Source organism: Virgibacillus sp. CM-4 (genome assembly GCF_000445495.1).
Classification (GTDB): domain Bacteria; phylum Bacillota; class Bacilli; order Bacillales; family Amphibacillaceae; genus Virgibacillus; species Virgibacillus salexigens.
Genome location: NZ_AUQA01000003.1, coordinates 57,672 through 115,342 on the forward strand (window position 1 = coordinate 57,672; position 57,671 = coordinate 115,342).

The 57,671-nt window shown below is 37.8% G+C and carries 62 protein-coding genes, 1 pseudogene and 2 riboswitches (2 of these 65 cut by a window edge); of the genes and pseudogenes, 43 read left to right on the plus strand and 20 right to left on the minus strand.

Annotation, left to right across the window (positions count from 1 at the left end):
* On the plus strand, position 1 holds a 1-nt sliver of the coding sequence (locus M948_RS31465; protein WP_021290438.1) for an ABC transporter permease. 692 nt of this gene lie to the left of the window's left edge; just 1 of its 693 coding nucleotides falls inside the window; its start codon lies off the left edge, out of view; its stop codon straddles the left edge of the window (only 1 of its three bases is visible, at position 1).
* Positions 2-143: 142 nt separating this feature from the next.
* Here M948_RS31465 and M948_RS31470 read toward each other — a convergent pair whose 3' ends face one another.
* Positions 144-1,007, minus strand: a complete 864-nt coding sequence (locus M948_RS31470) for an AraC family transcriptional regulator (protein ID WP_021290439.1) — start codon at positions 1,005-1,007, stop codon at positions 144-146.
* A gap of 399 nt (positions 1,008-1,406) precedes the next feature.
* Complete coding sequence (locus tag M948_RS31475; RefSeq protein ID WP_021290440.1) at positions 1,407-2,903, minus strand: glycine betaine uptake BCCT transporter; 1,497 nt, start codon at positions 2,901-2,903, stop codon at positions 1,407-1,409.
* A 373-nt stretch (positions 2,904-3,276) separates the two neighbouring features.
* Between M948_RS31475 and M948_RS31480 the strand changes: the two genes are divergently transcribed.
* The 13 genes from M948_RS31480 (at position 3,277) to M948_RS31540 (ending at position 17,064) form a co-directional block, all read left to right on the plus strand.
* Positions 3,277-3,831, plus strand: coding sequence for a TetR/AcrR family transcriptional regulator (locus tag M948_RS31480; RefSeq protein WP_021290441.1), 555 nt, complete (start codon positions 3,277-3,279; stop codon positions 3,829-3,831).
* A 58-nt stretch (positions 3,832-3,889) separates the two neighbouring features.
* Complete coding sequence (locus M948_RS31485; RefSeq protein ID WP_021290442.1) at positions 3,890-5,023, plus strand: MFS transporter; 1,134 nt, start codon at positions 3,890-3,892, stop codon at positions 5,021-5,023.
* 313 nt (positions 5,024-5,336) lie between these two features.
* Positions 5,337-6,068, plus strand: a complete 732-nt coding sequence (locus tag M948_RS31490) for a FadR/GntR family transcriptional regulator (protein ID WP_021290443.1) — start codon at positions 5,337-5,339, stop codon at positions 6,066-6,068.
* 14 nt (positions 6,069-6,082) lie between these two features.
* Complete coding sequence (kdgD, locus tag M948_RS31495) at positions 6,083-7,015, plus strand: 5-dehydro-4-deoxyglucarate dehydratase (RefSeq protein ID WP_021290444.1); 933 nt, start codon at positions 6,083-6,085, stop codon at positions 7,013-7,015.
* Positions 7,016-7,073: 58 nt separating this feature from the next.
* Positions 7,074-8,537 (plus strand): alpha-ketoglutaric semialdehyde dehydrogenase GucD, encoded by a 1,464-nt coding sequence (gene gucD / locus M948_RS31500; RefSeq protein ID WP_021290445.1) that lies wholly within the window; start codon positions 7,074-7,076, stop codon positions 8,535-8,537.
* Positions 8,538-8,650: 113 nt separating this feature from the next.
* On the plus strand, positions 8,651-9,727 hold the full coding sequence (locus M948_RS31505; RefSeq protein WP_021290446.1) for a tripartite tricarboxylate transporter substrate-binding protein: 1,077 nt from the start codon (positions 8,651-8,653) through the stop codon (positions 9,725-9,727).
* A gap of 50 nt (positions 9,728-9,777) precedes the next feature.
* Positions 9,778-10,182, plus strand: a complete 405-nt coding sequence (locus M948_RS31510; RefSeq protein ID WP_021290447.1) for a tripartite tricarboxylate transporter TctB family protein — start codon at positions 9,778-9,780, stop codon at positions 10,180-10,182.
* A gap of 15 nt (positions 10,183-10,197) precedes the next feature.
* Entirely contained in the window at positions 10,198-11,691 is a 1,494-nt protein-coding gene (locus M948_RS31515; RefSeq protein ID WP_021290448.1) for a tripartite tricarboxylate transporter permease, read from the plus strand.
* Between the two features lie 52 nt (positions 11,692-11,743).
* Positions 11,744-13,084, plus strand: a complete 1,341-nt coding sequence (gene gudD / locus M948_RS31520; RefSeq protein WP_021290449.1) for a glucarate dehydratase — start codon at positions 11,744-11,746, stop codon at positions 13,082-13,084.
* A gap of 38 nt (positions 13,085-13,122) precedes the next feature.
* Entirely contained in the window at positions 13,123-14,193 is a 1,071-nt protein-coding gene (locus tag M948_RS31525; RefSeq protein ID WP_021290450.1) for an Ldh family oxidoreductase, read from the plus strand.
* Positions 14,194-14,282: 89 nt separating this feature from the next.
* The gene (gene garD, locus M948_RS31530; RefSeq protein ID WP_021290451.1) at positions 14,283-15,821 is read left to right on the plus strand and encodes a galactarate dehydratase; all 1,539 of its coding nucleotides are present in this window, start codon (positions 14,283-14,285) and stop codon (positions 15,819-15,821) included.
* 213 nt (positions 15,822-16,034) lie between these two features.
* Positions 16,035-16,445, plus strand: coding sequence for a DinB family protein (locus M948_RS31535; RefSeq protein ID WP_021290452.1), 411 nt, complete (start codon positions 16,035-16,037; stop codon positions 16,443-16,445).
* Between the two features lie 208 nt (positions 16,446-16,653).
* Positions 16,654-17,064, plus strand: a complete 411-nt coding sequence (locus M948_RS31540; RefSeq protein WP_021290453.1) for a GNAT family N-acetyltransferase — start codon at positions 16,654-16,656, stop codon at positions 17,062-17,064.
* A 65-nt stretch (positions 17,065-17,129) separates the two neighbouring features.
* On the opposite strand, the gene M948_RS31545 is transcribed toward M948_RS31540, so the two are convergent.
* On the minus strand, positions 17,130-17,378 hold the full coding sequence (locus M948_RS31545) for a hypothetical protein (protein ID WP_021290454.1): 249 nt from the start codon (positions 17,376-17,378) through the stop codon (positions 17,130-17,132).
* A gap of 363 nt (positions 17,379-17,741) precedes the next feature.
* On the opposite strand from M948_RS31545, the gene M948_RS31550 reads away from it, so the two are divergent.
* Positions 17,742-18,008: a hypothetical protein gene (locus M948_RS31550; protein ID WP_021290455.1), complete on the plus strand. Its 267-nt coding sequence runs from the start codon at positions 17,742-17,744 to the stop codon at positions 18,006-18,008.
* A gap of 104 nt (positions 18,009-18,112) precedes the next feature.
* Here M948_RS31550 and M948_RS31555 read toward each other — a convergent pair whose 3' ends face one another.
* On the minus strand, positions 18,113-18,928 hold the full coding sequence (locus tag M948_RS31555) for a C40 family peptidase (RefSeq protein ID WP_021290456.1): 816 nt from the start codon (positions 18,926-18,928) through the stop codon (positions 18,113-18,115).
* 770 nt (positions 18,929-19,698) lie between these two features.
* Here M948_RS31555 and M948_RS31560 point away from each other — a divergent pair.
* From M948_RS31560 to M948_RS31570, 4 genes are all read left to right on the plus strand, one after another.
* Positions 19,699-20,178, plus strand: a complete 480-nt coding sequence (locus tag M948_RS31560; RefSeq protein ID WP_021290458.1) for a DinB family protein — start codon at positions 19,699-19,701, stop codon at positions 20,176-20,178.
* Positions 20,179-20,395: 217 nt separating this feature from the next.
* Complete coding sequence (locus M948_RS31565) at positions 20,396-20,608, plus strand: hypothetical protein (protein WP_021290459.1); 213 nt, start codon at positions 20,396-20,398, stop codon at positions 20,606-20,608.
* 65 nt (positions 20,609-20,673) lie between these two features.
* Positions 20,674-20,859 (plus strand): hypothetical protein, encoded by a 186-nt coding sequence (locus M948_RS0121785; protein WP_031335353.1) that lies wholly within the window; start codon positions 20,674-20,676, stop codon positions 20,857-20,859.
* Between the two features lie 354 nt (positions 20,860-21,213).
* Positions 21,214-22,140 carry a S66 peptidase family protein gene (locus M948_RS31570; protein WP_021290460.1) on the plus strand — a complete coding sequence of 309 codons (927 nt, stop codon included), beginning with the start codon at positions 21,214-21,216 and terminating at the stop codon, positions 22,138-22,140.
* 86 nt (positions 22,141-22,226) lie between these two features.
* Here the strand turns inward: M948_RS31570 and M948_RS31575 are convergent, their stop codons facing one another.
* Together M948_RS31575 and M948_RS31580 are read right to left on the minus strand one after the other, a co-directional pair.
* Positions 22,227-22,481, minus strand: a complete 255-nt coding sequence (locus tag M948_RS31575; RefSeq protein ID WP_021290461.1) for a spore coat protein — start codon at positions 22,479-22,481, stop codon at positions 22,227-22,229.
* 11 nt (positions 22,482-22,492) lie between these two features.
* On the minus strand, positions 22,493-22,678 hold the full coding sequence (locus M948_RS31580; RefSeq protein WP_021290462.1) for a hypothetical protein: 186 nt from the start codon (positions 22,676-22,678) through the stop codon (positions 22,493-22,495).
* A gap of 145 nt (positions 22,679-22,823) precedes the next feature.
* Here M948_RS31580 and M948_RS31585 point away from each other — a divergent pair, with 145 nt between their 5' ends.
* Positions 22,824-23,678: a DUF72 domain-containing protein gene (locus M948_RS31585; protein ID WP_021290463.1), complete on the plus strand. Its 855-nt coding sequence runs from the start codon at positions 22,824-22,826 to the stop codon at positions 23,676-23,678.
* A gap of 37 nt (positions 23,679-23,715) precedes the next feature.
* On the opposite strand, the gene M948_RS43175 is transcribed toward M948_RS31585, so the two are convergent.
* The 3 genes from M948_RS43175 to M948_RS31595 all read right to left on the minus strand — a co-directional run bounded on the left by M948_RS43175 (position 23,716) and on the right by M948_RS31595 (position 24,978).
* Positions 23,716-24,150, minus strand: coding sequence for a hypothetical protein (locus M948_RS43175; RefSeq protein WP_155974791.1), 435 nt, complete (start codon positions 24,148-24,150; stop codon positions 23,716-23,718).
* A 104-nt stretch (positions 24,151-24,254) separates the two neighbouring features.
* Entirely contained in the window at positions 24,255-24,422 is a 168-nt protein-coding gene (locus M948_RS43180; protein WP_021290464.1) for a hypothetical protein, read from the minus strand.
* A gap of 100 nt (positions 24,423-24,522) precedes the next feature.
* Complete coding sequence (locus M948_RS31595) at positions 24,523-24,978, minus strand: hypothetical protein (protein ID WP_021290465.1); 456 nt, start codon at positions 24,976-24,978, stop codon at positions 24,523-24,525.
* Positions 24,979-25,720: 742 nt separating this feature from the next.
* On the opposite strand from M948_RS31595, the gene thrS reads away from it, so the two are divergent.
* The 5 genes and pseudogenes from thrS to M948_RS31615 all read left to right on the plus strand — a co-directional run bounded on the left by thrS (position 25,721) and on the right by M948_RS31615 (position 30,591).
* Positions 25,721-27,634 carry a threonine--tRNA ligase gene (gene thrS, locus M948_RS31600; RefSeq protein ID WP_021290466.1) on the plus strand — a complete coding sequence of 638 codons (1,914 nt, stop codon included), beginning with the start codon at positions 25,721-25,723 and terminating at the stop codon, positions 27,632-27,634.
* A gap of 28 nt (positions 27,635-27,662) precedes the next feature.
* Positions 27,663-28,394, plus strand: coding sequence for a class I SAM-dependent methyltransferase (locus tag M948_RS31605; protein ID WP_021290467.1), 732 nt, complete (start codon positions 27,663-27,665; stop codon positions 28,392-28,394).
* 96 nt (positions 28,395-28,490) lie between these two features.
* Positions 28,491-28,535 (plus strand): erythromycin resistance leader peptide, encoded by a 45-nt coding sequence (locus M948_RS44000; RefSeq protein WP_126410072.1) that lies wholly within the window; start codon positions 28,491-28,493, stop codon positions 28,533-28,535.
* A 423-nt stretch (positions 28,536-28,958) separates the two neighbouring features.
* Positions 28,959-29,596: pseudogene (locus M948_RS31610) on the plus strand (rRNA adenine N(6)-methyltransferase family protein).
* Positions 29,597-29,721: 125 nt separating this feature from the next.
* Positions 29,722-30,591, plus strand: coding sequence for a putative RNA methyltransferase (locus tag M948_RS31615; protein ID WP_021290468.1), 870 nt, complete (start codon positions 29,722-29,724; stop codon positions 30,589-30,591).
* Positions 30,592-30,645: 54 nt separating this feature from the next.
* Here the strand turns inward: M948_RS31615 and M948_RS31620 are convergent, their stop codons facing one another.
* On the minus strand, positions 30,646-31,173 hold the full coding sequence (locus tag M948_RS31620) for a DinB family protein (protein ID WP_021290469.1): 528 nt from the start codon (positions 31,171-31,173) through the stop codon (positions 30,646-30,648).
* Positions 31,174-31,342: 169 nt separating this feature from the next.
* Between M948_RS31620 and M948_RS31625 the strand changes: the two genes are divergently transcribed.
* Both M948_RS31625 and M948_RS31630 read left to right on the plus strand, forming a co-directional pair.
* On the plus strand, positions 31,343-32,674 hold the full coding sequence (locus M948_RS31625) for an NAD(P)/FAD-dependent oxidoreductase (RefSeq protein ID WP_021290470.1): 1,332 nt from the start codon (positions 31,343-31,345) through the stop codon (positions 32,672-32,674).
* Positions 32,675-32,707: 33 nt separating this feature from the next.
* Positions 32,708-33,736: a serine hydrolase domain-containing protein gene (locus M948_RS31630; protein WP_021290471.1), complete on the plus strand. Its 1,029-nt coding sequence runs from the start codon at positions 32,708-32,710 to the stop codon at positions 33,734-33,736.
* A gap of 15 nt (positions 33,737-33,751) precedes the next feature.
* Here the strand turns inward: M948_RS31630 and M948_RS31635 are convergent, their stop codons facing one another.
* The 5 genes from M948_RS31635 to M948_RS31655 form a co-directional block, all read right to left on the minus strand.
* The gene (locus tag M948_RS31635; RefSeq protein ID WP_021290472.1) at positions 33,752-35,305 is read right to left on the minus strand and encodes a polyamine aminopropyltransferase; all 1,554 of its coding nucleotides are present in this window, start codon (positions 35,303-35,305) and stop codon (positions 33,752-33,754) included.
* 87 nt (positions 35,306-35,392) lie between these two features.
* On the minus strand, positions 35,393-35,788 hold the full coding sequence (locus M948_RS31640) for a DUF350 domain-containing protein (protein ID WP_021290473.1): 396 nt from the start codon (positions 35,786-35,788) through the stop codon (positions 35,393-35,395).
* A 30-nt stretch (positions 35,789-35,818) separates the two neighbouring features.
* Positions 35,819-36,421, minus strand: coding sequence for a DUF4247 domain-containing protein (locus M948_RS31645; protein WP_021290474.1), 603 nt, complete (start codon positions 36,419-36,421; stop codon positions 35,819-35,821).
* Between the two features lie 88 nt (positions 36,422-36,509).
* Positions 36,510-37,178: a PspA/IM30 family protein gene (locus M948_RS31650; RefSeq protein WP_021290475.1), complete on the minus strand. Its 669-nt coding sequence runs from the start codon at positions 37,176-37,178 to the stop codon at positions 36,510-36,512.
* A 78-nt stretch (positions 37,179-37,256) separates the two neighbouring features.
* Complete coding sequence (locus tag M948_RS31655; RefSeq protein WP_021290476.1) at positions 37,257-37,766, minus strand: DUF4178 domain-containing protein; 510 nt, start codon at positions 37,764-37,766, stop codon at positions 37,257-37,259.
* 168 nt (positions 37,767-37,934) lie between these two features.
* Between M948_RS31655 and M948_RS0121800 the strand changes: the two genes are divergently transcribed.
* The 3 genes from M948_RS0121800 (at position 37,935) to M948_RS42815 (ending at position 39,167) form a co-directional block, all read left to right on the plus strand.
* Positions 37,935-38,582 (plus strand): pentapeptide repeat-containing protein, encoded by a 648-nt coding sequence (locus M948_RS0121800; protein ID WP_021290477.1) that lies wholly within the window; start codon positions 37,935-37,937, stop codon positions 38,580-38,582.
* A 16-nt stretch (positions 38,583-38,598) separates the two neighbouring features.
* On the plus strand, positions 38,599-38,907 hold the full coding sequence (locus tag M948_RS31660) for a CHY zinc finger protein (RefSeq protein ID WP_021290478.1): 309 nt from the start codon (positions 38,599-38,601) through the stop codon (positions 38,905-38,907).
* 104 nt (positions 38,908-39,011) lie between these two features.
* A complete protein-coding gene (locus tag M948_RS42815; RefSeq protein ID WP_021290479.1) occupies positions 39,012-39,167 on the plus strand; it encodes a DUF1540 domain-containing protein in 156 nt (51 codons plus the stop codon).
* A 189-nt stretch (positions 39,168-39,356) separates the two neighbouring features.
* Here the strand turns inward: M948_RS42815 and M948_RS31665 are convergent, their stop codons facing one another.
* From M948_RS31665 to M948_RS31680, 4 genes are read right to left on the minus strand one after another with little or no spacing between them, the layout of a single operon-like run.
* Entirely contained in the window at positions 39,357-40,142 is a 786-nt protein-coding gene (locus tag M948_RS31665) for an energy-coupling factor transporter transmembrane component T family protein (protein ID WP_021290480.1), read from the minus strand.
* Positions 40,117-41,796 carry an ABC transporter ATP-binding protein gene (locus tag M948_RS31670; protein ID WP_021290481.1) on the minus strand — a complete coding sequence of 560 codons (1,680 nt, stop codon included), beginning with the start codon at positions 41,794-41,796 and terminating at the stop codon, positions 40,117-40,119. The genes M948_RS31665 and M948_RS31670 overlap by 26 nt, the downstream gene beginning before the upstream one ends.
* The gene (locus M948_RS31675; RefSeq protein ID WP_021290482.1) at positions 41,793-42,374 is read right to left on the minus strand and encodes an ECF transporter S component; all 582 of its coding nucleotides are present in this window, start codon (positions 42,372-42,374) and stop codon (positions 41,793-41,795) included. The genes M948_RS31670 and M948_RS31675 overlap by 4 nt, the downstream gene beginning before the upstream one ends.
* On the minus strand, positions 42,367-42,981 hold the full coding sequence (locus M948_RS31680) for a YkoF family thiamine/hydroxymethylpyrimidine-binding protein (protein ID WP_021290483.1): 615 nt from the start codon (positions 42,979-42,981) through the stop codon (positions 42,367-42,369). Before M948_RS31680 ends, M948_RS31675 begins: the two co-directional genes overlap by 8 nt.
* 96 nt (positions 42,982-43,077) lie before the next feature.
* Positions 43,078-43,182, minus strand: a riboswitch (TPP riboswitch).
* A gap of 220 nt (positions 43,183-43,402) precedes the next feature.
* Here M948_RS31680 and M948_RS43190 point away from each other — a divergent pair.
* The 13 genes from M948_RS43190 to M948_RS31740 all read left to right on the plus strand — a co-directional run bounded on the left by M948_RS43190 (position 43,403) and on the right by M948_RS31740 (position 56,997).
* Positions 43,403-43,783, plus strand: a complete 381-nt coding sequence (locus tag M948_RS43190) for a hypothetical protein (RefSeq protein ID WP_038245866.1) — start codon at positions 43,403-43,405, stop codon at positions 43,781-43,783.
* A complete protein-coding gene (yidC, locus tag M948_RS31685; RefSeq protein WP_021290484.1) occupies positions 43,723-44,487 on the plus strand; it encodes a membrane protein insertase YidC in 765 nt (254 codons plus the stop codon). The genes M948_RS43190 and yidC overlap by 61 nt, the downstream gene beginning before the upstream one ends.
* A gap of 80 nt (positions 44,488-44,567) precedes the next feature.
* Positions 44,568-44,614: riboswitch (PreQ1 riboswitch) on the plus strand.
* 185 nt (positions 44,615-44,799) lie between these two features.
* On the plus strand, positions 44,800-45,318 hold the full coding sequence (gene queF, locus M948_RS31690) for a preQ(1) synthase (RefSeq protein WP_021290485.1): 519 nt from the start codon (positions 44,800-44,802) through the stop codon (positions 45,316-45,318).
* Between the two features lie 50 nt (positions 45,319-45,368).
* On the plus strand, positions 45,369-45,998 hold the full coding sequence (locus M948_RS31695) for a queuosine precursor transporter (protein ID WP_021290486.1): 630 nt from the start codon (positions 45,369-45,371) through the stop codon (positions 45,996-45,998).
* A 600-nt stretch (positions 45,999-46,598) separates the two neighbouring features.
* A complete protein-coding gene (locus tag M948_RS31700; RefSeq protein ID WP_021290487.1) occupies positions 46,599-48,008 on the plus strand; it encodes an APC family permease in 1,410 nt (469 codons plus the stop codon).
* Between the two features lie 371 nt (positions 48,009-48,379).
* Entirely contained in the window at positions 48,380-49,039 is a 660-nt protein-coding gene (locus M948_RS31705; RefSeq protein WP_021290488.1) for a GntR family transcriptional regulator, read from the plus strand.
* A 284-nt stretch (positions 49,040-49,323) separates the two neighbouring features.
* On the plus strand, positions 49,324-49,773 hold the full coding sequence (locus M948_RS31710; protein WP_021290489.1) for a thioesterase family protein: 450 nt from the start codon (positions 49,324-49,326) through the stop codon (positions 49,771-49,773).
* 37 nt (positions 49,774-49,810) lie between these two features.
* Entirely contained in the window at positions 49,811-50,875 is a 1,065-nt protein-coding gene (pdhA, locus tag M948_RS31715) for a pyruvate dehydrogenase (acetyl-transferring) E1 component subunit alpha (protein WP_021290490.1), read from the plus strand.
* Position 50,876: 1 nt separating this feature from the next.
* The gene (locus tag M948_RS31720; protein WP_021290491.1) at positions 50,877-51,899 is read left to right on the plus strand and encodes an alpha-ketoacid dehydrogenase subunit beta; all 1,023 of its coding nucleotides are present in this window, start codon (positions 50,877-50,879) and stop codon (positions 51,897-51,899) included.
* An 11-nt stretch (positions 51,900-51,910) separates the two neighbouring features.
* Positions 51,911-53,131, plus strand: a complete 1,221-nt coding sequence (locus tag M948_RS31725; protein ID WP_021290492.1) for a dihydrolipoamide acetyltransferase family protein — start codon at positions 51,911-51,913, stop codon at positions 53,129-53,131.
* Positions 53,132-54,568 (plus strand): dihydrolipoyl dehydrogenase, encoded by a 1,437-nt coding sequence (lpdA, locus tag M948_RS31730; RefSeq protein ID WP_021290493.1) that lies wholly within the window; start codon positions 53,132-53,134, stop codon positions 54,566-54,568.
* Between the two features lie 104 nt (positions 54,569-54,672).
* Positions 54,673-56,100, plus strand: coding sequence for a Na+/H+ antiporter NhaC (gene nhaC, locus M948_RS31735; RefSeq protein ID WP_021290494.1), 1,428 nt, complete (start codon positions 54,673-54,675; stop codon positions 56,098-56,100).
* Positions 56,101-56,232: 132 nt separating this feature from the next.
* Complete coding sequence (locus tag M948_RS31740; RefSeq protein ID WP_021290495.1) at positions 56,233-56,997, plus strand: GNAT family N-acetyltransferase; 765 nt, start codon at positions 56,233-56,235, stop codon at positions 56,995-56,997.
* A 115-nt stretch (positions 56,998-57,112) separates the two neighbouring features.
* Here M948_RS31740 and M948_RS31745 read toward each other — a convergent pair whose 3' ends face one another.
* Positions 57,113-57,671, minus strand: the end of a protein-coding gene (locus M948_RS31745; RefSeq protein ID WP_021290496.1) for an ABC-F family ATP-binding cassette domain-containing protein. The gene runs 983 nt beyond the window's last position; only the last 559 of its 1,542 coding nucleotides appear in the window; its start codon lies beyond the right edge, outside the window — the gene reads right to left on this strand; the stop codon is at positions 57,113-57,115.

Sequence of the window (57,671 nt, forward strand, 5' to 3'; positions counted from 1 at the left end):
AGAGGTATCTTATAAGTGTAGCCGCATGATTGAACCATGCGGCTGCTTTTTAAGATATCGATTTTGATAAAGACAGAGGGATTATTTCGAGCGGGTTTACGAAATGACACTTCTGTAACGATGGTAATCAACCTAGTTAATTGTTAATTTTTTTCTTTTACTGGCATCCAAATTTCACTATATACATTTTCCGGTGAACCTTCGTGTTTTGTAAAAGAAATGCCAGGTATATCGGATACTTGATAATCTGATGAAGGCAACCATTCAGAATAAATTTTTGCAGTCGTTTCTTGCAGTGTAGAAGGAAATGGTCCTTGATTAGGGAAAATTGCCCATAAACTTTTATCAATAGAAATCTGTTCTAGATCATCGAATGGATTTTCTTTTGTAGTTGCAAACCCAATCATATGCGTTAAATAACCTTTTTCTTCCAAGTAACCATCATCAAAATCATAAGATACATTCAAAACGTGGTGAGGATATAAATCAGCTAATTGATGCATTTCATTTCTTTGTTGTTCGGTAATGGATTTGGCTAATTCCAAGATAGCATTATTTTCACCTTCGAATTGAATGGGTACTCTTTTCGATACACCTACAATATTGAACTTCTCTTTTTCTTCCATTTTGAATTCCATCGATATTCCTCCTCTTATATCTATAAAGAATGTAAATTTGGGAAATGATTTTTGAATTTTATTTTTAGCTACTTCTGATGGTAAAAAACCACTCCATTCACGAAAGGCTCTTGAAAATCCTTCTATAGATTGATATCCATATTTATAGGCTATATCTGTCACTTTTTCTCCGTTTATTAATTCAACATTTGCAACGGATAATCTTCGGTTTTTGATATACGCATTCAATGACATTCCAGCCATATATGAAAACATTCTTTTAAAATGGTAATTAGATATCCCTACAATTTTTGATATATCTTGTTCAGAGATGTCATCCGTTAAATGCGTTTCAATGTAATCCATTAAACTATTGAATTTTTGTAACATCCTTTTCCCTCCCTTTACAAGTACATAGTATCGTTAAAAATGATCCCTTACTTGATATTTTTAGTACGGGATTTATCGGAACTTCTTGTTATGTATTAGTATAGTTATTTAATTAACTCTTTCATAACATTCTTATTCACCATCGATTTATTCACTGGTTGAGATCGTCGAGTAATTTCCGAGTGTAAATGATATTTATTTGCGAAAGGTTAGGAATGTATTTTCCAGATGTTGTTAGGAGAATATGGATTTACTACGTTAAGGATTTCCAAGAATAAAGCCCAATTCCCTACATTCTTATCGAAAAAATTGGGCTTTTTCCTATTTCTTCATAACAAACTATTACTACTCCAGAGGAGCTAGTTGCGTTTATCTTGCTCATTCTATTAAATCATTTGCTTATTGCTTGGTATTGGATTCCTTCCTATAATCTTCTTTTAATGCTTTAACAAGAGACACGATCATAAACAGCAATATAAAGGCGAAAGGAAATGCTGAGACAATAGATGCTGTTTGTAATGCCCCCAGTCCGCCAGATGCGAGTAATACCGAAGCAGTTGCTGCTTGGATAACGCCCCATATCATTTTTATTTTGTTAGGCGGATTTAAACTACCGTTTGTCGTTTGCATGCCCAAAACAAAGGTTGCAGAATCGGCAGACGTAATAAAGAAGGTACTAATTAATAGTATGGCGACGATGGTTAATACTGGGGCATATGGGAATGATTCGAATAAACCAAATAATGTTTCTTCTTGGGCTAACTCCGTCAGACCAGTATTTATGCCATTTATTTCTTGAAATAGACTAGATCCACCAAAAACAACAAACCATAACGCACAAAAAATAGTTGGGATAAACAATACGCCAATTACAAATTCTCGAATGGTTCTTCCTTTAGAGATACGAGCAATGAAGGTTCCTACAAAGGGAGACCATGCAATAAACCAAGCCCAATAGAAAACAGTCCATTGCTGAACCCAACCATTAAAATTATCATCAAATGACCCTGTTTGAAAACTAAGTGATACGAATGATTCAACATAGTCTCCTAAAGTAGAAATAAACGTATTGAGTATAAATGTGGTTGGTCCAAGGATTAAAGTTAAACCAAGAAGTAACACTGCCAAAATGATATTGGTATTACTTAAGTATTTGATTCCTTTACTTATCCCTGACCAAGCCGAGAACATAAACAAAACCGTTACAATAACAATAATAATGAGCTGGGTACTAAACGTATTTTCTATATCAGTAACAAATGATACCCCACCGCTAATTTGCGAAGCTCCCAAACCGAGAGAGGTTGCAACTCCAAAAATAGTGGCAAATACTGCAATAATATCGATAACATTTCCAATCCAGCCGTTTGTTTTCTCTCCTAGTAGAGGCTGAAAGGTAGAACTAATTAGTCCGGGTGCACCTCTTCTAAACTTGAAATAAGCGATAGCTAATGCGATAACTGTGTAGATACCCCAAGTTTGTAACCCCCAATGAAACACAGAAAAACGAAGAGCATTTTTAGCAGCATCCACACTTTCTGGTTCTGCTTCAGGAGGTGACGCGAAGTGAGCAAGAGGTTCCGCAGCTCCCCAGAATATAATTCCTATACCCATTCCTGCACTAAATAACATAGCGAACCATGTTATTTTATTATATTCTGGTTTATCTTCCTTTTTCCCTAACCGCATCTTCCCAAAGCGGCTAAAAATAAGATAGATAGAAAAAATTAAAAATATAGCGACAGAAACAATATAGAACCAGCCAAATTGTGAAGTCAAAAACGATTGAACTTCAGAAGTAATTAGCTCTAAATTAGATGGTGCTATCACTCCCCATAGAACAAAAATAGCTGAAATAAACAAAGATATCCAAAATACTTTTCCAACTTTAATCACAAATTATTCCCCTTTCAAAACTTATATAATACTTCATGCTTCTATCGGCTAACGGATAACAGCTCATTTAATGATATTAAAGATAAATGTGTTCCCGTTATGAAAAAAATCCTCCCTTTTAAAAACAGCTATCCTATTACCTGAAGTATTCCATTTAAATATATAGAACGACCTTTCTAATTCTTAACATAAGAAATTAAAGTAATCAACCATTAAGGGTTTTTAGAGTACTTTATTTATCTAATGAAAGGTCGAGAAAATAAAAAGGGATTCCTGTTGTAGCCTATTTTTAAGGAAATATTTGACGCTAGTACAGGAAATTGATACTCTAAATGTAGAAAGGTTGTTCTATCTAAAAGGAGAAGTTGATCATATGAGTCGATCTACAAAAAAGGATATACTACTTCAAGTAGCTGAACGTTTATTTTATGAGCATGGATTTCGTGGGGTTGGATTGAAGCAAATTATCAGCGAAGCGAATGTAGCAACAATGACGCTTTATAATCATTTTTCTTCCAAGGATAACTTAGTCGAAGAAGTACTTATACAACGGGAAGAACGTTATTGGTCATATTTGGATTCCCATGTAGAAATGGATTCAGATTCTCCTTTCATTCTTGCTGTTGAGGCACATGGACGTTGGTTAAAAGAACAATCCTACAAAGGAGATATGTTTTTAAGAGCGATAGAAGATTATGCAGGGACGGATAATGAGATTGAAAATATTGCAAGAGGACACAAATCCAAATTACTTCAATATTTTCAGCTATTGGCTCAAAGAAAAGGAAAAGATAACGAACGGGATTTAGCTAATCAATTTACATTATTGCTGGAAGGAACTACTTCCATGACAACATTGATTGGCGCAGAGAAAGCGACGGAATATTCTATTGCGATGGCGAGGACACTAGTCCAACATACATCGTAATTTTTTTAATATAAATTAGAAAGGTCGTTCTATATAATAAAACGTTAGGATGAAGTATATGAAATTTTTAATGTTGGTTTTACCTGGAGTTACTATGATTGCTGTCACTTATGGATTAGCAAGATTTAGTTTTGGGTTGCTTCTTCCTGAGGTAAATAAGTCACTTGAAATGACTGAGTTAGTATCAGGAATTATTTCATCCCTATTCTATTTAGCCTACTGCTTCACCATCATTTTATCTACTGTGATTACTACAAAAGAAGGGCCAAGGAGGATGATTATTTCAGCAGGGTTATCAGCCTTTGTTGGATTGCTGCTAATCAGTATCGCAACGAATGTATGGGTACTAGCTTTAGGTGTCTTATTTGCTGGAGGAAGCACCGGCCTGGTTTCTCCACCATATGGAGCGGCAATATCACTTTGGATTAAAGAGCATAAGCAAGGAAAAGCAAATACATGGATTAATTCAGGAACAAGTTTTGGTATTGCCCTATCTGGAGTAGGAGCGTCTTTTTTAACATCGGATTGGAGACTGACCTATTTCATCTATGCTATTTTGACCCTGCTAATCGTGATATGGAATTTCCAAGCAATACCTAAAGCAGGTACGAAACCGCCGAAATTAAGGTTAAAAAAGGGGAATTTATCCATAAGAGGAGTTAAAGGATCCAATCCTTTAATTTTAGCATCACTTACATTAGGATTTTCTACGGCCGCTTTTTGGACGTTTTCCAGATCTTTTATTGAGGTGTCCGGTAATTATAGTGATTGGCAGCTATCTGGATTTTGGATTGTCATTGGATTATTTGGCGTGCTAGGAGGGTTTTCCGGTTCGTTAGTTGAAAGGAAAGGGCTGCCATTTGTTTATAAATTAGGGGGGATGTCTATCGCTTCATCCTCCATTATTCTATCCATTACATCAGGGAATTGGTTTATGTCGTATATATCTGCTGGAATATTTGGTTGCGCCTATATATTTTTAACCGGAGTTCTTCTTGTGTGGGGGATCCGTGTTTTTTTCACAAATGCATCGTTAGGTATTGGCGTGCCATTTTTACTTTTAGCAGTAGGGCAAGTAATTGGCTCCATATTCGCTGGCTGGTTTATTGGAGCATGGGGTTATGTTACAACCTTTATCATTTATGGCTTGGTTGGTATGGCAGCTATCCTGATGGGCCCAAAAAAAGAGTGAGGAAGAGTGTTCTTGGCTGTTGGTTGTACTCTAGGTAGAATTAGAGACCAATTCCTATAGCTTGGCAACTTAATAAAGATGCTTTCTTTACGTTTTTTGCTTGAAAAGAACGAACATGAAACCAAATTGAATTGAAAGAATAACAAAGACTAGATTTATTTAAAATCCAGTCTATTTTTATTTATTTGTCAGACAAATAAATAATTTGAATATTTTAATTGACAGAATATTTTATTTGTCTTACAATTAGACGAAACAACAAGATATTTAAAATGGTGAACCGATCATTAAACAGAAAAGAGAAAGTAGGGAAATGATGAGCCAAACAAAGGATCAATTAAAGATAAAATCTGTAAAAAGAGAAACGCTATCAAGCCAGGTAATTGACCAGATCATCGAATTATTATTGAGTGGTCAATTAAAACCAGGGGACAAGCTCCCTTCAGAAATGGAGTTGCTCGACATGTTCATGGTCAGCCGCCCTGTTTTGCGGGAAGCGATCAGTTCGCTAGAGACTATTGGAATTGTCCGCAGGAAGACGAGAGAAGGAACGTACTTTACGAATAAAATTGGAAGCAAGCCTTTTAAAATTATGCTGTCGTTATCAGTAGGAGATATCAAAGCTTTTATTGAGACACGGATAGTACAGGAACTGGGGCTTGTCACACTTGCAGCCGAAAAGATTACTGATGATGACTTGAGAAGGATGAAAGAAAACATGGAGAAGATGGAAGCACAGGAAGGAAGCACGATTGAACTAGATAAAGAGTTCCACCGAATTATAGCTTACAGTGCAACCAATCCGATTATTGAAGGGATAATTGACCCGCTTTTAAACATGATTGATCAGACACAAGAGACTATTCCTCCAGAGGATAGAGATAAGGCATACACGATCGAACAACACAAAGAAATTTATGCTGCCTTGGAAAAACGAGATCCAATTGAATCTTACATATGTATGTACCGGCATTTGGATCATGCAAGAAAGAGAATCTTAGCTCGGCATGAAGCGAGGCTCTCTTCGGATCTTGATAAAAAATAGAAAGGATGAAAAGGATGACAATTGAAAGAAAGGCACCGACAGGCATTTTAGGATTTCCGATTACCCCATTTAATGAAAGCGGAAACATTGATGAAAAAGCGTTAAGTCGCAATATCGAGTTCTTATTGGAGAATCATTTGGAAGCCATTTTTATTGCTTGTGGATCGGGTGAGTTTAATGCTATAAGCCTGAAAGAGTATGAAAGAATGGTAGAATTAGCTACCTCTGTTGCGGGGAAGAAAGTACCGGTCTACACTGGCGTCGGCGGTGTTTTATCTGAGGCGCTGGAAAAAGCTCAGATTTCTGTTAAGTATGGAGCTGATGGATACTTAATGCTTCCTCCTTATTTAATTGCAGGAGAGCAGGAAGGACTTTATGAATATTATAAATCAATTATATTGAGCACGGATCTGAACGCGATCGTGTATCAACGAGCAAATGCGATTCTCGATCTTAATACATTAAGAAAGTTAATAGAATTTCCTCAAGTTGTAGGACTGAAAGATGGCATCGGTAATATGGATCTTAATATTGAACTTACCCAGACGATTAGAAACCGTCTAGGGTGGTTGAATGGCATGCCGATGGCGGAAGTAACAATGCCAGCCTATATACCTTTAGGATTCCATTCGTATTCCTCCGCAATTTCAAATTATATTCCACATATCTCAAGGGGATTCTACGAAGCACTATTGAATGATCGTAAGGAGGAAGTACAAGCATTATATGAAAATATAATTCTACCAATCAACCACATTAGAAAACAGAGAAAAGGCTATGCTGTTTCTTTGATAAAAGCAGGGATGGAAATTATCGGATTGCCTATTGCTAACACTGTAAGACCACCGATTGTACCGGTAGAAAAAGAACATTACCAACAACTTGAAAAAGTATTAACCAAGGCATTTGAAATGTATCCTGTTGCTAATAAGTTGACGCACCCTTAACAAAGCTATTTTATGGTAAATCCAATAAAATAAATTCTATTTTAATAGGAGGCGAACTATGACTATTAATACGCAAAACAAGCGTTATTTAAACTATGTTAATGGCGAATGGATTGAATCAAGTAAAAATGAATGGACTGAAAACAGAAATCCGGCAAATACAGAAGAAGTTGTTGGATATGTACCGAAGTCGAGTAACGAAGATTTAGACAAAGCAGTGGCTGCTGCAAAGAATTCACAGAAGGAATGGAAGAAACTTTCTGGAGATGTAAGAGGGAAGTATCTATACAAAGCAGCTGACATTCTTGATAGTAGGATAGATGAAGTTGCAGAATCTATGACAAGGGAAATGGGTAAAACTTTACCAGAAGCAAAAGGTGAAACAGCACGTGGAGTAGCAATTCTTCGTTATTATGCTGGAGAAGGTTTACGGAAAGTAGGAGATGTCATCCCTTCAACCGACAAAGAAGCGTTGATGTTTACAACACGAGCCCCTCTTGGTGTTGTTGGAATTATTACTCCATGGAATTTTCCTGTTGCGATTCCAATTTGGAAAGCGGCACCTGCTTTAATCTATGGTAATTCTATTGTCCTGAAACCAGCAACTGAAGCGGCAGTAACATGCGCTAAGGTTTTTGAATGTTTTGAATTGGCTGGTTTTCCGTCGGGCGTCGTGAACATGGTAACTGGCCCTGGCAATGTTATTGGCAAAGGAATAGCTAATCACTCTGATGTTAACGGTATCACTTTTACTGGTTCTAATACGGTAGGGAAGCAAATTGGTCAAACAGCATTAGCAAGAGGTGCGAAATATCAGCTGGAAATGGGCGGGAAAAACCCAGTCATCGTAGATGCAGATGCTGATCTTGATCAAGCTGTCGAAGCAACGATCAGTGGGGCTTTTCGGTCTACAGGACAAAAGTGTACTGCTACAAGCCGAGTAATTGTATTGGAGAATGTGTATGACCGGTTTAAAGAAAAGCTGGTCGCGAAAACCAATGAGATTATAGTAGGAGATGGTCTACAGGAAGGGGTCTGGATGGGACCAGCTGTCAATGAGCGTCAGTTGAATACAGTTCTTTCCTATATTCAAAAAGGGAGAAAAGAGGGTGCCTCCCTTGTTATTGGTGGAGAAAGGCTGACAGCAGGTAGCTTTGAAAAAGGCCATTTCATCCAACCAACGATTTTTGAGAATGTCACTACATCGATGACAATAGCACAGGAAGAGATATTCGGTCCTGTGATTACACTCATGAAAGTGAACACAATGGAGGAAGCATTGAATATAGCAAATGATGTAGAGTTCGGTTTAAGCGCCTCTATCTTCACGTCTAATATACAGAAGATGCTAACATTCATAGAAGATATCGACGCGGGACTTGTTCGAATCAACGCAGAGAGCGCAGGTGTTGAATTACAGGCTCCATTCGGTGGAATGAAAAATTCAAGTTCTCATTCTCGTGAACAGGGACAAGCAGCAATAGAATTCTTCACCTCGATCAAAACAGTTTTAACGAAATAAGAAAAGAATGGTTGCCGCTGGAACTTCTGGCGGCAGACATATTTCTATTCACATTTATTTTTTATATTATATATGTTTTTAAAAGGATAATGAAACGTATTGGAGTTATATGTATGCGATTACAAATTCGGATGGGAGAGAATAAGATGAAGAATTCTTTAATAATTTTTTTGATCGTTATACTCATGCTCAGTTTAACTGCTTGCGGCGATAAGGCTTCTGGTTCAAACGATGAGGGAGAAGTCGATGTTTCAAGGATTAGACTAGTGATCGGTTCAACGTCAACTGGTGGGGATACATATCAAAATGCCGATACGATTAGTCGTTATTTGGAAGATAATTTAAAGACCAATATTAAAGTGGATGCAGTAGGCGCCGTCAGGGCTTTTCAGGAGTTAGGAAAAGCAAGGAATGATGGAAGTACAATCATGTTTTTTCATGACATGTCGTATTTAGGGGTTGAATATGGAAGTATTCAAGAAAATAACAAGTTGGAAAATTGGACAATTGGGCCAATTGTATCTGTCAACCCAGGTAATGCCTTCCTAGCAAAAGGAGGTGCACCATATGACACAATGGCAGAATCCGCAGAGTGGCTAAAACAGAACCCCGACGAAACGATCACTGTAGCAATTGAATCAGGTGGAGTCTCAGAGATCACGTTCAACGGTTATTATCTTTGGGTGAAAGAAAAATACGGAACGAAAGTTTCTGATCGTATAAAAGCTTATGTGACAGGCTCTCAAGAAGATAAGAACCAGGCACTATGGGATGGGAATGCAGATATCATTAACGGTTCCATAGGCGGCAACAGCGAATATGTCAAAGATGGAGTAGATGATGAAATTAAAATGAAGTTTCTTGGTATTACAGCTGGTGAACGGGTAGAAGGCTATGAAATTCCTACTTTTGCGGAACAAGGGATTAAAGTTGATGGCAAAGAGTTCGTATTTGATAAGGAATTTTTCTTCCTTATGCCAAAAGATGTTGATCAAGACTTTGCTTCAAAGTTAAACAATGCTGTAGCCAAAATACAAGAAAACCCAGAATATGCGGAAGACTTAGCTAAAAACTCATATAAAACCAAGTACATCCCAGCTGATAAAGCTGAGGAATATTTACTGGAAAAGAGGGAGACCTTCCAAAAAATTATCAAAAAGGCGCCAAGCTTGGACAATATTACCAATTAATTGAAATAGTCCGTCTGAATAAACAGATGCTTATAGAAGAGGTGAAACCATTGAAAGGTCTGCTTACGGTTGAATTGAAATTTAGTGAATACCATACTATCTTTCCGAACATTATGCTGACGATTTTGATTTTTTTAGCGGTGTTGATGTTGTTTCTCAATGTCATCAGAAGAATAAAAGAAAGAAGGTTGAGGGAGTTTCATTTTCAATTTTTCGTCGACAACTATGACAAACTGAAATTCTTTGGAACCCTCGTGTTATTAATAGCGTATGCGTTTGTCCTTGAATCAATTGGATTTTTGCTTGCGACCATCCTTTTTATGTTTTTGATTAGTTTACTATTCATTGGTGATATCAAAAAGAAATCGATCTTTGTCTCATTAACTAACTCACTTTCTACATCATTGATCATCTGGTATTTGTTCGGCCAGCTGTTCGATATTACTTTACCATAAGGAGGGTGGTATCCAATGGACATGTTTGAAATAATCAGCCCACTATCAGTTTTGCTCTGTTTTCTAGGTGTTTTCATGGGAATTATTTTTGGATCAATTCCGGGAATGACCGCAACCATGGCGATTGCCCTTTTCCTGCCAATCACATATACATTGGACCTGGTTGACTCGATTGCTTTATTAATTGGTTTGTATGTAGGTGGGATAAGCGGCGGCCTAGTCCCGGCGATCTTATTAAACATTCCTGGTACGCCTTCATCTCTCACTACAACGTTTGATGGTTATCCAATGACTCAGAAAGGCGAAGGGGAAAAAGCATTGAAAGTGGGGATAACGGCATCGATTATTGGTGGTTTTTTCAGTTTGATCATTTTATATTTCTTTGCTCCAGTGCTCGCTTCTGTTGCAATAAAATTTTCATCCGTTGAAAAATTCCTGATTATCGTTTTTGCGCTGACCGTCATCGCATCGATTTCAAAAGGAAGCTTGTTAGGAGGAATATTTAGTGGATTCATCGGTGTGTATTTGAGTTTGATTGGGATGTTTGCTGATAACAATCAAATGAGACTTATTCCCCCTGGATTTGAAGAAGAATTGGTTTATGGTTTTTCTCTTCTCCCAGTATTGATCGGGTTATTTGCAATTGCCCAAATTCTTCAGGAATCTGAAACAGGCATGAAAGCTTCGCCCCATCAGAATTTTGACTTCAAAAAAGATAAGAAAAATCGTTTCACGTTTAAAGTTTTTAATGGTCAATTGATAAATACGGTTCGTTCCTCGATCATCGGTACATTTATTGGTATGCTGCCAGGGGTTGGTGGAAGTGCTGCTTCAATTTCCTCTTACTCACAAGCAAAAAACTTTTCGAAGCATCCTGAAAAGTTAGGTACAGGTGAACCAGAAGGATTAATCGCAAGTGAATCAGCTAATAATGGTCTAATCGGTGGTGCATTGATCCCTTTGTTATCGTTAGGGATACCTGGGGACAGTACAACCGCGGTTTTGGTCGGAGCATTTTTATTACAGGGAATTCAAGTAGGTCCATTATTTATTCCGACAAATCCTGATTTATGGGATGGCATTATCTATGCGCTTATCATGGCAAATATCATCATGTTTTTCTTGATGTTCTTCTCGATTAAATATATGGCAAAGATTATTTATATTCCGAAATATATCATTTATCCGATTATCATTGTTATGTGCGTTGTAGGTTCTTATGCCATTAACAATGGTGTCATGTTTGATGTTTGGACACTGCTACTATTCGGTTTGGCAGGATATGTGTTTATGAAAATTGGAATACAAGTTGCACCATTCTTGATTGGTTTCATTTTAGGAGGTCAATTGGAAAAGTACTTTATTGATAGTTTAAAAGGCAGTGGAGGAGATTTAACGATCTTTTTTACGAAAGGCCCGATTGCATTGGGATTATGGCTCTTAATTGCTGTTTCGATCATCTATGCGATCGTGGATAACCGAAGAACAAAAAAATCTACTGCCATCTAACGCAAAGAAATGAAGGAAACTGATTTTACTTGGAAAGATTGGAGAGGATTGAATGAATTCGGTAATGCAGATGACTCCTACCATCGAGGAAATGTCTGTTATCCCTGTTGCAGGGCATGATAGTATGCTGTTAAATCTTAGCGGGGCACATGGTCCATTTTTTACAAGGAACATTGTTATCCTGAAAGATAGCGCCGGTAATGTAGGGGTTGGAGAAGTTCCCGGAGGTAAAGGGATTCGTAAAACATTAAAAGATACAGAAAAGTTGGTTATTGGAAGCTCAATCGGTAATTATAATAATTTGCTCAAGAAGGTAAAAGAGTCGTTTGCTGAGCGGGACGTCTACGGCAGAGGGGAACAAACATTTGATTTACGTATTACAATTCACGCTGTAACGGCATTAGAGGCAGCTTTACTTGATTTGCTAGGCAAGCATCTCAACGTACCAGTCGCTGCATTGTTAGGAGAAGGCCAACAACGAGATAAAGTAAAAATGTTAGGTTATTTATTTTACATAGGAGATCGAAATAAAACGAATCTGCCATATATCGGCGCAAGGGATGAAGAAGAAGAGTGGCTACGACTCCGTCATGAAGAAGCATTGACACCGGAGGCGATCGTCAATTTGGCTACAGCTGCTGAAAAACGATATGGATTCAAGGATTTTAAGTTAAAAGGTGGTGTATTAGATGGAAAAGAAGAGATGAAAGCAGTTCGTGCATTGGCCGAGTGTTTTCCTGATGCTCGTATAACGCTTGATCCCAATGGAGCGTGGTCGCTTAAGGAAGCAATTGACTTATGCAGGGATCTAGATGGAATATTGGCTTATGCAGAAGACCCGTGTGGTGGGGAGAACGGTTATTCCGCAAGAGAGGTAATGGCGGAATTTAAACGGTATACAGGATTACCGACTGCAACGAATATGATTGCCACTGATTGGCGGCAAATGGGACATGCGATTCAGTTAAATTCTATTGATATCCCGCTTGCCGATCCACATTTTTGGACGATGCAAGGATCGGTACGGATTGCCCAAATTTGTAATGATTGGGGATTAACCTGGGGTTCTCATTCTAATAACCACTTTGATATTTCATTAGCAATGTTTACGCATGTCGCAGCAGCAGCTCCGGGTAAGATAACAGCAATTGATACACATTGGATCTGGCAGGATGGTCAACGCCTTACAAAGGAGCCTTTTCGTATTTCAGGAGGCCATGTGACTGTTCCAAACAAGCCAGGACTTGGAGTAGAGGTAGATATGCAACAAATAAAGAATGCACATAGGCTTCATGATGAAATGAAGTTGGATACTAGAGATGATTCTGTTGCAATGCAATACCTCATTCCTAGTTGGGAGTATGACCCAAAGCGTCCTAGCATGGTTAGATAATGTCAGATGACTGAATATGAAATACGGAGGGCTTCATTTTGAATTTTAATAAGGACCAATTAATTCACTATGTGGAAAATATTTTTAAAACAGTCGGATTATCGTCAAAAGATAGTCATACGGTTGCAGATAGTCTGGTTGCTGCTAACTTGAGAGGTGTGGACTCTCATGGAGTCACGAGAGTTCCGATTTATGTGAAGCGTTTGAAAGAAGGTGCGGTGAATCCTCGTCCAAATATCAAGGTGATCCAAGATAATAATTCAACTCTTTTGGTTGATGGGGACGATGGGATGGGTCAAGTAATTGGGCAAAAAACAATCGAAATCGGCATTGAAAAAGCAAAGAAAAACGGTGGGGTTCATATAGGTGTTACTAGATCAAGCCATTTTGGTGCTGGAGCGTATTTTGTAAAACAAGGTGTTGAAGAAGATATGATAACTTTTGCAATGTCAAATGCACCTTCAACAATGGCTCCTTGGGGTGGGGTCCGACCGTACTTTGGGACCAATCCATATACCTTTGCAATTCCTACAGGCAAGAAAGAACCAATCATATTGGATATGGCAACGAGTGTAGTTGCAAGAGGGAAAATCATTATGGCTGCTCAGAACGGAACAGATATACCAACTGGGTGGGCGATTGATAATAAAGGTCAGCCGACCACTGATTCTAATTCTGCTCTCAAAGGGACTGTTTTGCCATTCGGTGGGCCGAAAGGATATGGGATTGCAATGATGATTGACATTATGAGTGGGGTGCTAACCGGTGCAGGGTTTGGCCCCCATATCAAGAATATTTATGGTGACTTTGATAAACCACAAAATGTCGGGCATTTCTTTCAGTTGATTGATATCAATACCTTCATGCCAGCTAAATTATTTAAACGACGCATTAATCAAATGATTGATGAAATTAAATTATCGCCAGCAGTTGAAGGAATCGATGAGATATTCATTCCAGGTGAAATTGAGCATAAGATGGAGCAAACAAAACGTAAAAATGGCATCGACTTATCAAAGGAAGTCTATGATGATATCAAAAAAGTAGGGGCTGATTGCGGGGTGGACATTCGAGATTATGAAGGAAAACGGAACGACACCATCCGCTGATTAAATGAGACTAAGACATGGAACAGGTATATTATTGTACCTGCTAAATAAAAGAGGGAATGCTTTAAATTAGAAAGGGTGAATTAGCCATGTCATTAAATAATTTAAAAAAAGAAACAACGCTTTATATTAGGTTGAATGATAAAGATAATGTTGCGACAATTGTAAATCCAAGAGGGGTAAAAGAAGGAGCTGCATTCTTTAATGGATCTCGAATCCAAGAGTTTATACCGGAAGGACACAAAGTAGCTTTGACCGATTTAGATAAAGATGAAGCGATTGTTCGTTACGGAGAAATAATTGGCTATGCAGCAGTCTCTATTAAAAAAGGAAGTTGGGTAAAGGAAACCTTGGTTAGGTTGCCGTCTCCTCCTAAACTAGATGATTTGCCAATCGCAACAAGGAAACTTGAAGAACAACCTCCCTTAGAAGGCTATACATTCGAAGGATATCGCAATAATAATGAAAGCGCTGGAATTAAAAATATCCTCGGAATTACAACAAGTGTTCAATGTGTGGTTGGTGTTTTGGATTATGCAGTAGCAAAAATTAAACAAGAATTGTTACCTAAATATTCGAATGTTCATGATGTAGTAGCACTTAACCACAATTATGGTTGTGGAGTTGCCATTAATGCACCCGAATCTGAGATTCCAATACGCACACTTCAAAATATGTCAACCCATCCAAACTTTGGAGGCGAAGTCATGGTTGTAGGATTAGGATGTGAAAAACTATTGCCTGATCGGCTTATTCAAGCGGATGACAAACAGCTCAACATTCTATCCTTGCAAGATCAAAAGGGATTTACAAAGATGATAGACGCCATTATGAAGATGGCAGATCAGCGCTTACAAAAGTTAAACCAACGAGAGAGAGTCACCTGTCCAGTTTCCGATTTAGTGGTGGGGTTGCAGTGCGGAGGTAGTGATGCTTTCTCTGGGGTGACGGCAAATCCTGCTGTAGGATACGCCGCAGATTTGTTAGTACGTGCTGGTGCAACCGTAATGTTTTCAGAAGTGACGGAAGTTAGGGACGCTGTCCATTTATTAACTCCACGTGCTGTTAATAAAGAGGTTGGACAAGCGTTAATCGATGAAATGAAATGGTATGATACGTATTTACAAAAGGGGATGGCAGATCGAAGTGCAAATCCTTCCCCGGGAAACAAAAAAGGTGGTCTTGTTAATGTCGTTGAAAAGTCTCTCGGATCGATTGCTAAATCAGGAAGCAGCCTAATCACCGATGTTGTAGCACCAGGAGAGAAGGCAACAAAGAAAGGATTAATTTTCGCAGCTACACCTGCCAGTGATTTTGTCTGCGGGACATTGCAGCTAGCATCTGGAATGCACCTTCAAGTGTTTACGACAGGCCGTGGTACACCCTATGGATTGGCGATGGCACCTGTCATTAAGGTATCTACACGGAATGCGTTGAAGAATCAATGGGACGACTTAATAGATGTCAACGCGGGGCGAATTGCAACTGGAGATGCTACAATCGAAGAGGTTGGCTGGGAACTTTTCCATTTTATATTGGATGTAGCTAGTGGCCGTAAACAAACTTGGGCAGAGCATTGGGGGATTCAAAATGACTTGAGCCTATTCAATCCAGCACCAATCACGTAGGTTAGTTGGATCATTCATAGCAATGATATATATTTTATTGAAGTGACCGCAGAAGGTCACCTTTTTTTGTTTGTAACAAACATTGATACTGAAGATATAAAGGGTTATTAAGTAGGACTGTCGAACATTGAATATATAGGAAGGAGCTCAGGTCCATGGGAACAGATACAAGTTCTGAGATATTATTTAACCAGTTACAAACTTATCGTTCAGATGTTTTATCCGTTACCCGAAAACGTCACCCGGGATGATGCTGAAGCCATACCCGAAAATTTCAATAACAATATCCGCTGGAATCTTGGTCATATATATCTTGATCAATTTCTTTGGATTGAAGCTTTAACAAAAGAACAGAGTGAAACAACAACACTAGTTAATTCTTGGTTTGGATTTGGGACATCCCCCAGTGATTTCACCACGGATACCCCAACATTCGAACCGTTGATATCATTGCTTGAAAACCAGCCTGCAATCCTCAAAAAAATATATGGTCAAAGACTTAGAGTAGAATTCCCTCCTATCGATATGGGGGTGAAAACGATTGAGCAAGTTTTAATTCGAACGATTTTTCATGAAGGAATGCACTTACAAGCGATTATGGATATTAAAAAATGTCTGAAGTAAGGCGGGAGCCTACAAATGGTTAATCGTACAATGAGTTATGAATGGTTAAAGGAGCAATAAATATGGTTATGCGTGGTATTGTTATGTAAATGAGCTGTCAATTTTTATTGAATTAGCCTTTGATCATTATTCGTTAATGGAAGGGGGGACTACTGTGGTAAAATTGCGATTAAACTCTTCAAACTAACTAATTGAGGAGGAATGTAAATTGGTTATAACGTATAAACATGATAAAACAATTGATAAAGAACCATTAATTTGTTTATATAATGATGTACATTGGACGGCATATACGAAGGATATACCTCTTCTTCAACAAGCTTTACTGCAATCAGAAGAAGTGATTTCTGCTTGGGATGGGGAACAGTTAGTTGGCCTAATTCGTGCGATCGGAGATAGGTTAACCATTATTTATATTCAAGACCTACTAGTATTAACTGCCTACCAGAAACAAGGCATTGGCACACAATTAATGCAAATGATCTTGAAGAAGTATCAACATGTACGCCAAAAGGTTCTTTTGACTGAAGATGCGCCTGATGTAAGATATTTTTATGAGAAAAATGGTTTTCAATCTTGTGATAGGGGTAGTGCTATAGCATTTGCTAAGATAAATTAGCAAAGAAAATCCTGCTGTTTACAGCAGGATTTTTGAGTTAACCAGAGAATATCGGAAACACGATTCTATTTTTTAGGTCGTTTGATTTTCGTTTTCAGTTTTACAAATCGTTCTTTCAATGTTTCCTCTGTAGCTACAAAAAAGATTCCCATAATAAAGATAAATACAGCTCCCATTACTGTTCCAATACCAATTCCTGTGAAAGAGCTTCCTTTATGGATGAAAAATCCATATAAAAAGATCGCAATACCAATAATTAAAATAGTTGCACCTGTAAATTTCACGGCACGCATGATTTTTTTTCGTTTTTTCATTGTTGTCATCCTCTCCTTGAATGGATGAATCGATATTCTAATATCATCTCTTCTTATTACATACCCGTTTTCATAGAAAGGAAAAACTAGCAAGTCTATTCGTATGTGGAATATTTTGGGGATAGAAATGTAAAGGATAAGATGGGTGTGTTATTAAAATACAATAAATGGTATAAAATAACACACGAGTTACATTAGCCTCTAATGAGCTTAACCTCTTAACTTTTTCTAATCTTGGACCTTCTAAGTTTGTAAAATGATGTATAAATTAGAAAAATATAAAGTTAATGTATAAATATGCTATTATTGCAAACGGTAAGAATGAGTTGCATAAGCAACAAAAATTTCTAGGAGGTTTTTATAGTGGCACAACAAAACCAACAGCTACAACAAGCACAACAACAGGCACAACAAGCGCAACAAGCTGTTCAACAGGCACAAGCTAGTGCAGATCCGCAACAATTACAACAAGCTCAACAGCAGTTACAGCAGGCGCAGCAAACGTTGCAAAATGCACAAAACCAAGCAGGAGCTAATGCACAGCAGGATCCTAATTTCCAACAGGTGCAGCAGCAATTGCAACAAGCTCAACAGCAGGCACAGCAAATTCAACAAAATCAACAACAATAATTATTTAGATAGAAAGCTGTCTACATTCGTAGACAGCTTTCAATAATAAGAAAAAATACAAGTGCAACACGTTTGCACTTGTATTATTATGTTTTTATTGGCGATTATTCTGTAATAGACTTAGCGCCAATATAGTGGTTTTTCCAGTAATCGATACTGATATCTGCTACGCTAACCCCATCATTTCCAGCATGGATCATTTGATTATCGCCAATATAGATTCCACTATGAGATGCACCTTCTGTTTCATAGGTACCTTCAAAGAATACAACATCTCCAACACTTGGAGCATCTACATGGACACCATCGTTTTGCCACATTTCACTATGTGTACGTGAAAAATCAATACCCACTTGGTCAAACACATAGTTAATAAATCCACTGCTGTCCATTCCGTCCGTAGTGGTTCCTCCCCATACATAAGGAGTTCCTATTACACTTTCTGCAGCAGCAACGATATCAGCTTGAATATCAGAATTATCCCCAGACTCTGTAATCGTTAGATCAGTGGAAGATTCACTTCCTGATAATCCCATTGCTTCAGAAGTATTTGGACCTACTATACCATCAACTTGTAAACCTTGATCTGCTTGATAATCTCTTACCGCTTGTTCGGTTATTGGACCAAAAATGCCGTCAACTGTATATGTATAATAGCCTTGGTCTTGTAGCAATGCTTGTACATCTTCTACAGATTCACTCACATTCCCGCGCTGAATGAGTGATGCCTCATTTGATGAAGTATCTTCCTGCTGTTCTACATTAGGGATATTGCTCTCGCTAATGGTTAAATCTCCTTCCGAAGCACCAGCTCCTGCATTGGCAAAAACACTCCCGCTAAAAATAGGAGTAAGAGCCAAGGAAGTAACAAATGCTGTAGAAAGTACATATTTTCTTGCTTTGTGATTGGTCTGTGCCAACATAATTCCTCCTTTGCCTTTATTAACTCTACTATCTAACTAGTAAAAATCAATGAAATATGATTCGACAAATTCCATCATATTTTTTAACTATCTGTAATGTATCACATAAAAATATCAGTGAGATAACATAGTGATTAAGGAGAAATAACAAATTATTTTAATAAATGACATCAAAAATAAAAGTAAAAAAGGAACTATTTTCATAGAAATGAAGGAAATATCTCCATTATTTTCATGGCTTCCTCCGTTGTTCATATTACATTCATGTTAGGATCTTTACGAATTTCATACCGTCAAGAAACATTCGTGGCAGTTTGTTTCCTTTCTTTTCCAACTTCACGTGAATCTTTTTAAAGGATTTTTAGCTTACGGGGTGGAATCAATTACTATATGATAACAACACGCAAAAATGGATAAGTAGATGGTAAAGGAGGAAGATTCTATTTTTGTGTCAAATGAATATGGCCGTGTCAACGCAGCTTAATAAACATCATCAACAGATGCATATAAAAAAACAAAAAATAAAGAGATCCAGCAAGAATGGACACTTGACTGGATCTCTTCTCCCAAGTGGGGATTTAGGATAGTATCACTTTTCTGGGACCAGACTTTTTCCGAGTGAAAAACAATGGAACCATCGAAAAGGATTATGGAAGTATCTTTATCTTACGAGTTTAAAGGCCTATATGCAGTAATGTTGTAAGAATATCTGACAGGGTTTTTTAAATTTAATTTGTAGTGGAGCTTTTAAATAAGGAGGAAATAGGATGAAGAAGTTGTTTGAATATAATTGGCAAGTACGGAAAGAGTGGCTTACCTGGTGTGAATCGTTGTCCGAACAAGAGCTATTAAAGAGAAGGGTGGGTGGCATCGGAAATATACTCCATACTTTACTGCATATTGTAGATGTAGAGTATAGTTGGATTGCCTTGTTGCAAGGAAAACCAGAGCCAATAGAACCATCCTTGCTAGATTATGCGAGCTTGGATAAAGTAAAGCAGCTATCGGACCACTATCATCCAGAGGTTAACCATTTTGTGGAGAATTGGACAAGTGATTTGGAATGGGTATTACTTGAAGACGTTAATGCGAAAGGTGAACAGGAAATATTTTATTATGGAGAGGTAATGCGCCATATAATCGCACATGAAATACATCATATTGGACAACTTTCGGTTTGGTCACGTGAAATCGAGAGGAAGCCTATTACGGCAAACTTCATTCGAAGAGGGTTGTTTGATAAGTAAATAGTTTATATGAAAAACTCTGTTAGATTAACTTACAAGATAATTGCAGTTACGTTCCTTCACTATAAAATGAAAGCATAGACAAACATTTTGTATTCTATCTATTAATAGGGAAAAGGAAAGGAGATACCAGTTTGAAGGATAGTACAGTCTTCTCATCCATTGCAAATAGTAGTCTTTTGGAAGAAGTGACGGTGGAAAAAATTAATGCTATGGTATGAAGAAGGTTCACCCATTTCAAGGAATGGAAACTTTTTTCTATGACTTGGAACAATACATAAAACATTTGAATCCGGACGATGAAACACTAACCATGGCCAATGTCTTTCATCGTAGTGGGATTATTCCTTGGACGGTCGATGGGCCACTGGGGACGGTTCATGATTTTGTAAATGAAGAAGCAGCTAACGTACACCATGCTCACTTCTAAACTTAACGCAATTTCAAGAAATAAAAGAAAAACTACTTCACATGATAAACATGGTGTTAAATAAGGTGGGATTAGATGGTTTTGTTTATCCGCAAATGTCGGAAGCTATTCCTGGTATTAAAGCAGAACAGGTAGCATCAACAACAATCCCGGAAATCAACATTAGCGGCCTTCCATTAATTACAGTGCCGGCTGGCTATTATACAATGGTTCACCCTTTGCTTTGGCTTTTTGGGGAAAATGTGGAGTGAGGCAGAATTAGTTGGTGGCATACGCTTATGAACAAGCTACAATGCATCGAATAGCTCCCAAGCTTGAAAGTAATTTCTAAGCAGTGCAGACTCTCGTCTGATCGGGAGTCTCTTTTTATTTTCTCACAAATAATAAAATTTACGACAGTGGCTAATTAACCAAGTATCTAGCTGCATCCTGCTTAGCGAACAGCGCCTAGTGAAGCATCCCTTATCTCATTACGATAAAGAGACTTTGTCGCACATATGCCCTTGTGACGGTTAGTAGCGCCTACTTGAGCAATTGCTCTTAAGTAACAAATTAATCGCCCACGAATAAGATGAAAGAGAGATTATTTGTGAGGAGGTTCCATAATGGCAATTAAGCCACCCATTTTGCAACAAGGCGATACGATCGGCATTGTAACTTTAGGTAGTCCTTTAGCTGCAAATATCATTAATGATCGAATAAATACCTTACAAAACTTCGGCTTTCAAGTCGTATTAGGACAACAAGTTTATGCAGAGAATGGCTTCCTTGCAGGTACGGACGAAGAACGTGCCATGGATCTTATGGATATGTTTTCCGATGAACAAGTGAAATTGATATTGCCTACTAGAGGTGGCGTAGGAGTTGCGGGGATACTTCCATTTCTCGATTATTCGTTTATTGAGGATCATCCAAAATTAATTAGTGGATATAGTGATATTACTGTTTTATTAAATGTATTAGCACAGAATAGCAATTTAATCACATTACAAAGTCTTATGCTTATTGATTTTTCTTTGAGTACGCCGAGTTACAATTATGATCAATTTTTCAATGCAACATCACTTTGGTCTCCTCAAAGACAAATTCAAAATCCTCCCCAGTTGCCGCAAGTAAGCAGGGTAAGCGGAAATGTTACAGGCCCAATTGTTGGTGGGAATCTCACCTCTTTTGTCGATACGCTTGGAACCCCTTATGAAATTGATACAACAGGTAAAATACTACTACTTGAGGAGACGCATGAACCGATAAATACTGTTTATCGGTACATGAATGCACTAAAGTTAGCTGGTAAGTTCGATGATTGTATTGGCATTGTATTAGGAGAATGTACAAATTGTCCAACAGCCTATGGGGTAACATATGAGGACTTTATTAATAACTTTGTGGTGCCATTAGGTAAACCGTTAATGACGAATGTTGCTACTGCTCATGGTATATATAAAGCGGCGATTCCAATTGGTGCAACGGCAAATTTGGATACAGTGAATAATAGGCTGACCGTAATGGAACCTACCATTACTTTACCTTAAATAACGATTAAATGAGCCATTTGGAGATCGAATAAATGTAGAGACGGAGCATCGAAAATCAATGGATTATTCGATACTCCAACTGATTATTGACCAGCAGATAGTTCTGATTGAACCTGCTGGATTTCTTGTTGTGTTGCCGCTTGTGGCGGCTTATAAAACCCGTGTTGTGTTGCATAGCTGTATACAGTTCGTTGTCTTGACTCATCGCCATTTCTTAAATTAATTAGGGTTTGTCGTAGTCCCGGATTGTTTGCTTCACTAATGTAACCAGCATAGTTTTTTAAACTTGCATTTAAGCCATTTAAGTAATCGTTGACAATATCCTTATCTTGTAACATCTATCTTCCTCCTATTGTAAAAATGGTAATAACTGCTGTTGTGCCTGTCTAGCAGATTGCGCATCTCTCAGCAGAATGGACTTCAATTCTGGATCCATTGCAGATTCAGCATAAGTCTCTAATTTATTAGCGATCATCCCATGCTCACCAATCATCTTTCTTAGGTTTTCCAACTCTGTTTGTGTTAGTTGGTTCATGGCACAAGCTCCTTTCCATATTAGTAAAGCCTAGTTTTTCCATTTTAATGAGGAATATGCAGTGGCAAAGGTATAGCTCTTGCTGAATTTTTGTTATTCATTTTGCAATTCCTCTTGTGCTATTATATTGGCAGGAGGGTTCATAATGATTTACATAGGATTGACTGGTTGGGGGGATCATTATTCACTCTACCCTGATCAATTGAAATCAAAAGATAAACTTTCAGAATACAGCAGCCATTTTCTTGTAGTTGAAGTAGATGCTTCTTTTTATGCAGTTCAGCCTGTACGTAACGCAGAAAAATGGGTACGTGAGACACCAGAGAACTTTCGATTTGTTGTCAAGGCATATCAAGGTATGACAGGACATCAGAGGGGAGAAGAAGACCCGTTTGAGACAAAGCAGGAGATGTTCCAAGCGTTTAAAGATTCTTTGGCACCATATCAACGTGTTAATAAATTAGCAATGGTCTTATTTCAATTCCCGCCTTGGTTTGAATGCAATAAAGACAATGTCACGTACCTTCGTTATTGTAAACAAATGATGGGAAATATACCAGTTGCCTTAGAATTCAGAAATCAATCTTGGTTTCATGAGCGCTTCCGAAATAGTACATTATCATTTATGAAAGAAGAAGGCTGGATTCACTCCATAGCTGATGAACCGCAGGCTGGTAATGGATCAGTCCCATGTGTACCAGTTGCCACTAACTCCTCGAAGACACTTATTCGAATGCATGGCCGCAATATACACGGTTGGAACAAACCAAGCAGCGCTGAAACCAACTGGCGGGATGTCCGTTATTTATATAAATATAATCAACAAGAATTATTGGAATGGAAACAGCGAATTACCGAGCTTAGTAAGAATTCAAAAGATATCATTATTGTATTTAATAATAATTCTGGTGGAGATGCTGCAGGAAACGCAAAAGAATTGCAGGAATTGCTTGGAATAGAGTACAAGGGACTATCTCCAAAACAATTGGATCTATTTTAATGTAAACAAAACCGCGACATTATCGTCTCGGTTTACTTCATTTCGTTTTAGCTGCAATCAATATGCCGATGCCAACCAGTATACTGCAAGCGACTAACACCCACTGCAGCAACTCATACGGAGCTTTGACATAAATAGCAATAAAGGTCCATATAAACACAAGCGGGTATAAGAAATCAGATTTACGAACTGTAACTAGAAGAGTGATTATACTTACGATAATTAATGTAAGGATTGTCCATCCTAATTCACTTATCCTTAAAATAGGCCAGAGATTGTTACGTACCAAGTATGTAAATAAGTTAACAATACTTGCTAAAGAAACCCAACCAAAGTAAATAGCAAAAGGCGCGTAATCAAGAAAGGTGCTATTCGGATTAGAGGTTACTCGTTGATACATCTGAATAAGCGAAAATAATAATAGGAATATAATGATAGTAGAAAGGAATATATACTCAACGTAAGAATCCATGCTGCATTTAACAAAAGGTTAACAGGAAAGAGGGTTTTCATCGAATGATAAAGAGGTTGATTATCAGGTTTAGCAAAGAATCCTTTAATTACCCATATAACCAATCATATATAAATGATTCCCCAAATGGAAAAAGCGTAGCCAGCTGGTTGAATAAGTGTATCCTGCTGATCAGCGATACGTCCTACATTTGAGCCGACTGAATAATTAATACTAAGTGTAAGAATAAGAAAGATCAGATTACGGATTGTTATTCCAATTGGTGGATTCAAATGGTCTTCCTCCTTTTGTTAAATGGTATACAGTCCTTTTATACAAAAAGGCTAAACGTACTTTACTTATATTTAGAATGGAGAAAGACCATTATGTTGTTTAATTTATTATTGTACTTGCAATGCCACGAATTTGCCATTCTCCATTTATCAAGGCGAGAAGTACATAATCCAAAAATTCCGCGCCACCTTCTCTTGTTGCATTGACTTTAACCAGATAGTGTTCACTATCTGTTATTCGTTCTTGTAAAGGAAGCGGAATTTCTTCACTTAAGCTAGCTTTATCTAATGCTTTAACGGAAACGACGGCTATTTCTGAAACGCTATTCCCTTGTTTCTCAGCGAATTCAAACTCGTCAATAACCTCTCTTTTTGTCATTCCAATAAAATCAAGATATTCTTCTCCTAATAATTGTAATGATGCTTCATAGTTGCCTTCCTTCAACCCTTGGTAATAATTTGTGACAAGGTCCTCCACTTTGGATTCATCAGATTTCATACACCCAATACAAGTAATCAGGAATAAGCAGGCAATAAATAAACCGATCTTTTTCATTCTCTTTCTCCTTTGCAAGTTGCTATCAGTTGGTTTCATGTTGGGACACCTAACTAAACAGCTTTCTGTTTTTACATCAATGTAAGTCTATGCAAGTAATCTAATACTTGTTAGTTGTTTTAAAAATTTTCTGCGGTATTGTATAAATCACCCTTGTTTTTTATGGACGAATAGTGTAGGATATATAAAAATAAAAACGTTAAAGAAGCGATGAACAGGACATGGGTTACTTTTGATGGTTAGCAGAGAGGGGAGGATGCTGGAAACTTCCTATCCTAGCAAAGTAACTTACCACCTTGTGAGCAGTATTGGAGAAATCAAGTAACCATTATCGTAAAGCCTGCGTTAAAGGACCATAAGTCAATCGGCATAGCTTGTCGGTTGGGAAAATGGGTGGAACCACGGATCAACACATTCGTCCCTTGTTTTGGGATGTATGTGTTTTTTTAATACTACAAAAGTTTATATCAAGAAATGCAAGGAAGGGGACATGGATGATTGTCACTCGTTACTAGAGAGGGAAGAGATGCTGGGAACTTCCTAACGAAAGATAATCATTTACCACCTCGGAAGCTGTATTGGGGAACCATAGTATCCAATTACCGTTAGCTGCGTTAAGGCATATAAAGCCAATTTAAGTTTTATTGGAAAATTAGGTGGAACCACGGGTTACGCACTCGTCCTTTGTTTTAAGGATGGGTGTGTTTTTTATTAAATTATTTTATAAAGGAGGACGAATAAAATGGAGAAATTCGTTCACATTCAATTTCCCGATGGAAAAGAGAAGAAATATGAAAAAGGTATACAGTTATCAGAAATTGCATCGTCCATTAGTCAAAGTTTACGAAAAAAAACAGTGGTAGGAAAAGTTGATGGCAAATTAGTTGATCTAAGTTATCGTATTGAGAGAGATGCATCTGTATCTCTTCTTACAACCAATTCTGAGGAAGCATTAGAGGTATTGAGGCGTTCTACAGTACTCGTTTTAGCGCAAGCGGTGAAAAGGTGTTATTTCAATGTTAAATTAGGAACTGGTTCTGTCTTAGACAATGGATATTATTATGATTTTCAGATTCATCAGAGCATTCCTTTAGATGAATTAAAAAAGATTGAAGCCGAAATGGAAAACATTATTCAAGAAAAGCTAGAATTTAAACGCAAGGTTTTATCCTATGAAGAAGCTGTTCAATTGTTCAAAGAGAGGGGAGAATTATATAAGCTAGAAGAAATACAAGAGCTTCCGAAAGATGGAGAAATAACACTGTATAAGCAAGGAGAATTCATTGATGTTTCTCATGGTCCCCAGTTACCACATACTGGGTTCATTAAGGCTTTTAAATTGACGCATATTTCAGGTGCCTATTGGCGCGGAGATAATCAAAATCAGGTTCTCCAACGTGTATACGGTACTGCCTTTCATAAGCGTTCCGAGTTAGAGAGCCATCTTCTTTTCTTAGAAGAAGCAAGTAAACGGGATCATCGGAAGCTAGGGAAGCAACTAGAGCTCTTCATGTTTTCAGAAGAGGCACCCGGGATGCCGTTTTATTTGCCAAATGGCCAAATTATTCGAAATGAGTTAGAGACATTTTTACGAGAATTACAAGATAAGGCAGGTTATAAAGAGGTACGCACACCGCTAATGATGAATCAACGTCTTTGGGAAGAAACTGGACATTGGGACCATTATCATGAAAATATGTATTTCTCGGAAGTAGATGGTATAAGTTTTGCGATGAAACCAATGAACTGCCCAGGACATATGTTAGTGTTTAAAAATAGTCTTTATTCTTATCGTGATCTACCACTTAGAATGGCTGAATTTGGTCAAGTACATCGCCATGAATTTAGTGGAGCTTTGAATGGGCTGTTTCGTGTACGTTCTTTTTGTCAGGATGATGCTCATATTTTTGTGCGGGAAGATCAAATAGAAGACGAGATCAAGCAGGTGTTTCACCTAATAGATCAAGTTTATAATACCCTTGGTTTTTCTTATACTGTAGAACTATCTACCCGGCCAGACCATTCTCTAGGAGAGGATCATCTTTGGGAAATAGCTGAAAAAGCATTAATTCATGTACTGAAGGATTTGAATATAAATTACCAGCTTAACACTGGCGATGGGGCTTTTTATGGGCCAAAAATCGATTTCCATATTAAAGATGCTTTAAATCGAAGTCACCAATGTGCGACAATTCAGTTGGACTTTCAAATGCCAACTAAATTCGATTTATCTTATGTTAATGAAAATAATGAAAAGATACGTCCCGTTGTTATTCATCGCGCTATTTTTGGTTCTATTGATCGGTTTTTAGGGATTTTGATTGAACACTTCGCGGGAGCATTTCCTGTATGGCTAGCCCCAGTGCAGGCGCAAATACTTCCTATTTCAGAGGTACATCTAGAGTATTGCTTCTATATTCAAGCTAGACTAGAAGCATTAGGAATAAGGGTGGGAATAGATAATCGAAATGAAAAATTAGGGTATAAAATTAGAGAAGCGCAGCTGAAAAAGATTCCGTTTATGTTGGTGCTTGGAGATAAAGAAATGGAGAATAGAACCGTCAATGTTCGGCACTATAGTGAACAGCAATCCACGAGTTGGAAGTTAGGTCGTTTTGTAGATCATATTTGTGAAAAGGTGATGAAAAGACTGTGATAGTCATTTTATTAGGGAGGAAGAAGTTATGAAACAGAATAAATATGATGACGTTCTATTTTTTAATGAATATAAGAAGATGCCACGTTCGATAGGTGGATTAGAAGCTGCTGGTGAGTGGCCGGTTTTTCAGCAGATGCTTCCAAATATGAGAGAAAAGCGTGTGCTTGATCTAGGATGCGGTTTTGGATGGCACTGCCGCTATGCTAAAGAACAAGGAGCTCGTGCAGTGGTAGGAGTGGATATTTCTGAACGGATGCTCGAACGTGCCCGCGAAGAAACGAAACACCATTCGATTACCTATAAGCGAACAGCTATTGAAGATATCGAATTTGCACCCGATTCGTTTGATATCGTAATAAGCTCCTTAGCATTTCATTATGTGAAAACAATCGATGTTGTTTTTTATAAAGTATTTCAATTGCTGAAGCGTGGCGGAGCATTTGTTTTTTCTGCAGAGCATCCGATTTTCACATCCCAATCTGCTCAGGATTGGTATTATGATTCAGATGGAAATCGCTTGCATTGGCCGGTCGATAATTATCAAACCGAAGGCATACGACATACAATGTTTTTAACAGAAAATGTGGAGAAATATCACCGAACGATTTCAACCTATATGAATGATTTAATTAAAGCAGGCTTTCGAGTAACGAAGGTCTCAGAACCAAAGCCTCATTCAGGAATGCTAGATAAACCGGGGATGGAAGATGAAATAAGAAGACCAATGTTTCTGTTAGTAGCTGCTGAGAAACAGTAGCATCTACTGGGTAGAGGTCAAAACTTGATTTTGACTTTTCCTATCAAGCTATTTATAATGACAACTAGATGACAAATAAAGGAGGATTATTAAAAATTGACACATTTTATGAGACTTCGTTTCCCAGCTTTGAACCAGTAATTAAATACGTTCAGAGGCTCTGTTTGTTGATGCAGAGTAAACGGGATCAGTCTGTCTTTTTTTAATAATTTTATTTATATCGTACTGCTGACTGAAAGGTGACTCGTTTTGCCTTTCTTTTTCTATGTTTCTAAAGTATGTACGTTTAAAAAAACAACAAATTTATCGATTGAATGAACCTTTGAATGGATGTTCATTGATTTCAACGAAGTTGTGTGGTTGGGGACATCCAAATGATTGTCACGTCTTACGTACTTCTTTTCCTTTTTACTCTGATCACAGGCAGTTGCCTGTGATTTTTTAGAAAGGAAGAGGAAAATGACAAAGCGGATTCATAAATATGGCCGGAAAAAATTAAGTAATGGTGAACCACCAAATTATTTAGGTCAGCATTTACTTCATCATAAGCCTATCATTAATGAAATGGTTAAACAGGCGAATATAAGTAAGGAAGATAGCGTACTGGAGTTAGGAGCGGGGGAGGGTGCTCTAACAACAATTTTAAGCAAAAAGCTAGGAGAGTAATCGCTGTCGAATATGATCAGAGATTTGTATCTATTTTAAAGGAAAAAACAAAGAATGGTTCAAATACGAAAAATATTCATGAAGACATTTTAAAAATTCAATTACCAAGTCAAAGCTTTATTGTTGTTTCTAGTATTCCATATGCAATTACAACACCGATTATGAAATTGCTCCTTAACCACCCATCAAGTGCCTTTCAAAGGGGAGTACTCGTCATAGTGAAAGGTGCAGCAAAACGATTTCCCTCTAAGTTTATTAAGGATGCATATGTACTAATTTGGCGTATGTGGTTTACTATTTCCTATTATAAAGATATATCTAGATACCATTTTTCTCCCCCACCTAGCGTGGACTCTGCGATGCTGGTGATAATTAGAAAAAAAGAATCGTTTCTTTCTACAAATAATTATTTAGCTTTTTATGGGCTCGCAGAATATGCATTAAGACGACCGGAATTGGAGTTTCAAATGGTTTTACGACCGATATTTACTCCACCTCAAATCAAGCATTTAAAAAAAAAACTTGGGAATTCATAAAGAGACACCAATTGGATTATTAACGGAATTACAATGGTCTATCCTGTTTACTACAATGAAACAGTATGTTGCTCGTCCGCTCTGGCCGAAACCAAGTAAACGAAAAAGCAAACGAGGTGCTTATCATGACAAAAAGCAAAAAAATAAAAAGCGCTGAACTTGTATCTGAATGGAGTGATATATTTAGATGCCCGCATTGTGGTACAAAGATGCAGGTGGAAGCATGGAAGAGCTTGACTTGTGTCCATCATCATACGTTTGATTTTACGAAACAAGGCTATCTTAACTTAATGAAGCAGCCAATCAAAAGTAACTATGATAAAACGTTGTTTGAAGCAAGGCAGCATGTAGTTGGAGAAACTGAGTTATTTCAGCTTTTGCATCAACGTATAAGTGAAATTCTGTCACGTCTGAATAAAGAAACCATCACCATATTAGACGTTGGCTGTGGTGAAGGATCGCATCTACACCAGATAATGGAAGGTCGATTGGATCGTTCATTAGTGGGCATTGGCTTGGATATTGCTAAAGAAGGCATATTGCAAGCAGCTAAAAATTATATAGACCCGATTTGGGTGGTGGGAAATCTTGCGAATGCTCCCTTCCAAAAAAATGTATTTGATGTAGTAATAAATATCCTTTCGCCATCGAATTACGTTGAGTTTAAACGGTTGGTGGCTTCTAATGGCCTTATTATTAAGGTAGTGCCTCGTAATAACTATTTAAGCGAATTGAGAGAAGTTCTTATGAAGAGTGAGAAGCGAGAGATGAACAATAAGGATGAAGTGGTGAGCCTATTTCAAGACCATTTTGAAACAACTAAACGCATCCCCTTAACGTATCGTCATAAATTGAACCAAACGGTACTACATGACTTGGTACGAATGACTCCACTTGCTTGGTCGGCCGATCCAAAGCGTATTCAGTCATTTACAGAGCAGGAGTCAGCAGAGATTACGATTGATTTGGATATTCTCATTGGTAGGAATAATTAGAAACTAGAGTAAAAAAACATACACCTACTCGCTTAGTGGGTGTATGTTTTTTGCTTATTTATTCGTTAGTATCCCTAAATAGGCTTGCCAAGGACCAACGTCTTTTTGATATCGCTTTGCCATGACTCGTACTATTTGAGCGATATGGGTTAGATCATGGACTACCCATGTAGATAGTAACTCGCTTAACTTTACTTCGCCAAAGACTGGATGTAAGCCTATGGCGTCCAGATGCGATTCAAGCGAAGGAATGGTTTCTAGTCTAGATAAGTTATGCGCACGAAGCGTTTTAAAATCCATAAGTTTTTGTTGAATTGGGTTATTCGTATCTTTATTTAAATGAGCATACCGATCAAATGGTGGAATAGGTGCATGTTCATCTCCATGGAGAATAGCTTCTAATCGGGGAATCCAGTTATGCTTTTCACTTTCAATAAGATGGTCTATTACCTCATAACTATTCCACGTCCTATCTCCCTCGTTACATTGTAACCAACCATGAGATAAGTTGGATAATAAACAATCCAGTGCTTGTGGGGTGTTATCTAGAACCTCGAGAGCCCCTTTTAATGAAAATTGCATTCCATCACTCCCTTAAGAGATCGCCTTGATACATTTAGTATATCATGATGATGTTAGCTATAGGGTGATATTTCGAAATAATATGTTATTTCAAAAAACAATCAATTACCGTATACTGGATATAAATAAAGGATGGGTGAACGGAGATTCGAGGAAGGGGAGGAAAAGCATGTTAGAAAGAGCAATTATTATTGGTGGAAGTATTGCTGGAAAATTGGCTGCGAAGGCCTTATCCACATCTTTCCGAGAAGTAATTATCCTAGAAACTGGTCCAAGATGGGATGAGAAAACACCAAGAAAGAGAGTTCCGCAAACATATCATCCACATGTGCTGCTAAAGGGGGGAGAAGAAGCAATAGAGGAATTATTTCCTCGTTTTCTTGATGAATTAATTGCGGATGGCGGAATTATAACGAACTTTACAAGGGATTTAAAGTGGCATCACTTTGGAGCATGGAAACAGCGATTTACCGGCGAATTAGTAATGGTTCAACAAAGTCGACCAATGCTGGAATGGCACTTGCAACAACGAATTAATAACATAGCTAATATTGAAACCAAATATGGGATGCGGGTGGACCGGCTGTTGGCAAATTCACGTTATAACCAAGTCATCGGTGTTAATGTTCGTTCATTGCAAACAAACGAGGAAGAAAATATGACAGCTGATTTAGTAGTTGATGCTAGTGGATTCGGTTCAAACGTAATGAATTGGTTGAAGCCGTTTCGAGTAAATGTAGTGGAAGAAAAAGTCGCGATTAAGCTGTTTTACGCCACAAGGTATTTCCGTTTACATCATCATGAAGAACTGGATTGGTGTAATATGTTAATATCCCCAAGTTTTCCAGAAAACCCTTATGGAGCTTTTATTCAAACGGTTGAAGGAGATCGATTTTCAGTAACATTTAGTGGTTATGCTAATGAACAGCCTCCAAAAACGGAAAATGCGTTTCAGGCGTATGCAAAAAAACTGCCAACATCTGAAGTTACGAAATTTTTAGCAAAAGCGGACCCCATTTCTAAAATAAATATTCATAAGATCCCTTATCAAGTAAGGCGGAGATTTGATCTAGTAAATCTTCCAGCCGGATTGTTGGTAATAGGCGATGCCCACTGCCGCTTTGATCCTGTCTTTGGACAAGGGATTTCTGTAGCTGCAATGGAGGCTTTGGCCTTACAAGAAAGCTTAGTAGAAACGAGAACGTTTAATCGTAAGTTTGGTAGGGAATTTCATCGTGCTATCGCCAAAGTGATAGCAACGCCATGGGATATGGCAACTACAGAGGTATTGCGTCACCCCGACATTAAAGGGGATCGATCCGTTATTCTGCCATTTAAGCAATGGTACAGCAGAAAGGTTTATGAGCTATCCGCTGTCGATCCAGAAATATATTTACGGCTAGTGAAGGTTATGAATTTAATGGAGCCTCCGACGCATCTATTCCACCCTAGCGTAGGTAATGCCATCTTAACAAGTAAGAAGCAATCGAGGAAAGTCTAGTTAACGAATAAAACAATTAAGGGGGGGTACATGATGAATAAAAACGTAACTAAAAGGTTTCAATATATAACCAAACAAATGAACTATTCAGGTGCATTGTTGGTACGTGAGGGTAAACAACCATCCATAAAATTAAGTTCTGGCTATAGGAATCGTTCAGAAGAATTACCAAATGAAGTGAACACCAGGTTTGGAATTGCATCTGGTTGTAAGCTCTTTACTGCTATTGCCATTTGTCAACTTATTCAATTAGGGAAGTTATCCTTTCATGACGATATTCAAGATTACTTAGATATTGAATTGCCATGGACGAATGGAATTACGGTGCATCATTTACTGACACATACGTCGGGGGTGCCTGATTATTTTGATGAGGAAGTGATGGGAGATTTTGAAGAATTGTGGGAAGAAAATCCAATGTATCAATTTCGCCAATTATGTGATTTTATTCCATTATTTCAACAACAGCCAATGAAAATGCAGCCTGGAGAAAGGTTCCATTATAATAATACCGGCTATATATTACTTGGTCTTATCGTGGAAAAAGTAACCGGAACATCGTTTACGCAATATATAGAAGAACATATTTTTAAAAAAGCTCATATGTATCATTCGGGTTACTTTTCATTTGACTCATTACCAAGCCAGACTGCTCTAGGGTATATTGATGAACCTGATGGAACATGGCGTACAAATATGTATTCATTACCTATACGAGGGGGGGCTGATGGAGGAGCATTTATTACGGTTGATGATATGGAAAGGCTTTGGGATGCATTAATGAATTACGAATTATTAAATGCTGATTATACAAAAAAATTACTAACACCACATGTTCATGAAAACGAGAACTCTTTCTATGGTTATGGTATTTGGATTGAGAAAAGTAGAGAATCCATACGAAAGTATCATTTGATGGGGTATGATCCTGGGGTGAATTTTCATTCCGCTTATTATCCAGATAATGCTATTACTTTCGTTGCATGTTCCAATACTTCAAATGGATCTTTTCATCTTATGAAAGAACTAGAAAATAACTTACGTTTAAAGCAGCTCCATTGATGAGCTGCTTTTCTATTAATAACTGCGCCATGCCTTTTCATATTTTTCAATTAGGCTTGGACGTATCAGGGTATTCACCTCTGGGGAAACAGTATCTCCCTTATTATTGGTAATATGCTGCTGATCGATGTCCTTTCCAAAAGTAGTTAATCCAGCTAATACGTCATTGGTTAGGAATTTTGTATCTACGTTTATATCGACTTCCTCCAGGTTGACTGCTTCTCGTTTAGCTAATACAAATCCCCAATCACCAAAGCTTGGTATATCAACATGAAGGTTATCCGTTTCTAGATTTGCTGCCTCGATGGTCTGATTAATGGACCAATATACCTCTGTTGCAAAGGTTGGACTAGTTGCTTGAACCATCATGGACCCGCCGGGTTTTAGATGATTACGAAGTAGTTGGTAGAATTCTAAGGTGTATAACTTGTTTAATGACTCATTGTTCGGGTCTGGCAAGTCAACTAGGATGACATCGTAAAATGTTTGGTCTTTCTTTAAATATTGAAAGGCATCTTGATTAACGACTTCTACTCGGTCATCTTCAAAGGCATGATTGTTCAATTCGGTAATTTCATGATTTGTCTTGCCCAATTCAGTGACTTTTGGATCAAGGTCGACCAATGTCATTGATTCTATCTGATCGTATTTTTGTAGCTCACGTAAGGCTAGACCGTCACCCCCACCAAGAACAAGTACATTTTTAGGTGATTTTGCTGTTGCCATGGCAGGGTGTACTAGTACTTCGTGGTAGCGGTATTCATCTTCTGAACTGAATTGCAGCTGCCCATCAAGGAAGAGTCTTAGATCTCCTTGTTCTTTTGTTAAGATCACTTGTTGATAATCGGTTTGCTCATTGTAAACAATAGGGTCTTCGTACAGCTTTTGTTCAAATAAAAATGCTGTTTTTTCACCAAATAAAACGCCGAAAACAAGAATAACAAAGATAATTATTCCAGCAATAAAATGTCGTTTAAATGTTCGTATCTCTTTTCTGAAGTAGTATAAAACCCACAATGCGACAAGGACATTAATAATAGCAACAAGAAAGGCAGTTTTCACAAGGCCGAATTGTGGTCGAAATAAATAAACAAACAATAATCCACCAATTAAGCCACCTGCATAATCAGAAAAAAGTACTTTTGCCGTACTTTTTTGCACGGTTACGCCTATCTCGTTTGCTTTTCGGATCAATATTGGCAGTTCTACACCAGTTAAACCACCAACCACAAGGGTAATAAAATATAAGAAAAATGCGTCCATGCCAGAACTCAAGAAGGCGGTTACTCCAAATAATACAAAAGTAGAGAAACCAGCAAGAATACCAATTGCGTATTCAATCCAAACAAAAGACAATATTAAGTTTTTCGTTACTTTTTCACTTATGGAGGCTCCTATCCCCATACCGGTGAGGAAAAGGGAAATAGTGAGCGTATACTGTTTAACCCCATCCCCAAGTAAGTAGGATCCAGCGGCACCAAATAAGACTTCAAATATAATACCACAAATAGAGACGATTCCTGACGCCCAATAGATAGCTTTGCTTTGCTTTATACTTAAATCATTCACAGTTAGGACTCCCTGTTCAAATTCATCTAAACCTATTTTAAAGAAAAAGGCAATCGACTGCTAGCCGATTGCTGCGTGTGGATTTTATTATGTAATGGATGCTCCAATAACAAATCCTAATCCCACGGATACACACATACTGATAATTCCAACGGAAATATTCCCTTGTTTTAATTGTTCTTCTACGGAGAACTTGCGGGTGAACAGCTCGAATAATACGTATGCTACCATTTGCAAGACAATTCCAACTACACCCCAAATAAGCGTATCAAGAATATGTGCGCTATTATAGATAGAAAATGCAAGAACAATAGATATACCTACGATTTTACCGCCGATAGATAAAGAAACTGCATGATTTCCTTTTAATACTTCATCCCAATCTTTATATTGCTTTGTTATCATTTCAAAGATAGCCAAGCCAACTAAAATAATTGCAACCGCGATAAGGAAATATACAATTGTTAATACGAATGGTTCCATTCTTTTCTTCCTTTCTCCATTAGTTTATTTTTACTTCCCAGATCCAGGCCCTCCACCACGTACGGAGGAAGAACGTATGGATTTGGAGTCGCCTGAATTTTTATAAAAACCACCAGATGAATAATAGCCGCCATAACAATCATTGGTGTTGACGCATTTATTTTTTCTCTTTTTAGCCCAATCGTCGACATCAAGAACTTCGTCCAATAGCCACAACGCAAATAGTCCATTAAAAAAACTTGGTTGATAGTTATCACGTACAAAGTTTTTCGAGGCAACTTCTACTGTAGAATTATCAGGATCTTCCTCATCCTCTGTTATAATGACGAATAAATTATTATAGACAAGTGCTTGCTTTTGGTCACTTTTTTCACTTACTTTTTGAGGTTCCTTATACTCCTGTAATTCAGAAACTACTTCATCCACACTTTTATTTTCCGCTATGTAGATTTCTGAGATGTCAGAGGAGTCTTCTTGACTGCTAACCACATCATGAAAGGTATAAGTATCATTTATAAATTCAGCAATTCCATCGTTAAACGCGGTTGAGCCTGCTGCTTGATTCATACTACCACCACAAGCTGATAGGACAAGCGTAAAAGAAACCAGCACAAAGAAAAGTGATTTTTTCATGGTTTCACCTTCTTCTTTTATGGAATCAATTTTTCAGACATCAGAGGGGGGACCTTTCCTTTCCTCTGATGTCTGATGTTAAAACCAGTTATTCTTTCCCTAGTTTTTTCTTTAATGCTGCAAGCTCATCATTTACATCATTTTTTTCTAATGCTTCAAATTCGTCGTCTAAGCTACGGTTTGACTGACGTAAATCTTCGCTTGTTTCTGCCTCAGCTTCAAATTTTAGTACCTTTTCTTCCATACGCTCGAAACCTTGTTTGGATTCATCACTGCCAATACCAGATAATGTGCGATTCATTTTGGTTCTCGTTTTGGCAGATTCTGCTCTTGCTTTTAAGGAGTCTTTTTTCAGCTTCATTTCTTGATATTCAGCTTTCATCTCATCCAATTTCGTACGTAGAGAAGTAGAGTCTTGCTTCGCGCGATCATACGATTCTTTTAGAGAATCAGCAGATTGTTGATGTGCTTTTTTATCCTCTAACGCACGTTTTGCTAAATCATCATTTCCAGCTTCAATCGCTTTAATCGCCTGCTCATCCCGTTTTTCAACCATTTTTTTAGCATCTTCGTATTTACGGAGCATCATTTTTTCATTGGCAATTTGCTTTGCTACAGCGGATTCGGCTTCACGGATATCTTCTTCCATATCACGCATGAATTGATCGAGCATTTTTACAGGATCCTCTGCTTTATCAAGGGCAGAATTCAATTCGGATTCGACCACGGTTTTCATTCGTTTAAAAAATTTAAACATCTTGTTCATTCCTCCAATAATTTTATTTAAAATGTAAGTAACTTAATGATGAAATTTGTGAATGTTTAGCTTAGGAAATTATTTACTCGCGATAATTTTTAATTCAAATTCTTCAATGGTATAACCAGTACTAACTTCTAGTTCGGATCCCCATTTTTCAACTGATAGGAATTTTTCTTCTTCATCATCCATGTAATCAAAGTAGTTACACGTGGTTCCAGACAGATTTTCGCTTCGCCCAACACCTGATACATTAGCAGTACCAGATTCGTCTAAATAATATGTTGTACCATTGTATTCTAATTGTTTGGGGATAGGTTCTTGAAGAGGTAATTTGATTTTCTCATACATTCCAAGGTTCAGTTCATCATCCATCTCAACACTCAACCATAATGTTTTATGCGTACCTTGCAGCTGATATGCGTGCCATTTAAAACCATGATCATTATAATTGATTTTACCTACCACTTTGTAATCTTCTAGATCAAAAGTTACAATATCATCCATTTCAAGATTAAACATATTTCGCTCTTCAATCGCGTTGCTTGATTCTTTTTTCTTACCAAATAATTTTCCCAGTATGCTCATCTATTCACCTCAACTTATCTATTCTTAACTTCATTATACTAATACGAATGAAAAATGTATAAGTTTCAGTTTTTATAAAAATCATTAAGGACTTTTGTATGAACATTCCGTGACAGAAGAATTTCATGTACAATTTAAGTAATAAGTAGAATGGAGAGGAGGGAATGTATGAAAAGAAAACAAAGAGCCATTCACGAGCCGGAACTACCTGAGAATTTGGAGGAAATCGAGCTAACGCATCTTTCTTATCATGATCTAATTGAGCTGTCGCGGATTGAAAAGATAAAGGGGCCATTAGTGGGGGAGCATGTTCGTTTTGAAGAAGTCTACTTGAAGAAAGTAACGTTATCTCAATCACAACTCTCCTTTTCTAGATGGACGGATGTGATTTTTGATGGATGTGACCTATCAAACGTTGATTTTCAAGATGCATATTTTAATCGTGTTGCATTTCATAATTGTAAATTAGCAGGTGCGGATTTTGATCAAGCAAACTTCCAAGATGTGCAGTTCATCGAATGCGAAGCCCCCTATTGTTTATTTAATCAAACGCTATTACGAGATATGGCTTTTCGCCAATGCTTGTTAAAGGGCGCTAATTTTATGGAAGTTCAATTTGACAATGTTCAGTTTGGCTATTCTGTCATTCAAGATGTTACATTCACAGGTTCCTCATTAGCTTCGATTGATCTAAGTAATTGCCAGTTTCGTACCATTCATCTAACTGGAGAAGAGTTAAGGGGAGCAATCATATCAGCTGAACAGGCTGTTTCATTTATTGAATTATTTGGCGTACAAGTAAAATACGACGAATAGTAGAGGTGATGAACAGGTGATACCTATTTATGGACAAGTAGTTGATCAAGAAACGAGATGTGTACATTATCATTCAACAAAGGATATCATTGCAATCAAGTTCAAATGTTGTGGAAAGTATTATCCCTGTTACCAATGCCACCAAGCAGAAGGTCATAAAATAAGTGTTTGGAAAAAAGAGGAATTTGATAACAAGGTAATCCTCTGTGGTGTATGTAAAACGGAATTTACGATTCGCCAATATCTACAAATGGATAAATGTACTTGTTGTGGATCTATGTTTAACGAAGGATGTAAGCTGCATCATCACTTATACTTTGAATGAAAAGGATGTAAGCCGCAGTATGTTGCATCGAAAGAATATACAGAGACTAAAGTATCAATCACCTCCTAATTGTTAATCCTAATACATTAAGGAGGTGTGATACGTTGGCTAAAGATGTACTTTGTGAAGTGAATAACTGTGTGTATTGGAGCAATGGGAATAAATGTAATGCAGATGCCATTTATGTAGTCAGTCATAAAGGTAAGCAGGCGTCCACCAGTAAAGAAACCGACTGTAAAACCTTTGTTCCAGAATCTTAAAATTTGTTTGGGGGGATAACCTTGGTAGGTTATCCCTTTTAATATGATTATTATTGATAATAATAATCAATTTCATTCATGTTTATACATTAATTTTTTCTAAGGTGATTTCTCCCTACAATGAAGCCAAACAATCGCTTATTGAGCGGCCAAATGCAGAAGAATTTAAAACGAATATCCTTTTCTCCCCTAGAACTGTCCCTTGTACCAACTGAAATATCCTAACTTCATGGAAAAGAGTACGGTAATTAGAAATACGATTAGCATCATGCCTAAAAAACCCCAATCCTTCCATTTCAATGTAAATTGACGATAAAACGTACGATCTCGATCCCCGTTAAATCCTTTTGACTCCATCGCTATTGCGGTACGTTCCGCTTTTCGTATAGCCCCGGCCAGCAAGGGGATAGCAAATCGTTTATATTGTTGAATGGAACCTTTGATGCCATTAGCACGATGGATTCCTCTAATACGATGCGCTGATCGGATTTGAATTAATTCTTCTTTTATTAATGGTAGAAAACGGTACCCTGCTAATACGCCATAAGCAAGTTTAGGTGGAAGCTTGAACTGCTGCATGACACTCAAAATAAAATCAACCATGTTTGTTGTAAAAATAAACATAAATGATAAAGAAGCAAAGGCGAGCATTCGTAATGTTAATGCGGCTGCTACTGTTACATCTTCTTTTGGTAAATCCCAAAATAGAATGTGCATCGTGACACCCGGATTCGTTGGTTGATCTGCAAACGCAATGGTTGTCCAAAGCATGCCAAAGGATAATAAAAAAATAACCGAGAAATAAAGCGTGTACCATTTCCATGCTACTTTTCCACATATAATGGTAACCATTACGGTGAACATGCAGTAAATTAATGGTGTAAAAGGGTCGAATACAAACGTCAGTAAACAAACTAAGAGAACAACTGTAATTGCTTTCAAACTGGGGTTAAGTTGATTTAGAAACGAACACATGGCGATCCTCCTCCATTTGTTGTTTCAATTGAATTCGATTGGGATAATCTAAATGCCATCGTTTAATTACTGACTTTTCTTGTTTCCATAATTGATCAGGCGATTGATCAGCTACAATTTCCCCTTTTTCTAAAACAAGCACACGATCAGCGTACTTATCAACCAGATCCATATCATGTGTAACCATGATAATCGTAGTGCCTTGTCTATGTCTTTGCTCCAACAGATCCATTATTTTCGCAGTGGAGGCAGCATCTTGTCCAAATGTCGGTTCATCTAAGAAAAGGACCTGTTGATCATCCACAATCATTGTTGCTACACTCAGTCTTCGTTTTTGTCCTTGACTTAATGAATAGGGATGCAGATGCCCCGAACCCTGTAATTCACAATGTGATAGCGTGTTCTGAACTTGTTCCTGAATCACGCTTTCTCGATGCTCACCGCCTAGTCGTAAACTAAAGGCAATCTCGTTATAAACCGTATCTGTGATAAATTGATGTTCAGGATTTTGAAAAACGTATCCAATTTGTTTTCGTACATCTTTCTCCTGCCATTCATTAAGGGGACGTTGATATAAGCGAATATCACCATTGGAAGGTTGGTCTATTCCACTTAATAAACGCGTCATGCTTGTTTTTCCGCTTCCATTCGGTCCGACGATTGCTACAAAGGATTGATCGTATAGACGGACAGTTAATTGGTTTAGAATTCGCTGCTGGTTTTTATAAAGATTCACATCCGATGCAGAGAGAATAACGTTCTTTTTCTGTGGCTTTGCTATCTCTACACGGTTTCTTTCTAAGAAGCTGGCATCCATAGTGACCGATGATAACACATCCTCGTTTGACAATGGTATCTTCTTATAACTTGCCTTGTTTTGTCTGGTAGCTGTAAGTACAAGATCAGTTATTTTAGGTAGCCTAATCCCTTGCTGCTGAAGCATTTCTCTATTTGTTTCAATAAGTTTAACGAGAGGACCATCATAGATACCTTTGCCTGTTTTGGACAAGATAAATGCACGGTTGATAAAAGTAATCCAGCCTTCCAGTTGATGTTCAATAACGATAAGCCCGATCTGCTGTTCTTTGCATACATGTCTTATTGTTTGAATAAATTCCTTTGTTGATTTTGGATCTAAATTAGCAGTTGGTTCATCGAGAACAAGATAATTTGGTTGTAGTGCAAGTACGCAAGCGAGTGCTAACTTTTGCTTTTGTCCACCAGAAAGTGTATTTATTGAAGCATGCTTATACGAGCTTAATTGAACCAATTCTAATGCCTCATCGATCTTTGCTTCTATTTCGTTGGAAGGTGTGCGAATATTTTCTAGTCCAAAAGCAATCTCATCTTCCACCGTTAACATACAGAACTGCGTTTCGGGGTCCTGAAATACGACTCCTACTTGTTTACTTATTGTACCAGGATGAGCCTCTCGAATGGAGTGATCGTATATATGGATATCGCCTTTGAGCATACCTTCCAATTCTCGAGGGTATATCCCATTTAAACAACGTGTCAGTGTACTCTTGCCACTTCCACTTGGGCCTAGTAATAGCATTGCTTCCCCTTTATTTAATTGGAAACTTAGCGTTTGGATAATTGCTTTTTCATCATTTCCATCAAACCAAAGAGAAAGTTCGGAAACATTAATCATGATACGGAACGTTCCTTTCTTATTTGTTTTCCTAAAGCAAAACTGGAAAGTACGCCCGTTTTGGCAAGGGAATCGCTGATGGTTTTCCCAATTAAGCCAGCAATAATGGCACCACTAATCATTCTGATGACCAGCATACTTACAATATAAGGGGTGGAAAGAGCGGTAAAACCGGATCTAAAGTAACCCCATACAAAACTAAAGATAGCGGCGCCAATACCAGCCAGCATAAGGACCCATAAGGAATAACGCTTGTATCGAGTGGCAGCAAAGGCAGCCTCTGCTCCTAACCCTTGAATCATTCCTGTAATAATAATAATCGGGCCCATCGCGTTTCCTAGCAACATTTCGACGGTAGCAGCAATCGTCTCTGATAAAAACGCTGCTCCTGGTTTGCGAATGATATAGGCAGCAATGATAGATACGATAAACCAGATTCCAAATATAAAATCGTAACCAATTGGTCCTAGCAAGGATACGAGGAGTTTTCCAACTGGTAAAAATGCTAAATAAACAATTCCGAACACGACGGCAAGTACGGACATCACAATGATTTCTTTCAACTTCCAGTTATTCATTTATTTTCTCCTTCTTTGAAGGGCTGTTGGCAGAAATCGTGGTTGTCATAACAGTATGTGAAGATTTTAAATTTTCCATGTTGGTAAATACGCGTTCAAGGCCATCAAAAACCTTTTCACCATCGCCATCTAGTCGTGTTGCATAGTGAATAGAAGAAACATCAATACCATGTAATTTCATTTCTTCGATTTGGTTATAAATCATATTCATATAATTTCCGCCTCCTAGCGGATACAATGAAAACTTTCCAGCTACTTCCTGGCTCATTCGTTTTAGTAATTTGGTATTTAACCGCTCATCATCCTCTGATAAATAAACATCTCCATCAGAATCTCCAGGACAGCCGATGGAATAGGTGCCACTGAAAACTACATGACGACCAGTGTTTGCCGCATGTAGAAAGAGCGCCTTCGTTACATCAAAAACATGAGATATTCTCCCTCGGACACAGGTTTCTACATCTGTCGTTTTCATCCAAACCTTCGATGTATCAACTTCCTTTAATGAAGCTGTAATAACATCTACGAATTGATCCGTCATTGGATAAATAGCAAATGTACAGCCTGCAATCCTACTTGTGCTACATGTGATCGGTTGGTTGTTCAACGTAATCTCCTCCTTATCGATACATACACAAAAAAACTGCATTCTTGGGAATGCAGTCTTCATAAATAATATGATAAGGCAATGCCTTTTCCATTTTATTGAACGACTGCACTTCCCCACGCTAGTATTATCTAGATCGGGTTCTAAGGGTCAGATCATTTTCCTCTCAGCCATCTTAAAATAGCTCCCCTAGTGCAATAAAAATAGATATGCAGTTTTTATATGTCCATCTATTAGAATAGTTGAATTCGAATCATTTGTAAATATGTTAGATTTTATCTTGTCTTTTAACTAATTAAAAAAATCCAGGAAAATTTTTCAGGTCATGTTGAATCATGGTAATCAGGTATTAGGCTTAGGAATAGGTTTAAGCTGTGTTATAATTAAGAAAGATTTAAGCAAGAAAAGGAGGTGAGTATAAATGACGATTGAGTTGTTAAATGAACTTTTTAATGATGTATCTCCGCTATCACTGTATTTAAGTCTATTATTGACGATTGTCACGACATATCAATTTCTAGCTATCGATGCTAGAAGTATAATGGAAAATAACAATGTATTAACGAGGGAATATCATAATCAGCGGGTAAGATTATTGCCAATGCAGGAACTGCTAGGAGAATGTGCAGAAATCTTGCAATGGTTAGTTAAAAAGACGAAGCGTATCGCTTCACCAGACGATGATACAGACCAGCAGTCCTTCTCGTTTTTTAAAGATTTATTACAACGAGGAGGAAAACAATGCAAGGTCAATTTATACTCACTTTTCTTAAAAAATATGCCATTGTCGGTATCATTCTAATCTTTTTTTTAACGGGGTGCCAAGCAGATAGTGGATTATTTCATTTTGACAATCCATTCTCCGGGCTCATGAAATATGTAGCTGTGTTATTTGGAGGGGATTATGGTCTATCCATTATTTTAATAACGGTGCTTATTCGTTTGCTCTTAATGCCTTTATCATTAAAACAAACAAAAAGCGGCGCTAAGATGAAAGAGAAAATGAATGAAATGAAGCCTGATATGGACGCTATTACAGAAAAATATAAAGGGAAAACAGATCAAGAGTCCAAAACCAATATGCAACAAGAAATGATGCAGCTTTATCAAGAGCATCAATTCAACCCGTTAACCTCTATGGGATGTTTGCCAATGCTTATTCAATTTCCGGTGATTATCGCTTTTTATTATGCAATTAGAAACTCACCGGAAATCGCGACCCACTCATTCTTATGGTTTAATCTAGGCGAAGTTGATCTCATTTTGCCATTTATTGCAGCTGCGATATATTTTATTCAGTCACGTGTTTCAATGATTGGTATGGATGAAAAACAAAAGAAACAAATGGCCATTATGGGACTTCTTTCACCTGTGATGATTGGGTTCATTTCATTTAATACCCCAGCAGCTTTGCCGTTATATTGGACGGTCAGCGGGATATTTCTAGTATTTCAAACATTACTTGCTAAAAAATTATATTACCCTAAAAATGCTGTGCAGCAATGAGTTTAGTAAAGATGTGATTGACATCCTTTTACTCGATATATATAATTAGGCGAGAAAATGGATATTCGGATCCATATAAAATTGGAGAGGTTCTTAGCTATAACCCTCTATAAAAAACTAAGGACAACTGATGCGATAAAAAGCCATGTGCCTTGGGCCATGGCTTTCTTATATGAAAGAATAAACATATGTGACAACTGTCTAATTCAGGATCCCCCCCTTAAGTTTTCCTTCATACGTTGGGTTACATTCGATGAAAAAGTTTGCTTTAGGAGGAGCTTGAGCTGTGTGAGCTCGAAGGGGGCAGTAAACATGGAAGAGGAGGTTTTACTTGTGTCTGGAAGAAGTAATGATGAGTTGCATGGCGTAACGTTATTGGGAAGTCAGGGGACGAACTACGCTTTTGATTATACCCCCGAAGTATTGGAGGTATTTGACAATAAACATCCAAATCGTAATTATATTGTAAAATTCAACTGTCCTGAATTCACAACATTGTGTCCGAAAACAGGACAACCTGATTTTGGGACAGTCTATATTAGTTATATTCCTGATCAGAAAATGGTGGAAAGTAAATCGCTAAAGCTCTATCTTTTTAGTTTTCGTAACCATGGCGATTTTCATGAGGACAGTATGAATATAATTATGAATGATCTTATTCATCTTATGGAGCCACGTTATATCGAAGTTTGGGGAAAATTCACACCACGCGGGGGTATTTCCATTGATCCATATTGTAATTATGGAAAACCTGGTACCAAGTTCGAACAAATGGCAGAGCATCGTCTGCTGAATCATGATATGTATCCAGAGAAAATAGATAATCGTTAAGTTTATGAGGGTTAGCTATGTTCCTCTACTTCAGAAGAGGATGAAATACGATGTTTGTTTACTTAAATGCTTTGTTTGTGGGGCTTTTACTTTTATCAAATATATTAGCAGTGAAGCTATTTCAAATTGGCGAATTTATTTTGCCAGGTGCTGCAGTAGTTTATGTCATTACCTATTTGCTAACAGATGTTATTGGGGAGGTTTATGGGAAGGAAACCGCTAGAAAAACGGTTCAAGCAGGGTTTATAACACAATTGATTGGGATGTTATTTATTTTCATTGTGGTTCACTTACCTGCTGCTCCAGCATTTGGCCTGCAGGAAGAATTTGAACAGATCCTTGGGGGTAGCTTTCGAGTAATGATTGCAAGTCTTCTATCCTACCTTGCCAGTCAACATCTAGATGTTACTATATTTCATAGGTTGAAAGCGAATCATGGGGAGAAAAAACTTTGGTTGCGAAATAATATTTCAACGATGACCAGCCAACTCATAGATACTTCCATTTTTATTGTGATTGCATTTTGGGGAGTTGTACCTTTTAATGTATTGATTGGTATGGTTATTACACAATATGTATTTAAATTAATTATTGCTATTATTGATACCCCTTTCGCTTATCTATTAGTAAAGTGGGCGAGAAAGCAAGAAGTACACCAGGAAGGCTTGCGTGTTTATTGAATTTTCGGTAAACTCAAGTTATATAAAAATTAACTGCTGAATCTAATTGACTTTACTGATAAGTAAAGCGCTCCGTTAGATCAAAACCAGTTATATTGATAGATCTACCTTAGGTGATTTCTGTCTATATGACTGGTTTTTTGTATAAAAAGGAGGTATTACTGGGAGCAATTTATTCGAATTAGATAAGAAGCATTTTTTCAACCAATATCATCCATTCATGAGCAGCAAGCTAATGGGACAAAAGTGATTTTGCAAGAAGGCAGCGGCATCTATGGGACGCTGTTTCTTCCCTTTGGAATCTAAATATTGGTCTTATAATAGAAGAATTGGCAGAAACGGCAGTACTGCAAATGGAATAATTGGCCTTTAGCTCCCTTCTCCACATTGTGTCATGAACCAGCAATAACATTGGCTGAAAAGATTGCTTCACTTGCTCACTTGCACCTGAAGGATTGAACGCTGTTTTCTTTACGTTGGTTGGATCAGAACCCAATTTATTTGATGTATATCATAAGTAACATCGTAAAAGAAAGAATTTTTATCATGATATTTCGGAATAGTTTGTTAATATAAAAACACATGATCTGGAGGGTTTTTATGAATGAATCTGATAAGTTATTAAAAATTCTAGGTAATAAAGATGTGCTAGCACTAGCATTTGGAGCTATGATCGGCTGGGGATGGGTGGTTACATCTGGATTATGGATTACAGAAGCTGGATCAATAGGAGCTATTTTGGCATTTGTTATTGGCGGCCTACTTGTCGTTTTTGTAGGATTAACCTATTCGGAGTTAGCTTCAGCGCTTCCCTTGGCTGGTGGAGAACATGTGTATACATATAAGGCGATGGGGAGAGTGGCTTCTTTTATTGCTACATGGTCAATTATCCTTGGTTATGTATCTGTTGTAGCCTTTGAAGCTGTTGCTCTTCCAACTGTATTTGAATATGTTATACCTAATTATAGTCAAGGTTATTTATATACCATTGCGGGCTGGGATGTTACGCTCACCTGGGCAGGTGTAGGTATTATTGGTTCCATCCTAGTTGCTTGGATTAACTACCGGGGGATTAAGCTGACTACAGTTATTTCATTTATATTAACATTAATCATTTTAGTAGCTGGCCTTATGTTAATTACCGGGAGTACATTCGGAGGAAAAATGGAGAACATGCAGCCCTTGCTAGAAACAGGGCTTGCTGGTATATTGACGGTTGTTATCATGACACCATTTATGTTTGTAGGTTTTGATGTTATTCCACAAGCAGCTGAGGAGATTAATCTACCACAAAAGAAGATTGGGCAGTTATTAATATTTTCTGTTATTCTGGCAGTGATTTGGTATATTGCAATTATCTTTGGAGTTTCTCGGATATTAAGTCCTGCAGAACTTAATGCGTCTAGTTTAGTCACGGCAGATGCAATGGCAAAGGCGTTCGGCGGCAGCCAACTAATGGGGAATTTCCTTGTGCTAGGTGGGATTGGTGGTATATTGACAAGTTGGATCGGTTTTTATGTTGGAGGCAGCCGAGCAATCTATGCCCTTGCCAAAGCTGGGATGCTGCCGAAATCACTTGGCGACATACATCCAAAATATAAAACCCCACATAAAGCAATTTTATTAATTGCTATTCTCTCCACTGCTGCACCTTTATTAGGACGTCCCGCCTTAGTTTGGCTAGTGGATGCTGGTGGATTAGGCTTAGTCGTAGCATGGCTAATGGTAGCTATATCATATATTTTATTAAGGAAAAAAGCACCTACCATGGCTCGACCGTTTAAACTACCTTTTGGAACCACGTTTGGTTGGGTCGCTGCCGTGATGTCTTTTGGTGTTATGATACTGTATATGCCTGGTATGCCGTCGGCTTTGATATGGCCATATGAATGGGTTATTGTTGGGGTGTGGGCCATCTTAGGGGTGATCTTGTACAATTATTCAATGAAAAAATACGGTAAGGCATATGCGGATGATCATATGAAGAAAGAAATGAATAGAGTGGCATAATTTGTTGATGTCCCTCAGCTGGTAGAGCAACTCGTATTTTATTTGCCTTTAGGAGCACAGATCTTCCCCTTCCCGCGGACAACGCTCAAGCCTCCTCGTGGAAAAAACACACGGTGGGGTCTGGAACTGTCCGTTTTGCTGCAGGGAGTGTCACGCTCTGTGCTTCTTCGCTCTTTGCCTATGGCTGAAAAAGACTCTTCTCGATAGTGTGCCCCACAAAGTTAGCGATCCTCTTTCTTTAAATAAAGTTTTTCCTTTCATTACAGTTTTTAAAATTTCATAAACAAAGCCATTGAGATTTTGATATAATATAACCTATATATTCAGAAAAGAATGAGAATAAAGAACTAGCTTTCTGATTGGAGGTTATTATGACACGTATTATTAAACCTGAATCATTACATTTACAGGCTTATCATATTCTGAAAGAAGAAATCTTGGAAGGGGAGTATAAACCTTCTGAACGTATTGTTGAGGCAAAAGCAGCTAGTAAGCTAGGCATCAGCAGAGGACCAGTAAGAGAAGCTATTCGAATGCTTATTCAAGATGGTTTACTTACTTATAATGAAGGCTATGTTCGCGTTTACACACCTACCGTTCAAGATGTAGTGGATATTTTTCAGTGCCGAGAGAGCTTGGAAGCTTTAGCTATTAGCCTTGCCATTTACCATATCACGGAAGTAGAGAAAGAGCAGCTAACCAATAATTTACAAGCTACATACCAAGCATATGAGCAGCAGAAGACAATTGAATTAGGGAAGCTGGATCAAGAATTTCACGATATCATCATTCATGCATCCAAAAATAAACAATTAAAAGAATTGTTAGAAGTAATTCGTACAAAAATTCATTATATGCGAATAAGCATGGTAAAGGGTGAATTTTATCCTTCTTTTGTAAGTGAACATGAACGACTTGCTGAGCTGCTATTTAAGAGAAATGAAGCAGAAGCAAATGAATTGATGAAACAACATATTAAAAAAGGACTAGACGGTGTACTCATGCATATAGAAAAAGCTCAATCCAGATAGGCAACGTTATCTGGATTTTTTCATGTAAAGCTAAAGCGCGAGCAGGTGACTTTTAAGGATATTCAAGAGCTGTAGTTGTTCGAAATGTTTCTTTGTTTATATTCCTTAACAATTATGCCATTCTTATATTATAGTTAACTGTATGCAGTTGACTATAGTTATAAGATATTGTAACATACAAAATATACTAAAAATTTAGATACGTACGTTTCGAAAGCAACCGGATAAAGATTAAATCATATTGAAAGCGCATACATTATTTGCTTAGGAAAGAGTGATAGTCAATGAAGGAAGGGCTGTGTATTGGAGATACAAAGACAATTACGGTAGAAGTAACTAGAGAAATGTTTGCTCAATTTGGAGGAGAAGTTGTGCATCCAGTTTATTCCACTGCGTCAATGGTTTATCACATGGAATGGGTATCTAGACAGTGCATTCTTCCATACTTAGAAGAAAATGAAGAAGCTATGGGTGCAGCAGTTGCCTTAAATCACATAGCACCATCCGCGTTAGGGACGAACGTTAAATTGACGGCTGCGGTATCAGAGATAACAAAGCGAATGGTAACAACTGAACTGATTGTAGAGAATGATAATGGAAGGATAGGTGAAGGAGAAGTTAGGCAAGCTATCTTACCTAAGCACATAATTCAAGAGAAAGTCAGAGCAGCAAGCATTGGAGGAAACGTTTCAATATCTAGCCAGTTAGAAAGGAAACCAATTACCTTCTTATAATGAAGGGAATATAAAAGTAGAAAAAGGTGGGATATAGATGAAAGAGAAATATCCATTATTTCAAGTTATGGGTAAAGACGGGAAATGGCAGGATCAAACGTATGAAAAAGAATTAAATGAAGCCAAAGTAAAATCATTATATTACCATATGTTACGTATTCGTACGTACGACCAGAAGGGGGTAGCTTTACAACGACAAGGAAGAATTGGAACATACGTACCATTTGCAGGTCAGGAGGCAGCCCAAGTAGGTAGTGCACTTGCTTTGGGAGAAGAGGATTGGATGTTTCCTACATATCGGGACCATGGTGCGTCTCTAGCCTTTGGCGCAGATCTAGACATGATGCTATTACATTGGAATGGTCGGATAGAGGGGTGTCTTCCATCAAGGAAAAAGCATATCATGCCTGCTTCAATACCAATTGCTACTCATTTGCCTCATGCTACTGGTGCAGCAATGGCCGAAACGTATAAAGGAAGTAAAAATGCGACAATCGCTTATTTCGGGGATGGAGCAACCTCAGAAGGGGACTTCCATGAAGGATTAAATATAGCTAGTGTTTTTAAAGCTCCAGTTGTTTTCTTTAATCAAAATAATGGATATGCTATTTCGCTTCCGGTTGAAAAACAAATGAATTCGGAAACAATTGCCCAAAAAGCGGAAGCATATGGAATCCCCGGTATTCGAGTAGATGGAATGGATGTATTGGCTGTATATATCGCTGTACAGCAAGCGCTAGATAAAGCGAAAAGAGGGGAAGGTCCTACATTAATTGAAGCAGTAACAATGAGATTTGGTGCACATACAACTGCTGACGATCCATCTAAATATCGTAACCAAGATGAAATCAACCAAAAAAGTGAAGTGGTTGACCCGTTAATTCGTATTGAAAAGCATATGAAGGGGCGTCATATTTGGGATTCTGCATGGCAGTCCTCCCTATCTGAAGAAATAGGAGAAGAACTGGACAATGCAATAAGTCGAATGGAAAACTATCAAAAACCCGTAGTCTCGGATATGTTTGATTATGTTTTTGAAAAACCAACATGGACGATTGCGAAACAGAGACAACAGATTATTTCTAGAGGAGGACGGGGCTAGTATGGTTATGTCAAAGGAATTAGCCAAAACAGGGGAAAAAGTAAAAACAAATTCATTCAATATGATACAAGCGATTAATGATGGGCTAAAGACAGTACTGGAAAAAGATAAGCGAACACTCTTACTAGGTGAAGATATTGGCAAAAATGGTGGGGTGTTTCGGGCTACTGATGGACTACAGACAAAATTTGGTGAACAGCGTGTAATGGATACACCCTTGAGCGAAGCCGGTTTTGTTGGCACGGCTGTAGGGATGGCCTTAAATGGACTAAAACCAATTGTAGAAATTCAATTTTTAGGGTTTATCTATCCAGCTTTTGAGCAAATTGCAACACATGTGACACGAACACGAACACGTACGTTAGGTCATTATCATATGCCGATGGTAATCCGGGCTCCATATGGTGCTGGGGTACGTTCTCCGGAGATACACTCGGATAGCGTAGAGGCATTTTTCGCCCATATGCCTGGGATAAAGGTGGTATGTCCGTCTACTGCATATGATGCGAAGGGATTATTGCTCGCAGCAGTAGAAGACCCGGATCCAGTTCTATTTTTAGAACCAATGCGGCTGTATCGCGGTAAGCGCTACGAGGTACCGGTGGAGGAATATCATATTGAACTTGGCAAAGGAACAATGGTTGCTCAAGGAGGAGATGTGAGCATTTTCGCTTGGGGAGCAATGATGCCAATTGCGTTGGAAGCAGCTGAAAACATGAAGCAGCAAGCTATTTCATGTGATGTCATCGACTTGCGTAGCTTATACCCACTGGATAAAGAGATTATTGCTAATTCCGTACAAAAAACGGGAAGAGTGGTTATTATTCATGAAGGTCATGAAACTGGAGGAATTGGTAGTGAAATCATATCGATCATTAATGAGACCTCCTTCCTTTATTTAAAAGCACCGATTGAGAAAGTGACAGGATTTGATGTTCCCGTACCACTCTTTGCCTTAGAAAATGATTATTTACCAACAACAGACAGAATAGAGCAGGCGATTCTAAAGGTGTATGAATTTTAGGAGGTGATATTATGGTTCAGATCAAATTTAGCGATATAGGCGAAGGTATGACAGAAGGAGAAATTATACATTATTTTGTCGAGGTAGGAGATGAAGTATCTATCGATCAGCCTTTGGTCGAGCTACAAACAGATAAGATGGTAGCAGAGATACCTGCCCCATCCGCTGGTAAGATTACATCTATTCTATATGAACCAGGGGACGTTGTAATAGTCGGTACAGTAATAATGGAGATAGCTAATGATAAACAAATTAATTCTAATAATCAGGAACAAACAACAGAAATAATGGTTGATGATACGAAACCTCTCATAGAAGAAGCATTCCCTGCTGCTTCGTTCAATCAATATAACCGCATTTTAGCTGCGCCTTATACGAGGAAGATTGCTAGAGAGCTAGACGTTGATATAGAGGAAATAAAGGGAACTGGCCCTTCTGGACGCGTTATAGATGAAGATGTGTATCGCTTTGCAAATCAATCTGCACCTTCAGATGACATAGAGGTTGAAAAAACAATCGAAAAGAAACAGGTAGATAAGCAAGGTGAAGTTATTCCATTTACTGGAATTCGTAAACAAATAGCGCAAAAGATGAGCTATTCGTTGCAAACGATCCCGCATATTACCCATTATGATGAAGTAGATGTTACGTATTTAATCGAGGCTAGTAATGCCTTGAAGGAATCGAAAGATACGGTTTCCCTTGCTGCCTTTTTTGTAAAAGCAATCGTTGTTTGTTTAAAAGAATATAAGCTTTTTAATGCAAGACTTGATGAAGAAGCTGAGGTCATCCAATTACTAACGGATTATCATATTGGAATTGCAACGAATACAGAAAATGGTTTAATGGTACCCGTTGTTCCGGATGTAAATCAAAAATCGATTCGTACCATTGATCAACAAATGAAAGCCGTTGCTGCGAAAGCAAATAGTGGTCAACTTGCATCGGAAGCCCGCGTCCAAGGTACATTTACTGTTAATAATGTAGGTCCACTTGGAGGTACTGGTGCAACACCCATTATTAATCATCCCCAAACCGGAATTATGACTTTTCATAAAACAAGGAAGATGCCAGTCGTTATGAAAGACGATGAAATTAACATACGATCGATAATGAATGTCTCCTTATCTTTTGATCATCGTGTAATTGATGGGGCGCAATCCATTGCTTTTACCAATCGCTTTAAAGAACTGATTGAAAATCCGGCGAAGTTATTATTGGAGTTGATGTAAATGGTTGTGGGCGAATTTGCAGAACAACGGGAATTAATTATTATTGGCGGTGGGCCTGGGGGCTATCATGCAGCAATTCGCGCTGCAAGGTTAGGTTTACAAGTTACTATGATCGAGCAAGAGCATCTAGGTGGGGTATGTCTAAATAAAGGATGTGTTCCTTCTAAAGTATTTGCAAATGCCGCTAAGCATTTAGATGAAGTAAAGCATCTTTCATCATTTGGTATTTCAGCAGAGAACCTGTCTTTCCAAATCCATCAATTGGTCTCCTATAAAGAACAAACGATGCAACAATTACGAGCAGGTGTAGAAAACCTATGTAAAACCAACAAAATTGAAGTGATTCATGGTAGGGCCAATTTTATTAATGAACATCGAATTGGTGTAGAAATGGAGCATCGTTTTGAACTGTTTGAGTTTAAACAAGCAATTATTTCAACCGGCAGATCACCAATTTTGCCTAACTCCCTCATGGGCAACCCTCGTATCATGACAGAACAGACCATATTTAATTTAAATGAGGTCCCGGAAGAACTGGTGGTTTATGGAACGGATTATATCGCATTAGAAGCAGCTTTTAGCTATCGGAAAATGGGATCAAAGGTGTCGATTGTTTTGAATAATCGAGCCGATTTTCCATTTGATCATGCGATCAATCGAGAATTAAAGCGAATTTTAAAGAAAGAGAAAATACATGTTTACCGTGAATATCAATTGAAACAAGTGACTCCGAGGGGAGATCGCATTCTTCTACAACTTACCAAGCATGATAATCAATTAACACTTGCAGGAACGCATCTTTATGTAGAAACAAACCATCAGCCAAACATTGATTCTTTAGGCATTGACCAAGTCGGAATTCAACTGTCAGAAGCAGGTTTTATAGCCATTAATCAAGAAATGAAAACTACCATTCCTTCCGTATTCGCTATCGGTGACGTAACCGATGGAGTCGCTTCAGCTGTTAAAGCTATGAAACAAGGGAAAGTAGCGGCTGAAATTGCCGCCGGGTTATCAAGTGAGGTTGACTTAACAATGATTCCAACAGTTGTTCATAGCATTCCTCCAATTGCAGTCGTAGGTTTAACCGAACAAGCAGCAGAACAGCAAGGATATCATGTGAAAACAAGCCAGTTTGGATACGTTGCGAATAGTTATGCAACGATATCGAATCAAACAGATGGGATAGCAAAGGTTATTAAAGATGCTGATTCTGACCTTCTATTAGGTTTCCATACAATAGGAGCAGGTGCAATTGAGCTAATAAGTACAGGGGTCACGGCATTAGAATTAGTAGGAAGGGATGAAGATTTGTCATTCCCGCTTTATCCTCATCCTAGCTTTAATGAAACTATCTTAGAAGCAATTGAAGGATTAACCGATAAAGCTATTCACATAAAGCCAAAGAATAAACCGTTAGACTTAGCAAACAAATAGATATTGCTCAGATTCTTTTGCCACGTTTGGACATGTATTCAACTAACGATAGAACCCACATGATCTTGTTTTAACGTGAATAAAACAAAAAAAGGGGTAGTTATATGTATCGTATTAAAGCTGTTCAAACACCATCTTTATTGGAAGCTGTCATTATTACTTTAGCTATTGTGGGCATTATCAGTACGAGTATTATATTTTTTGAAGCTGCTCCTCATGTGCCGCTAGTGATCTCATTATTACTCTTGTGCACATATGGTCTCACTAAGGGGATTTCATATAAAGCGTTGGAAGCTGGAATTATCGAAGGAGCAACATCCGGGATGGGCGCTGTCTTTATTTTTTTTCTGATTGGTGTATTAATTGCTTCGTGGATGTTGGGTGGAACAATCCCAACGCTTATTTATGGAGGGCTTCAGTTAGTTACCCCTAGCTTCTATTTCGCGGTCGTATTTATTATAACCTCACTGATTGGAATTGTTGTGGGCAGTTCCTTAACTACTATTGCGACGGTTGGTGTGGCTTTTATTGGTATATCGGAAGCTGTCGATGTTTCCTTAGCGATAACTGCAGGAGCTATTGTGTCTGGGGCTTTTTTTGGAGATAAGATGTCACCATTGTCTGACACAACTAATATGGCATCGGCAACACTAAAGGTGGACTTATTTGATCATATAAAAAATATGATGGGTACGACGGTTCCCGCCTTCATTCTTACGTTAATCATCTTTGGCATTATTTCTCCAACGCTTACAGATGCTAATTTTGGCAAAATGATCGATTTTCAAAATGGTCTATTAGATACTAGATTAGTACATTGGTATAATGGATTTTTTCCGCTTGCAGTACTGCTTGTACTTTCAATAAAAAAAGCCCCAGCGATGTTAACGTTAGCTGCAGGCTCTCTAACAGCGATCCTACTGTCTTTATTCCATCATATTCCTTCACTTGAACGTTTATTCGGGGTTTTAATGGGTGGGTTTGTTTCGGAAACAGGGGTTGAAGCGATAGATGCTTTATTAACACGAGGTGGTATTAATGGAATGTTATTTACCATTGGCTTAGTACTGCTTGCATTAAGCATGGGTGGCTTGATGTTTACACTCGGAATCATCCCTAGATTGTTGGCTGCAATTGAACATTTATTACATAAGGTATTTTCAGTTATCATGGTTTCGGCACTAACTGCAGTAGGATTGAATGTATTAATAGGAGAACAATATTTATCCATTCTCCTAACAGGGGAGACTTATCGATCGCAATATGAAAAGGCCGGTCTTGCTAAAAAGAACCTATCTCGTGTAGCAGAAGATGCTGGAACGGTTATTAATCCATTGGTACCTTGGAGTGTTTGTGGTGTATTTATTACAACTGTTTTAGGTGTGTCTACACTGGAGTATCTTCCATTTGCATTCTTTTGTTTATTATCCCCATTACTGACTTTACTATATGGTTTTACTGGATGGACATTAACCTATGAAGTTAATGTCCAGAAAGAATCCGGTGCTGTAAGAGCGACGGGTACGGAATAAAGGTGGAGCTTTTTTATCCCTTGCTTTTATAGCGAGGGATTTTATTTTATCGTGTAATGAGCACAAACAACAAGATTTTCTGTATAATAGATATTGCGTTCATTTTAACATAGAGCTGTTAGGAGAAAAAATATGAATAGATTGAGCTTTGAGAACATATATACAGCAGGTGAAATCGTATACCAGTCGGATTTATATGTACATTATCATTATCCCGAAATGTTAATAAAATTTGATAGTAATTATTTGAAATTTCAAAACATGCCAACGTTAACTGCTTTTAAAGAAGCAGCTACTTATTTGTACAATTTTCATTTGCAGCAGCATCAATATCATGTCAAATTCACGTTTCCAGAGAATAGGAAGCCAACAGAAGAATTAATTCATCATTTTTTACAGAATAATTACGCGTATAGTTATTTGGAATTGTTCTCGATTCAACCCGACCAGTTTCCTCGCATCGAGAAAAATATGGATATAGCTATTGAGTTAGTAACAGCAGCTAATTTTGATACATACTTACAATTACAATATCAACAAGATATCTCATACGGGAAAGCGTTTGCCGAAGCAAAGCCATATGAATATCGACAACAATTTCAATCGGAAAATGTCATGCAGATTTTGTCTTATTTCCAGGGAAATATTGCAGGTTCTGTAGATGTAATTCTCGACAAGGATACTGCAGAAATTGACAGCTTATTCGTTCTTGAGGAATATCGTAGAAAGGGGATTGCTACTAGATTACAGCAATTTGTTATGGATCAATTTCCTAATAAAACAATCATTCTAGTGGCAGATGGCGAAGGTACGCCCAGAGAAATGTATATTAATCAAAATTACCGCTACCTTGGATTCCAATATGAAGCGATTAAAATATTTAAAGAAGAGAACTAGGTGTGTGTAATTTTGTAGGTTTGTTATCAGATATCGTCACATACCATAGATAAATAGCTATAAAAAAGACAGCAATCTTGATATCAATGATTGCTGCCTTGAAAAAAGAAATTGGTTACTGCCATTTTTCCATATTCCATACGTTTGTGACCCAGTCCTGATAAAATGTTGCCTCATGTGATACAAGAAGTAATGTTCCAGTATAGTCTTGCAGTGCTTTTTTAAGCGCATTTTTTGTTTCCACATCCAAATGGTTGGTGGGCTCATCTAGAATAAGGATGTTGCTTTTAGCAAGCATAAGCTTACATAAACGAACTTTTGTTTGCTCCCCTCCGCTAAGCGAAGCTAACGATTGAAAGATATGCTCTGTTTTTAATCCGCATCGTGCCAAAGTCTGTCTTACTTGTTTTTGAGTTAAATTTGGATAATTACCCCAAACCTCTTCTAATGCTGTATGTTTGGCAGCAACCCCCATTTCTTGCTCGAAAAATGCAGGTATAACACAATCGCCGATGCTTATACAGCCATTTAGTTCCGGGATTTCACCCAGTAATGTTTTTAAGGTGGTTGTTTTGCCAATACCATTATGTCCTATTAAGGCAATTTTATCACCACGCCTTAACTGTAAGTTGACGTTGCTAAATAACGGTTGATCATATCCAATATCCAGGCTT

Excerpts from the sequence above, each read along its gene's own strand:
- M948_RS31645 (WP_021290474.1), bottom strand. The coding sequence starts at position 36,421 with ATGAAAAAATCACTTTTCTTTGTGCTGGTTTCTTTTACGCTTGTCCTA.
- M948_RS31605 (WP_021290467.1), top strand. The coding sequence starts at position 27,663 with ATGAAACAGAATAAATATGATGACGTTCTATTTTTTAATGAATATAAG.
- M948_RS31725 (WP_021290492.1), top strand. The coding sequence starts at position 51,911 with ATGGTTCAGATCAAATTTAGCGATATAGGCGAAGGTATGACAGAAGGA.
- thrS (WP_021290466.1), top strand. The coding sequence starts at position 25,721 with ATGGAGAAATTCGTTCACATTCAATTTCCCGATGGAAAAGAGAAGAAA.
- M948_RS31480 (WP_021290441.1), top strand. The coding sequence starts at position 3,277 with ATGAGTCGATCTACAAAAAAGGATATACTACTTCAAGTAGCTGAACGT.
- M948_RS31710 (WP_021290489.1), top strand. The coding sequence starts at position 49,324 with ATGAAGGAAGGGCTGTGTATTGGAGATACAAAGACAATTACGGTAGAA.
- garD (WP_021290451.1), top strand. The coding sequence starts at position 14,283 with ATGTCATTAAATAATTTAAAAAAAGAAACAACGCTTTATATTAGGTTG.
- M948_RS31545 (WP_021290454.1), bottom strand. The coding sequence starts at position 17,378 with ATGAAAAAACGAAAAAAAATCATGCGTGCCGTGAAATTTACAGGTGCA.
- M948_RS31505 (WP_021290446.1), top strand. The coding sequence starts at position 8,651 with ATGCGATTACAAATTCGGATGGGAGAGAATAAGATGAAGAATTCTTTA.
- kdgD (WP_021290444.1), top strand. The coding sequence starts at position 6,083 with ATGACAATTGAAAGAAAGGCACCGACAGGCATTTTAGGATTTCCGATT.
- M948_RS31570 (WP_021290460.1), top strand. The coding sequence starts at position 21,214 with ATGGCAATTAAGCCACCCATTTTGCAACAAGGCGATACGATCGGCATT.
- yidC (WP_021290484.1), top strand. The coding sequence starts at position 43,723 with ATGCAAGGTCAATTTATACTCACTTTTCTTAAAAAATATGCCATTGTC.
- M948_RS31470 (WP_021290439.1), bottom strand. The coding sequence starts at position 1,007 with ATGTTACAAAAATTCAATAGTTTAATGGATTACATTGAAACGCATTTA.
- queF (WP_021290485.1), top strand. The coding sequence starts at position 44,800 with ATGGAAGAGGAGGTTTTACTTGTGTCTGGAAGAAGTAATGATGAGTTG.
- M948_RS31565 (WP_021290459.1), top strand. The coding sequence starts at position 20,396 with ATGAAGAAGGTTCACCCATTTCAAGGAATGGAAACTTTTTTCTATGAC.
- M948_RS31535 (WP_021290452.1), top strand. The coding sequence starts at position 16,035 with ATGTTTTATCCGTTACCCGAAAACGTCACCCGGGATGATGCTGAAGCC.
- M948_RS31740 (WP_021290495.1), top strand. The coding sequence starts at position 56,233 with ATGAATAGATTGAGCTTTGAGAACATATATACAGCAGGTGAAATCGTA.
- M948_RS43190 (WP_038245866.1), top strand. The coding sequence starts at position 43,403 with ATGACGATTGAGTTGTTAAATGAACTTTTTAATGATGTATCTCCGCTA.
- M948_RS43175 (WP_155974791.1), bottom strand. The coding sequence starts at position 24,150 with ATGGATTCTTACGTTGAGTATATATTCCTTTCTACTATCATTATATTC.
- M948_RS31620 (WP_021290469.1), bottom strand. The coding sequence starts at position 31,173 with ATGCAATTTTCATTAAAAGGGGCTCTCGAGGTTCTAGATAACACCCCA.
- M948_RS31615 (WP_021290468.1), top strand. The coding sequence starts at position 29,722 with ATGACAAAAAGCAAAAAAATAAAAAGCGCTGAACTTGTATCTGAATGG.
- M948_RS31670 (WP_021290481.1), bottom strand. The coding sequence starts at position 41,796 with ATGATTAATGTTTCCGAACTTTCTCTTTGGTTTGATGGAAATGATGAA.
- M948_RS31630 (WP_021290471.1), top strand. The coding sequence starts at position 32,708 with ATGAATAAAAACGTAACTAAAAGGTTTCAATATATAACCAAACAAATG.
- pdhA (WP_021290490.1), top strand. The coding sequence starts at position 49,811 with ATGAAAGAGAAATATCCATTATTTCAAGTTATGGGTAAAGACGGGAAA.
- gudD (WP_021290449.1), top strand. The coding sequence starts at position 11,744 with ATGAATTCGGTAATGCAGATGACTCCTACCATCGAGGAAATGTCTGTT.
- M948_RS31665 (WP_021290480.1), bottom strand. The coding sequence starts at position 40,142 with ATGTGTTCGTTTCTAAATCAACTTAACCCCAGTTTGAAAGCAATTACA.
- M948_RS31640 (WP_021290473.1), bottom strand. The coding sequence starts at position 35,788 with ATGGAACCATTCGTATTAACAATTGTATATTTCCTTATCGCGGTTGCA.
- M948_RS31595 (WP_021290465.1), bottom strand. The coding sequence starts at position 24,978 with ATGAAAAAGATCGGTTTATTTATTGCCTGCTTATTCCTGATTACTTGT.
- gucD (WP_021290445.1), top strand. The coding sequence starts at position 7,074 with ATGACTATTAATACGCAAAACAAGCGTTATTTAAACTATGTTAATGGC.
- M948_RS0121800 (WP_021290477.1), top strand. The coding sequence starts at position 37,935 with ATGAAAAGAAAACAAAGAGCCATTCACGAGCCGGAACTACCTGAGAAT.
- M948_RS31490 (WP_021290443.1), top strand. The coding sequence starts at position 5,337 with ATGATGAGCCAAACAAAGGATCAATTAAAGATAAAATCTGTAAAAAGA.
- M948_RS31625 (WP_021290470.1), top strand. The coding sequence starts at position 31,343 with ATGTTAGAAAGAGCAATTATTATTGGTGGAAGTATTGCTGGAAAATTG.
- M948_RS31575 (WP_021290461.1), bottom strand. The coding sequence starts at position 22,481 with ATGTTACAAGATAAGGATATTGTCAACGATTACTTAAATGGCTTAAAT.
- M948_RS31560 (WP_021290458.1), top strand. The coding sequence starts at position 19,699 with ATGAAGAAGTTGTTTGAATATAATTGGCAAGTACGGAAAGAGTGGCTT.
- nhaC (WP_021290494.1), top strand. The coding sequence starts at position 54,673 with ATGTATCGTATTAAAGCTGTTCAAACACCATCTTTATTGGAAGCTGTC.
- M948_RS31485 (WP_021290442.1), top strand. The coding sequence starts at position 3,890 with ATGAAATTTTTAATGTTGGTTTTACCTGGAGTTACTATGATTGCTGTC.
- M948_RS31655 (WP_021290476.1), bottom strand. The coding sequence starts at position 37,766 with ATGAGCATACTGGGAAAATTATTTGGTAAGAAAAAAGAATCAAGCAAC.
- M948_RS31650 (WP_021290475.1), bottom strand. The coding sequence starts at position 37,178 with ATGTTTAAATTTTTTAAACGAATGAAAACCGTGGTCGAATCCGAATTG.
- lpdA (WP_021290493.1), top strand. The coding sequence starts at position 53,132 with ATGGTTGTGGGCGAATTTGCAGAACAACGGGAATTAATTATTATTGGC.
- M948_RS31700 (WP_021290487.1), top strand. The coding sequence starts at position 46,599 with ATGAATGAATCTGATAAGTTATTAAAAATTCTAGGTAATAAAGATGTG.
- M948_RS31695 (WP_021290486.1), top strand. The coding sequence starts at position 45,369 with ATGTTTGTTTACTTAAATGCTTTGTTTGTGGGGCTTTTACTTTTATCA.
- M948_RS31580 (WP_021290462.1), bottom strand. The coding sequence starts at position 22,678 with ATGAACCAACTAACACAAACAGAGTTGGAAAACCTAAGAAAGATGATT.
- M948_RS31515 (WP_021290448.1), top strand. The coding sequence starts at position 10,198 with ATGGACATGTTTGAAATAATCAGCCCACTATCAGTTTTGCTCTGTTTT.
- M948_RS31705 (WP_021290488.1), top strand. The coding sequence starts at position 48,380 with ATGACACGTATTATTAAACCTGAATCATTACATTTACAGGCTTATCAT.
- M948_RS31720 (WP_021290491.1), top strand. The coding sequence starts at position 50,877 with ATGGTTATGTCAAAGGAATTAGCCAAAACAGGGGAAAAAGTAAAAACA.
- M948_RS31675 (WP_021290482.1), bottom strand. The coding sequence starts at position 42,374 with ATGAATAACTGGAAGTTGAAAGAAATCATTGTGATGTCCGTACTTGCC.
- M948_RS31585 (WP_021290463.1), top strand. The coding sequence starts at position 22,824 with ATGATTTACATAGGATTGACTGGTTGGGGGGATCATTATTCACTCTAC.